Here is a 57,300-nt window from a genome sequence, read left to right on the forward strand (position 1 = left end):
CACACTGTTGGCGAGCCTCCTGCACAGGAGCTTTGCTAACGCGTAAAGTTTTAAAGGAGTCGGAGATAGAAGTCATATTGATGATTTACTGAAAGTTAATAAGTATTTGAACATTTAGTTGGGGAAATTTAACAAATGTCTCACAGACTGCTCTAAATCAGTTGCCTTAACCAAGGATTCTCCAATCAGGACTGCATCAGCTCCCGACTCAGCTACTGTAGCTAAATCAGCAGATGTGTATAAACCAGACTCACTCACAACTGTTATCCCTAAAGTCTTTAACTTTTCCAAACGTTCTGCCAATAGAGATTGAGTTGTTGCTAAATTAACGATAAAGTTTTCCAGATTGCGATTATTAATGCCGATCAATTTCACATTTGGTAATGCCAGCACCCGGTCAAGTTCGTCAAGAGTATGTACTTCCACTAAGGCTGTCATCCCCAGATGTTGAACAATCTGCTGAAAATCTTGCAGAACTTCATCGGATAAGATGGCGGCAATTAATAGCACTGCATCTGCGCCATTGGCTCGTGCAAGATAAATTTGGTAAGGATCAATAATAAATTCTTTGCAAAGCAAGGGTAGTGCGACACTCTTTCTAATTAACCGCAGATTTTCAAAACTGCCGTGGAAAAATTTCTCATCGGTTAACACTGATATACAGGTAGCACCGCCTCGCTCGTATGCTTGAGCAATCTCAACAGGATCAAAGTCAGTACGGATTACTCCTTTACTAGGTGAAGCTTTCTTTACCTCTGCAATCAGGCTAGGTTTGGTGGGATTTTGGCACAAGGCACTTAGGAAATCTTGTGGTGCTGGTGCAACATTAGCTTGATTCTTTAGTGCTTCTAGAGATAGTTGTTCGCGTCTTTTGGCGACCTCTTCCCTTTTGTGCAATACAATCTCCTCAAGAATATGATGTGGTTTTATCGACTGTATACTCACTGACTTGTTGATTCTAGTGGTAGTAAAGGACTGGGTTGTTTGATACTGAGGATTTGGCATAGGATATCTAGAGGTTCTCATTTAGACGAAATATGCTTTCTTAGTCATCGCTTTAGCGATTAAGTAGTTGGTTTTATAGCATTCAATGACAAAATGCCATAACTGCAATTACATAAAATTAATTACATGCCATTTACTAAAGCTGAGACCAGTTTTTTACTTGTGTATGAATGTACTACATTCTTAATAATCGTCAAACCTACTCCTTCACCTAGAGTCATGATTGATTCTGGATGGAACTGAACACCTGCAATTGGCAGTTTTTGATGTTCGATACCCATAATCACGCCATCTTCAGACATGGCTGTAACTTTGAGTTCTCTGGGAAGGCTTTCAGGTAGAGCAAATAACGAGTGGTATCTACCGACTTCAAATGATGATGGTAAATCTTTAAAAGCTGTAGAGTTTGGTGCTACAACAGAAACGCGAGATACTTTGCCATGTTGGGGATAGTCGAGAACTCCCAGTTTGCCTCCGAAAGCTTCAACAATTGACTGTAATCCCAAACAAACACCAAAGATGGGGATTTGCCGTTTTGTGCAGGCTGCAATTGTCTGTGCTACACGGAAATCAGTAGGTCTACCTGGCCCGGGAGATAAAACAACAAGGTCTGGACTTTCTGTATCAAAGAATGATTCCGAAAAGCCATGTCGTAGGGTTTTGACTGTAGCACCAGTTTGACGGATGTAGTTTGCTAGTGTGTGTACAAAAGAGTCTTCATAATCAATTAGTAAGATGCGTTTCCCTTGCCCTGAATTGATTGCCTGATAATTAATGTTGTAGTTACTTGCAAAATTAGTACTTCTCTGACTAGTCTGTTCAAGTGTTTGAAACAAGGCAGCAGCTTTAGTGAGAGTTTCCTGGGCTTCAGCTGTTGGCTCAGAGTCATAAAGAACTGTTGCACCCACTCGCACTTCTGCAATCGAGTCCTGAAGTCGGATAGTCCTCAAGATCAGACCCGTATTGAAATCGCCTTTAAAAGTTAAGTATCCAACTGCTCCACCATACCAACGTCGAGGGCTATGCTCATGCTGCTCGATAAACTGCATTGCTGCCCGTTTTGGTGCACCCGTGACTGTGACTGCCCACAGATGACTAAGAAATGCATCCAAAGCATCAAACTCTGGTCGCAATAAGCCTTCAACGTGATCTACTGTATGGATTAAGTGACTGTATAATTCAATTTGGCGGCGACCGATTACTCTTACTGACCCAGGCTCACTAATCCGCGACTTATCGTTGCGGTCAACATCAGTACACATGGTTAACTCAGATTCATCCTTGCGTGAGTTGAGCAACTTCAGGATTTGAGCAGCATCATCAATCGCATCTTTTCCCCGGCGAACTGTACCACTGATTGGGCAGGTTTCAACACGTCTACCTTCAACACGCACAAACATTTCTGGAGATGCACCGATGAGATACTCACCACCTAAATTAAAGATGAATCCATAGGGGCTGGGATTAATTTGCTGTAGCGTTCGGAACAGTTCGCTAGGAGAGCTTTCGCAGGTTTTAAAGAAGTTTTGACTGGGAACAACTTCAAATAAATCACCACGACGGAAATAATTGAGTGCTTTGTTAACTTGTTCCTCATACTCACCAGGTGCGTGGTCAGAGGCTTGAGTAGCGGTATAGCCCTTACCTTTGTAATCAATAATTTCCCCACTGCGAGGCAGACCCCTAGTACTACCGTATTTGGTATCGAATTCATACTGCAAATGAAACGCGTGTTGTTGGTAGTAGTCAATAATTACCAGTTCATCAGGTAGATACAGCACTAAATCTTTCTGATCTTCTGGACGAGTAAGATACTTTGGCATTTGCTCAAACTGAAAAACCAAGTCGTAGCCAAATGCACCATAAAGTCCCAAATGCTCATCTTCTAAGCTTTCAAAAGCATATAGAATTTCGCGAATAATACTAAAGACAGATGGTTGTCTACTTCTTTCTTCTTCTGAAAATAAACGTTCTGTTCGTCGGATAGAGCCAGTTACAGAACTATTCTCTAAGTTAACTCCAACAAGTTGTGGATGCTTGCATAGACGCTCTGCCAAATATACAAGTAGCACCATACCTCGTTCGTTATGTGCCTTGATTGTAAATGAGTTGGAGTTAGTAACAAGTTCTAGGGGTGGATTGACAAAACCTATTCCCCATCTCTTGTAACGTCCTGGATATTCGTAGCTGCTTTTTAGTAAACCTCCGCGTTGAAAATCCAGCTGTGACAGAATATCATCAATAGCAGTCTCTATGGAAGTCTGGGTCACGGAGCGAGATACAAGAATTTCACCTTTAGTTGTGTAGTTATGGTTATCTAAATACATTTCCTATTCCTCTCAAAGTTTTTGGATGTGAATTCGACAGAGTTAAACCCGCAAAAGCCTATTATTCAAATATTGAGGTATTGAGGTGAAAATACCTCAATATTTGAATCATAAAGTAGTCAATATAGTTGCAATAACTTGAATTGAAGCTCTCCATCTGAACTTCTATGAACTTATCTGCAAGAAGTTAGAGATTTATGCAAATAATAAAAACTATTTAAATTTCGTTTCGTCCTGAAGTCTGCTGTCATCAGCAGCACCCCATTTTAGTAGCGATCGCGTGTCAATAAAATGGGATAATTTTTGGCAGGTTCATATTGGTCTTGTTTGAATCCAACACACGACAGGGGCACAAAACTGTTTATTTTTATAAGTCTACTTTTGTCTAGTTACCATTATTGCCAAGTAAGTGTGAATAATTAAAGGCTCATAGTAAGCAGCTAGAGCCGCTTACTATGAGCCTTTAATTAAATTGACATTGCAAAACACATGGTTTGATTTATTCTTGCCCGTTTACTTAATTGGGGTAGTCAGGAGCTAGAAGCCTTTTGGCACCTGACTACTGTTTCAAGATACAAGCTTATTTGCCCATTAGCTTAATCAATCAAATATCTTGTATATCCTGTACCTAGACTAGTTGCTTGCGTTTGCGCTTCAGCATCATAGCTGCGCCTATAGCACTAGTTGCTAATAAACCTGTTGTAGAAGTGGGTTCAGGAACAGTTTTGATATCAAGCCTTACTACTTTCCCTACACCTGGGAGATCAGCTTTGGTGCTGATATAGAAAGCGCCATCAGGACCAATAGTGAAGGCAGCGGCTGACTCGATGCCATCGCCACTCCAGAGAGTTGTGCGAGTCCCATCAGGTGCAAGTTGGATCAGAGAACCATCTCTGCTACCTTTCCAAGGAGACTCATTATTGTACTGCAAAGCATACAAGTTTCCGGCAGCATCGAAGTCCAAGTCAGTTAATTGCGTAAAGCCATCAGCAAAAACTGTTGGTTGATTATCATCCCCAAGTTTAAAGATACGTGCTATACCTTCTTGATAAGGATAACCAGTTAATTCGCTAACATATGCAGCGCCATCAGGGCCAATTGCAATAGCTGTGGGTACTGATTGAAGAACAAGCTCATCAGGTTGCTCGGAAGAGGGAATAAAAGGTGGGAAGTCGGGATTTTTTACGGTTTGATTAGGAAACACAATTGGTGTCAAATTACTACCATCGAGTCCCACAGTATATACAGTGTTCGCACCCGGGTCAGCTATATAAGCTAGATCGCCGTTAATTGCCACAGAATAGGGATTACTAATCAAATCACCTTGATCAGGATTATTATTGAGTTCAAAATTTGCCAGATCAGCAATACTTGTCAATGAACCTGTGTTCAAATCTATTTTGTAGAATTGACCCATTTCAGGAGCGTTTAATACAGAGTTACGCTTTCCTGGATCACCAGCAAAACTATAAACAAGATAAGCATTGCCTTTGGAATCAAATTTGATATCCTGGACACCACTGGCCTCAGTACCGGTGGGCAGATGTCCAAGAGAGCTGAACCCTGTCAGTATACGCTCTTGCTTCCCATCCTTAATTCTGGTAATCGCACCACTGTTGCCAAGACATAAAGGAGCTAATTGGGCACTGGGTGATGGTATGCAAGCACCATTTCCTCCAGTACCTGATTCAGTAATATACAGACTACCATCAGGGCCAAAACTGAGACCTCGTGGATTATCGAGACCATCGGCAACTACTGTAAGCGATGCAGCTTCAGCAGCTTTTGCTCCGAGAATAGCGGTAATACACAATGTCAGAAAGATAATAGGAAATTGCTTAACTTTCATATGTCCAAAAAACCAAAATTCTATCCAATACTTTACCCTAAGCTAATGCAGTTTTATCAAAAGAAAGTAGACCTTTAATTATCCAGATGGTTTTCATTTACGCTAACCTAATTACCTTGTTGTGCTGGATAGTTTTCTTAAAAGTCTACTTTTATTAAGCAGGTTGTGATAACAATCGTGTTAAACGCCTCCAGTTAAAACATTATCGGCATTGATTTGATGAGAAAGTTTCAAATCCCCACTAAGCTTTTGGTATATAACTTCTTCCACGGGCAAATGTATCCAAGTTGCCAGCTTTGGCTTCGAGCAAACGCTTGATATTTATGCTCTCAGACATAAAATCCTCAATCTGAAGTTTGCCATGAGGCAAAGGCTGGTCTACTTTCCAGAATGTGATCCGATGCTGGATGAAACCAGAGGCAGAAGGATCGCCAAAAGCATAAGCAGCGGGGATAAGCATCACAGGGGAGCGCTGAATAAATCCGTAGTCAGGATAGAAGTAGTCTTGTTCAAGCAAGTAGTATTTGTTCAGATTATGCAATTGCAGTGTGACTTTTACTTTCTGGTCGTATTCATCAAGAAACTCACCTGATTGGGGGGAAATCTCACCATGTGGATGCAGCAGATGTGACCATTCATCCATGTTCCGCAGGTTTGATAAGTATTCGACTCCCATTTCAATAGGAGCATCAATATAGATAGTTTCACTATCGATAAAGTTGCGCCCCACTACTGCTGCGGTATGACCAGCTTTGCGCTCCAAAATACCTTTGAGAGAACGACATTCAGAAGTATGTATCGTGCCAACTGCCTCGATCATCATTGGAGTCCGTCGCTTGGGATCGACAAAGCTTACCCAGTGGAAGTATACACCCTCCTCATCTGTTCCCGGTTCGATGTAGCTTGGAGGAAACAGCAGAACAGGGTACACTTGGAAGTACTTATTATATTCAAACCCGCAGTGCCACTCAATGCCGTAAAAAAGAGGGTGTTCCAGCTTTTTAACGTGATAGTAGAGCTTGTTCTGATAGGCAGATGCAGTTCCAAGCCAGGTATCTTCGTCAATTTGCTCTTTCATCCGGCTAAAGAGTGTCCAATCATCCAAATTTTTTAAATTGCAAAGGTAATCGAAGGCATTTTCTGCTGAGGTGGCAATAAAAGCAGATGTCGCAAAGGTATTTTTTTCCATTGTTAACTCCTTGAATGTATTTTAGTAAAAAGTCATGGTTTTCTTAGTGAAAATCATATTGTCTTTTGATTTTCACCCTTTTTAATTCGTGCTTCTCCCAGTTGTTTAGAAGCTTCATTGGTAGTAATTTGCTGCTTTTGGGATATGTCAAAAATCTCTAGCAGGGTATCGTAGATATTATTTAGCTGCCTGAAAGCTTTTTCTTCATTGTAGCCAATCATTTCGTTGTAAACATTGATTAATCCTCCGGCATTAATTACATAATCGGGAGCATAAAGAATTCCTTTTTCAGCAAGCATTTTGCCATGCACAATCTCATTCTCTAGTTGATTATTAGCAGCACCAGCAATAATTTTAGCTTGCAACAAAGGAATTGTTTGACTGTTGAGAATTCCTCCAAAGGCACAAGGAGAAAATACATCTACATTTAAAGAGTATATTTCATCAGCTTCCACAACAGTAGCACCAAACAAACGTTTTACTTCCTCTGCTTTGTCGGGATTTATATCGCTAACAAACAGTTTTACACCATGTTCATATAATTGACGACAGAGATTTTTGCCTACATTTCCTAAACCTTGAACTGCAACCTTGAGTCCATCAAATCCTTGGTTAGGTAAATGAAACTCTACAGCAGCTTTAATTCCTAAAAATACTCCCTGTGCGGTTATAGGGGCGGGACCGCCGGACTTTTCTGATACTCCAACTACATATTTGGTTTCTTGACCTATTACTCGGACATCTTGCGGGGTTATATTCATATCTTGTCCAGTAATAAAACGTCCCTTAAGACTATCAACAAAACGCCCATATGCTCGGAGAAGTTCTTCTGTTTTATGTTCAGGTTTAGCAATAATGACCGCTTTTCCCCCACCAGCAGGAATATTAGCACAGGCAGCTTTGTAGGTCATACCACGACTTAGACGAAGAGCATCTTTTAATGCAGCTTCCTCATTGACATAAGGGAATAGTCTTGTCGCGCCCATTGCTGGGCCTAAGTTAGTGTTATGGATGGCAATAATTACCTTAATATCTGGATTGGTGTCATTAAAAAAGAGAACTTGCTCATGACCCATTTCTCTAACAGTTTCAAATAGCTTCATATTCGTCTCCCAATGATTGATTTTTCATTTTAGAGCCACTGCGTTGTTTGAGTTTTTACAGTTGTAGCAAGTGGCGTGATTTTGGATTAATGATAATGCTAGAGGTTCAAACTAATGGAAATTTGTGAGACTCTTAACTGCACTTGATTGAACTCCTGGTGCTGTTAAAGTTTGATTACGTCCTTGAGAAGGTGCACTTCGACTGGGGTCAATTACTACATCGACTACAAAAGGAACAGTGGAGGCGATCGCTTGCTCTAGTGCTGCTTGCAAATCTGACTCTTTCTCGACTCTGATACCTTCTGCTCCCATACCACGAGCAATTAAGACGAAATCTGTCTGTGGAATTGTCGCATCTGCACCCTGAAATCCCAACGATGTCATACCTTGATGGCACATATTGTAATGACCATCGTTAAGTACAATCCAGACGGCAGGAATCTTGTATCTCACAGCTGTGCTAATTTCGTTATTCATCAGCATTGCCCCATCTCCAACAATAGCTACAGCTTTGCCATTCCGGGCTAGTGCTGCACCTACAACTCCGGTGACGGCTTGACCCATTGCGGCGAATCCAGTGCTGACTCGGTAACGATTTGGTTGTGAAAATTGCAGTAGATGATTTGCCCAAATAAACGAATTACCCGCCTCTGATATAACTAGGGCATCACTACCCTCAACGATTACTTTTTGAATTTCCTCTATCAAAACTTCTGACCGTACTGGATAGCCTGCACTAGGCTCCATTACTTTGCGTTCTGGACGAGGTAGCGATAATGTTGTTGGACAAGAAGAAGCCTCTGGTAATTGCTTCAAGAGTTCCTCTACGAAGGCTTTGATATCAGACTGAATAGGGAAAGTTTCAGCATATGGATAGGATACTCCTGGTACTTCTGGGTTGATGTCCACATGTACGAAGCCTCTTGGGGGAACCATGTCTTGACGCCAGAAAGAAGTCGGTTCACCAAGACGTGTTCCTAGTACGAGTATGCGTAAAGGAGTTTGTTCTTGCATATAAGTGATCACAGAAGCTTGACCACCCCAACCGGTGACACCCACAAACTGGGGATGATCTTCGGGAAAGATGCCTTTACCACGGGGTGAGCACATAACTGCTGCACCAGTTCTTTCGGCAAGTTGGCGGATTTCTTCTGCTGCATCACGGGCACCGAACCCGACCCAAATTGCAAAGGGGCCAGAAGATAATAATTCAACAGATTTAGCGATCGCTTTCGGGGAAGGTGTAATCCGATAACTGGAAAAATCAACCTGGGGTAAGGATATACGATCAACTAAAATTGACTGCACATCGTTGGGAATGCTTAAATGTGCAACAAACCCTCCTGGTTGTGCCAAACCAATAGCAAGTTGGCGAAAAATCTGTGGGAGTTGAGCAGCAGATTCAACGATGGTTGCATAGTTGAAGGGCATTCCTGGGCTAAAAATTCCTGCGCTGGGCAATGTCTCGATGGTGGTTTCCTGAATTGCGCGGCGTCCGCGCTGTGATGCTGAGGTGCTAGCCGACAAAAGAATCACCTTTGCACCTTCATTACGGGCAGCTAATAAGCCTGTGAGGGCGTTGCTGATGCCTGGGCCTGTTGTGGTGAATACTATATTAGGGCTACCACTGGCAAAGTAAGCCTCAACTGCCGCAAAAGCAGCTCCTCCTTCATGACGAAAATTCAACACCTGCATATCACTATTCGATAGCGCTTTCCAAAGGTGGGCCATACCACCTCCCATGAGGCCAAAAGCGCGACGCACACCCAAATTTTCTAGCATTTGGATAATTGCATCTGCAACTGATATTTGTTGGGCTGTTTTTGATTCAGCCGTACTGATAGATGCAAAATTCTTGTATGACTCAGTACTACTTGCGTGTAAAAGAGTTTTGGAAATAGTCATATGATCTCTCATTTGGATTTCAATACGAGATTTTGTTTTTTGAATACTGCTTAGTCAATTCGGTTGTGACACCCGGAAACTTCACCTGCCGATTTGAACCTTTGTACTTTTATCAGGGGAAGACGTAAGATTTATGCAACTATCGGAAAATTTTTACGTTAACGGGTTACGTTACCTACTTTGCCCATCACTTTTACAAAGGCCAAATCAGCAAATCTGATATTTTACCCAAACGCTAAATGGTAAAGCGTATTTTTTATTGGTTTAACGCTTTTTTATTCCTCTCTCCAGATAAAAAAACAATAATTCTTGCTACATAAGACTTTCATTGAAAAGAGATAATTCTAGCTATAATGTTAAAAAATAAAGCTCCAAACCTAGTTTCTGTCTTTTCTTTAGTCAAGGGGCTTTTAGAAGATGCTTGAAAGAAAAAGTGATCCGAGCCTCACTGCTACTATTAACAGTAAGTTAAGAATTCTGTCTCTTAGCCCCATCTGGTAATAGTAGTTTTCTTGTGCGTGATGGCTGGTAGTTACCTGGAAGCTTATTGATAATAATCATATAAAGGGATAGGGAGAGAGGCAAGCGTTAGTTGCCTCTCTCCCCACTATTAAAATTATCATTCTTATGCAGAATTATTTCTATACTTAGAGATTGTTTTAAAAGTCCTGACAGGTGGAATTTTTCCCTTTTCATTTGGGTCAATTGCAAAGAAAAATCAAGGTTCTCACCATGTAGTGAGATTCTTTGCCGCGATCATATGAAAGAAAAATACCCTTTTAAAACATCCTCTTAGATGTATTGACAAAATTGACTCGCTTTTATCTTGTCACTAATGCACACTAGGTACGAGATATTCTTGGCGCTTGCGCTTCAGCATCTTAGATGCGAAAGCAGCAACCGCTAACAAGCCAATGACAGAAATGGGTTCTGGAACTTTCGCCACTATCGGAGCGAAGATTAGGTAAGCGGGTGACTTCAACCCACCGCTGCCAGGAAGCACAAAGTCAGAGATGAACTCTCCCGTAGTTCCATCGTACTGTTTGATACCTTTGTCGTCTCCAAAGCCGCTGACGAAGAGGTTACCGTAGGGACTGTAAGTCAAGCCTACGGGCAATTTTAACCCACCACTGCCAGAAGGCACGAAGTCTTTGACGAACTCCCCGGTAATTGCGTTGTACTGTTTTACACTATCGGTTCCAAATGAAGCGACTAAGAGGCTATCGTCGTGGAAGACGAAGCCTATGGGCGAATTTAACCCGCCACTGCCAGTAGGCACGAAGTCTCTGACGAACTCCCCCGTAATTCCGTTGTACTCTTTGACACCGCTACTCCCAAAGGAAGTGGTGAAGAAGTTACCATTGGGGCCGAAAGTCACATCATCGGTTACACTCAGACCTCCACTGCCGGAAGGTACAAAGTCTTTGATGAATTCCCCCGTAATTCCGCTGTACTGTTTTACACTATTGTTAGCAGAAGAGCTAACGAAGAGATCGCCGTTAGGACCAAAAATCAAGTTATAGGGTTGATTCAGTCCGCCACTGCCGGAAGGTACAAAGTCAGCGATGAACTCCCCCGTAATGCCGCTGTACTGTTTTACACTATTGTCAGTAAAGGAGATGACGAAGAGGTTGCCGTTAGGGCCAACGGTCAAGCCTGTAGGTTCGCCCAGCCCGCCACTACCGGAAGTCACGAAGTCTTTGACAAACTCCCCCGTAATTGCGTCGTATTCTTTGACACTGTTGGTAGTATAGCTATTGACCAACAATCTGTAGCTCAGATTAAGATCTGATTTTTGGTCAATGTTCATTTTTCCGTCGTAAAAGTTAGCGCTAACTGTGTAATTTGTCTGCGCTTTTGTCGCTCCAGCATTCAGCCCGAAACCGATTGACGTGAGAACTACTGGAACAAGCCATACAGAATGTGATCGGAGCATGGTTTTCATTGCTTTTACAGTATAAAAAATTGACAGTTATGAAGAGTTTACTACATCGAACAACTGTCGTAGTTTTATCAGGGGAAGACGCAGGATTTATGCAAGTATCGGAAAATTTTTACTTGCTTTATAGTTTTTGCAATACAAGCGCTAATTCAGATTCGTAATTTACCTTTGATTGGTCAGCATACGAATGTTGTGCAAGATCATTTAATTGCTTAAGGATAAAGACTAACTCCTGCCCCAACTCCGTTAAACTGTATGTAACTTGCGGCGGGACAGTTGGCTCATGATGGCGATAAAGAATCCCTTTGTGTTCCAACATCCTTAAACGCTCTGTTAAGACTTTGGTCGAAACCCCGTCTACCCGACGCTTCAACGCACCAAAACGAGTTGGTCCGTTGGTAAATAATACCCATAGAATGGACACCGTCCAGGGTCCAGACAGAACAGCAATCAAAATACTGACTGGGCAAGGGCTGGGATCTTTAGAAGGATAAGACATGGGTAATTACCTGAAGGTGCCTACTTTACTTTTAGGAAGTGTTGCTTTTACTATCTATCTCAAACAGTAAAATGCAATAATTACAGGTCAAGTTATTATGTCTACAGTAGCAATTGTATATTTTTCAGGTACTGGTCATACTCATCTCATGGCTCAAGCTATAGCTGAAGGAGCCAGTAAATTGGTGGGAACAGAGGTTGAATTACTACAAATTACAGGAGAACAAATTGTCAATGGTCGCTGGCAAGATGCCACGATTATGGAAAAACTGAATCGGGCAGATGCTATTGTGTTTGGGTCTCCAACCTATATGGGCGGGGTTGCTGCTCAGTTTAAAGCCTTCTTAGATGCGGCCAGCCAAGTTTGGTTTACACAGCAATGGAAGGATAAAATCGCTGGTGGTTTTACGCATTCTAGTTCTCTCAGTGGAGACAAGCAAGGAACGCTGCTTTACTTAGCAATTAATGCCGCTCAACACAGCATGATTTGGGTAGGTGCGGGCGATTTTCCCAGTCACTATCTGGGTAAAACCGATGGCTTGAATCGGCTAGGTTCATTTTTGGGTATTATGGGACAAAGCCCAATGGATATGAGTGGAGCTGAGGCGACTTTAGATCCAGGCGATCGCTTGACAGCCGAGAACTATGGACAACGCATTGGGACAACTGTAAAGCGTTGGAGCAATCAACTGGTTGCGATTTAAATCTTACATTCCAGTTAGTATCTTTAGTTTTTCGCTATTAATTTCACATGAATCACTGGCTGATTTTGCTGCCGATTTGAATGCAAACATCGGTGATTCTATAGGTAATGAAGTGAGCGCTTGCTATGGATGGTTCTATGCTCAAATGGTCTCTTTGCTAGTAGTCTATCCGTCAGCAGCGCTGGTCAAATTGCAGAGCAATTGTCACAGCAAAATTGGTCTACCTTAGCTAACAGAGCAGTAGCATAATGATTAAAGAGATAGAAATCGTCTATGACTTAGTTTGTCCTTTCTGCCTGATCGGTGAACGCATTTTGACGACTGCATTGACAGAACTATCCGATCCTCCGATGGTCAAACGGCGCCCATTTATTCTCGATCCCCAGATTACAGGACAGGGTGTGCCATTCCCAACTTACCATGCAGCAAAATATGGTGAGAGATCGAAGCCAATGATGCGGCATTTGGAGCAATTTGCACAGCGTTACGGTCTCAATTTCAACTTTGATAATTTGAAGACTTATCCGCCCTCTATGGATGGTCATCGTCTGGTACTGTTCGCAGAACGTTTTGGTGCGTCCGGCAAGATTGCTACGGCACTGATGGAGGCCTATTTCTTGGAAAACCGAGAAATCCAAAAACAGTCAGTACTCTTGGAAATCGCCGTTGAACAAGGTCTGCCAAAGGACGAAACCCGTGCAATGCTTGAAAGCGGCGACTTGCGCGAGATTATCGAGCAGGAGGTACGGAATGCTCAAATGAGAGGCATTCGGAGTGTCCCTAGCTATTTTGTCGATGGTAACTATATTGGAGGCACAGAAGAGATCAAACAATACCTTGTGGCTTGACCAAAATAATTCATAATTGTGTGTACAGAGTAACTAAATTTATTGATAGATAGATATAGTAGTTTGCAGGTGAATGAAGTAAGTCGGCACAATCAGGGACTTCCAAATAAAAAAATACCCCACAAAATTGGATAATTCATTTGTTGGAAATCCCTAAAACCAAACTAGGTAAAGAAAGATAAACTAGGCTAAAACCCAATACGCCAGTTTTAGTTTTTAGCCTTAACCCAAGCTTATTGGGCTGAAACATTCTTCCCTTCTGCCTGAACTTTCTTAATATTTGTGGAAGCGATCGCAGGCACTCAAAAAACCCCTATACTTCCGTGGCAAATTATTAATAAATATGAATTATTTTGACGCACATCAATGCGGCCATTGAGAAAAATTACCACTCAGCCAAAGCGATCGCTATTCCTTGTTGCAAATCTGGTGAGAGTGCGGTGTTATTTGCTAACTGCTGCAATTGTTGATATGTGGCTTCACTATCCAGATTTTTCAGTGCAGCGATCGCATGTAGTCTCACCGATGCATTAGGATCAGCTAGCAGCGAAATCAATGGTTCAATAGCTTGCATTTCGCCTAACTGCCCTAAAGATAAAGCGATCGAACTTTTAAAGCTAGCAGTCTCTGTGGCTGGATGCTGCGTTAGCGAAGCTCGCCGTTCGCGTAGCGTTCCGTAGGAAAGGCATCGCAATATTTGCAGTAAAATTTCTGCGGCTTGTGTAGTTTGCGGCTTTTGCACACGCCCCAGAACTGTAACAATTTCTTGCCAAAGTGTCTCTGAAGTGATTTGATTAAATGCTGTTTGCAAATATTCCAAACTGGATGGTGTTCCCACCCAACTTAAAGCCCGGATGGTTTCTAATTGCAGCGTTATCGGTGTATGAGGTGAGATTAGCAGATTAAATAAGTTTTTGGCTGCATCATCACAACCCATCCGGGAAAGGGAAACTGCGGCTGCACAACAAACATCAAGATTAAAGTCGTAAAGCTTAGGTTGCAGTCTTGTCACCAAATCTAATGCTTGGCGTAAGTCGGGGCGAAAACCTAAACCAAGCACTGCTGCACGCCTAATTGTGGGAGCTATATCATCCAAGGCGTTTAACAATACTGGTGGAACACGTTCGTCATGAAAGCTGCTGAGGGCTTCAATTGCAGCAGTGCGGATTGTTGCTTGTGAATCTTGCACTACACTCAATAACGGTGTGATGGTTTCCGTTTGGGGAATACAGGAAAGCGATCGCACTGCTAAAAGCCTTGTATCTTCATCTAATAAAAGTTCAGAGAGTGCAGCGATCGCAACAGTACCCATTTGCCCCAGTGCTGTAGCTGCGATCGCTTTAATTTCTTCATCCTCATCGGTTTTTAATAATTCAACTAAGGGTGCGATCGCATCTGGGTGCTGAAATTCGCCTAAAGTCCGTGCTGCATACCAACGCAATTCTTCTTCTGCGTCTTCATCTTCTAATATCTCAATGAGTGGTGGGATGGCAATATTCCCCAAGTGAGTCAACATCTTGGTCATTTCCCAGCGCTGTTGAAAATCCCCCATCTCTAACATTGAAAATGCTAATGTCAGCAGATATTCTTGATTTTTAACTATCTCTAGATGTTCCGAATCTGTCCCTAAAATTAATTGTTGTAAATATTGAATGAGTGATGACCAATCAGCCATATCATGTGCTGTTTGGGCTTGCACTAAAAGCTGATTGATATTACTCACCATACCCTGAATCGTGAATTATATGAATACAAGAAAAGTACAAATTCGTAAATAAATCGCTGCTTTTAACTGCCCTTACTCTGCATTTTAGTACATCATTACACAAATTTTTAGCAGATGCTTCCTCTCTGATTTAAGCACTAAAGTTCATATTAAAAATTACGAATTACGTTAGCGTAGCGGTAGCGAGTCCGCGAGCGTCATTACGAATTACGAATTACGAATTATTTTAACTTGGCTTGACTACAACTGAATTGCCCTCAATTTTGGCGGCGTAAGTTTTAAGCGCTTCTGTCGCAGGCCCTTTTTGCACTTTACCATCAATGCCAAATTCCGAACCATGACAGGGACAGGCGAATTTTTTTGCTTCAGCTTGCCATGCTACAGTGCAATTTGCGTGAGGACAGGTAGGGTTAACAGCAGTCAGATTTGCATTTTTAGATGTACCGACTACCAACACAGGCCCAGCAGGTGAGTTTTTCGCCAGCAATTGACCTGTTTTATCTAATTCTGCCGAAGTTCCTACTGTTTGCCAATCTCCAGTTGCTGAAGTTGTCCCAGAAGAACAAGCTGCGATCGCTATAGGTAGGGAACTTGCTATCCCACCCAAACCTACCCAATTAATAAAATCACGACGTTTCATAGCTGCTGAAATAATATCTAAGTTTTAGCTAATATTTGCCACTCAATTTTGGATTCAGAATTGCTCTATGGCAATCCAAAATCCCTTTGATCATTTCAAATACTCATCATTAAGCGGTTTGCGTGGGACATTGGCTGGCTTTGATGCAAAAAATGCATCTTATTTATTCAATTTCAGCAATTTTACCAAAAAACCGTAACAATTTATACGATTTTAACATAAATCTGCCTTTAACTTATGAGTATCGAAATTGTTACATAAACACTCTTTAAACCTGCTTGACAAATTTCCAAGATGTAAATAGCGACAAGTTTTCCTTAACTAATCACGGATTTGGAGTTTAGCCTTGGAATGTTCTTAAGTAAAAATAATCAACGGTAAGCAAATATTAAGTTTTTATTCCCTAATCCTCGTAGATACAACACCTGATGAAACTACGGCTTGATTGATATTGAGCAATTATCAGCATATTCAGTAATTTTCATTGAGAGTCAGATCATGACAGACACAGCAACTACCACTACCAGCCTCAATAAGTTCGAGAAATTCAAGGCGCAAAAAGATGGACTCGCCATCAGGGGTGAGATAGAGAAATTTGCCGCCTTGGGCTGGGAAGCAATGGACGAAATCGATCGGGATCATCGACTCAAATGGGTGGGTGTGTTTTTTCGCCCAGTCACCCCAGGTAAGTTTATGATGCGGTTGCGGATGCCCAACGGTATTCTCACCAGCAGTCAGATACGTGTTTTAGCCCAAGTAGTGCAGCGTTACGGTGATGATGGCTGTGCTGACATTACTACGAGACAGAATATCCAATTACGGGGGATCAGAATTGAAGATTTACCAGATATCTTTAATAGATTTCACGCAGTTGGTTTAACCACTATCCAATCAGGGATGGATAACGTCCGCAATATCACAGGCGATCCTGTGGCGGGGTTGGATGCAGATGAGTTGTATGACACACGAGAGTTGGTACAGCAAATTCAAGATATGCTCACCAACAAAGGCGAAGGGAACCCAGAGTTTAGCAACTTACCACGGAAGTTTAATATTGCGATCGCAGGTGGAAGAGACAATTCAGTTCACGCTGAAATTAACGATTTAGCTTTTGTTCCAGCATTTCAGGAAGGGACAGAGCAAGAATTTTCCCAAGCACCAATATTCGGTTTTAACATCCTCGTAGGTGGCTTTTTCTCAGCTAAACGTTGTGAGGCGGCGATTCCTCTGAATGCTTGGGTACTTCCAGAAGATGTGGTAGCTGTATGTAGAGCGGTTTTGGAAGTCTTTCGTGATCATGGGCCGCGTGCTAATCGGCAAAAATCACGCCTGATGTGGCTAATTGATGAATGGGGTTTAGAAAAGTTTCGAGCAGAAGTAGAAAGCCGTTTGGGTAAATCATTATTACCCGCAGCAGCAAAAGACGAAATCGACTGGGAAAAACGCGACCATATCGGGGTATATAAACAAAAACAACCAGGATTAAATTACGCAGGCTTGCACATTCCCGTCGGTAGGCTGTATGCCGAAGATATGTTTGAAATAGCCCGGCTAGCGGAAGTTTACGGCAGTAGCGAAATCCGCTTTACAGTTGAGCAAAACATCGTTATCTCCAATATTTCTGATTCGCGTTTAGCAACATTTTTAACAGAACCGTTGCTGCAAAGGTTTTCTATTGATCCAGGTTTGCTGACGCGATCGCTAGTATCTTGCACAGGCGCACAATTTTGCAACTTTGCCCTCATCGAAACCAAAAACCGCGCCCTGGAAATGATTAAAGCCTTAGAAGAAGACTTAACCTTCACCAAACCAGTGCGAATTCACTGGACAGGATGCCCCAACTCCTGCGGACAACCCCAAGTTGCAGACATCGGCTTGATGGGAACTAAAACTCGCAAAAATGGCAAAACCTTGGAAGGTGTTGACATATATATGGGTGGCAAAGTTGGCAAAGATGCCCATTTAGGAACTTGCGTTATCAAAGGCATACCATGCGAAGATTTGCAGCCAGTATTGCAAGAATTACTAATCAAAAACTTTGGGGCAAAACTCAAACAAGAAGCTTTAGTAATTAACAGTTAGTAAGTAGGTAGGGAGCGTGAAATAGGAAATAAAATCTTAGTTCGTAGTGGGTGAGCAAGGATTATTAGGACTAAAGTCCTTACTACAAACTTGAATTTATTTACGCCTCGCTACTTAATTGCTAGTGCTTAACAAATGACAAAAAATCAAGGAAAAATGAAAAATATTTCGCGTAGAAAATTTATTTTAACCACCACTACTGCGGCAGCGGCTTCGATCCTGGCTCATGGTTGTTCTTCCGGTAGCAATACAGCCTCAACAGGTGGTAATGCACCCTCTGCGGCTCCAGCTGCCAATGTCTCTAAAGTAGCTAATGCGCCAAAAGTAGAAACAACCAAAGCCAAATTAGGATTCATTGCTCTAACTGATGCTGCTCCCCTAATTATTGCTAAAGAAAAGGGTTTCTTTGCCAAATACGGCATGACTGATGTTGAAGTAATCAAGCAAAAATCTTGGCCTGTCACCCGTGATAACTTGAAAATCGGCTCATCTGGCGGTGGTATTGATGGCGCACACATCCTCAGCCCCATGCCTTATTTGATGACCATCAACGATAAAGTGCCAATGTATCTTTTGGCAAGATTAAATACCAATGGTCAGGCTATTTCTGTTGCAAATAAATTTAAAAACCTGAATGTAAAATTAGAAAGTAAGGCGCTAAAAGAAGCTGCGAGTCTTGCCAAAGCCGAGCAAAAAGCCTTGAAGTTTGGTATGACCTTTCCTGGCGGCACCCACGATTTATGGATGCGCTATTGGCTGGCAGCTGGCGGTATTAATCCAGATCAAGATGTGGTTTTATCACCTGTACCACCACCGCAAATGGTGGCAAATATGAAAGTCAGCACTATCGATTCTTTCTGTGTGGGAGAGCCTTGGAATGCTCAATTGGTCAACCAAAAATTAGGTTATTCAGCTTTAGTTACAGGCGAGTTGTGGAAAGATCACCCAGAAAAAGCCTTTGCGATGCGGAAAGATTGGGTTGATCAAAATCCTAATGCTGCACAGGCATTGTTGATGGCAGTTTTGGAAGCTCAACAATGGTGCGATCGCGCCGAAAATAAAGAGGAGATGTGCAAAATCTGTTCTGACCGGAAATACTTTAACGTTGCTGTTGCAGATATTTTAGAAAGGTCTAAAGGCAATATTGACTTCGGTGATGGACGGACTGAGCAAAACTTTTCACATCCGATGAAATTCTGGGTAGATAATGCCTCCTATCCTTTCAAAAGTCATGATATTTGGTTTTTAACAGAAGAAATTCGCTGGGGCTATTTACCAAAAGATACTAAGGTTCAGGAAATAGTTAATCAAGTGAATAAAGAGGACTTGTGGAAACAAGCAGCTAAAGCTATTGGTGTTGCTGATTCTGAAATTCCTAATAGTAGTTCTCGTGGAGTTGAGACTTTCTTCGATGGTGTAAAATTTGACCCTGAGAAACCAGAGGAATATTTGCAAAGTTTAAAAATTAAGAAGGTTTAATGAAGCTTTTAGGGATAATGAAATATCTAACATAATTCTAGTTATTAGTGAGATGATTCTCGCTAATAGCAAGGTTTGTTAGGACTGAAGTCCTTACTACAAACTTTAATTTTTACGCTTGACTACATAAAGGCAATTGGAGAAAAAAGGTAATGGCAGCTATCCTTGGAAGTCGCACTCTCAAAAAAAATAACCGTAAAAATCTCAATAAATTAGTTTCGCAAAAAATTGTGCCGCCACTGGTAGCATTAGCTATATTTCTAGTAATTTGGCAACTAGTTTGTTTAACTCCTAACTTTGGCTTACCTGGGCCAATAGAAACTTTTTCAGAAACTTGGAACCCTTTTATCATTGATCCATTTTTCGATAATGGTGAAAGTGATAAAGGTTTGGGATGGCAAATACTTAGTAGTTTGGGAAGAGTCGCTTTGGGCTTTTCGCTAGCAGCAATTGTTGGCATTGCATTAGGAATTTTTGTTGGTGCTAACAAGTTACTCTATAATGCTGTAGATCCTATTTTCCAAGTGTTGCGAACTGTACCGCCTCTAGCATGGCTACCAATTTCCTTGGCAGCATTTCAACAAGCGAATCCTTCAGCTATTTTCGTGATTTTCATTACATCGATTTGGCCGATTGTGATCAACACCACGGTGGGCGTACAACAAATTCCTCAAGACTATGTAAACGTAGCTAGAGTTTTACGTTTGAAAGGACTAAAGTATTTCCTAAAAGTTGTGTTTCCTGCAACTGTTCCTTATATATTCACAGGGTTACGCATTGGCATTGGTTTATCTTGGCTAGCAATCGTTGCAGCAGAAATGTTAGTCGGCGGCGTGGGAATTGGTTCATTTATTTGGGATGCTTACAACACAACCACAGAAACTAACTTAAGTGAAATTATCCTCGCACTAATTTATGTTGGTTTAGTCGGATTAATTCTAGATAGAATGGTTGGCTTTATAGCCAGCAAAGTTGTACCAGACTAGGGAATAGGGAATAGGGAATAATTTACTTCCCCAATTACGAATTACGAATTACGAATTACGAATTAACAAATGACTACTTTTGTTGAAGTTGACCACATTGACCGTGTATTTGAACTTCCGAATGGCGGCAAATATATTGCTCTAAAAAACATTGAATTGAAAATCCAAGAAGGGGAATTTGTTTCTCTAATTGGACATTCTGGTTGTGGTAAATCTACTTTGCTCAACATCATTGCAGGTTTAGATAGAGCAAGTGTTGGAGGTGTGACTTTAGAAGGGCGGGAAGTTAGAGAACCCAGTCCAGATCGGATGGTTGTATTTCAAAACTACTCTTTGCTGCCTTGGTTAACAGTACGGGAAAATATCGCCCTAGCTGTGGACGAAGTGTACAAGGGTAAGCCCAAAGGCGATCGCAGAAGTATTATCGAAGAACATATCGATATGGTGGGGCTGCATCTGGCGGCGAATAAACGTCCTAGCGAGTTATCTGGGGGAATGAAACAACGGGTAGCGATCGCTCGCGCCTTAGCAACCCGCCCCAAGTTATTACTGCTAGACGAACCCTTTGGAGCGTTGGATGCCCTAACACGGGGTAGTTTGCAAGAACAACTGATGAAAATCTGCAACGAACACAACGTTACTTGTGTGATGGTGACACATGACGTAGATGAGGCGCTTTTGTTGAGCGATCGCGTTGTCATGCTCACTAATGGCCCAGAAGCTCATATCGGGCAAATTCTCGAAGTGCCAATCCCTCGCCCGCGTCAACGCTTGGAAGTCGTCAAACATCCCAGCTACTACAGTCTGCGGAATGAAATGATTTACTTCCTCAACCAACAAAAGCTGGTTAAGAAACGCAAAGCACAGCAAACTTCAGCACCAGTAGCCATATCCCGCAACGGCTTAGAAAAAGTCAATTTAGAAATTGGCTTTATGCCTCTGACTGATGCTGCACCTTTAATCGTTGCTCAAGAAAAAGGCTTCTTTGCCCAGTACGGTTTAGAAAATATCACCCTCACTCGTGCTAATAGCTGGAAGGAAATAGCTCAAGGGGTTGTTACTGGCAAATTAGATGCAGCCCAAATGCTGGCAGGAATGCCCTTAGCCCTAACTTTGGGTGCTGGTGGTAAAAAACCAATTCCTATAATCAATGCCCTAAATATCTCTCGCAATGCGAACGCCATCACATTAAGCAAAAGATTATATAGCCAAGGTGTCAGAAATCTGGCTGACTTAAAAGTAGCCATTAACGCCGCTCCCGACCAAATTCTGACTTTGGGTGTATCTCACTCTACTTCAATGGTGAACCTAATTCTGCGTTATTGGCTGGCGGCTGGTGGCATCGATCCCGATCAAGATGTCAGCCTAACGGTGATTCCACCAATGGAAATGGTTTCTCAACTCAAAGCCGGAAATATTGACGGTTACTGTGCTGGAGAACCCTGGAATTATATTGCTGTTCATCAAGACTTAGGCTTTGTTGCCGCCACAGCTTTAGAAATTTGGTCAGGACAGCCGAAAAAAGTCTTGGGAGTGCGGGAAGATTGGGCGCAGAAATATCCAGAAACTTATCTTGCTCTGCTTAAAGCACTGTTAGAAGCTTGTAAATACTGTGACGATTTCCGCAACCGCGAAGAAATTTTAGAAATCCTCTGCCGTCCTGAGTACTTAGACATAGATCCTGTATATGTTCGTCCTGGTTTCCTCGATCGCTACGATCGCGGCGACGGTACAGAACCACAAGAATTTAAAGCATACAACCAGTTTTATCTCAATCAAACCAACTATCCCAACCGCACAGAAATTTTGTGGATGGCTACTCAGCTAGCACGTTGGGGTTTAACACCCTTCCCGAAAAACTGGGTGGAGGTAATTGAAAGAGTCTGCCGCACAGATATATTTGGTGCTGCTGCCCGCGAACTCGGCTTACTCGATATCGGAGAAGATGACCCTGTTCACTTATTTGATGGTAAAGTTTTTAACCCATCAGAGCCGATAGAGTATCTCAAAAGTCTGGAAATTAAACGGCAAATACGTATTGAAGAAGTATTTATTTAGTCAATGTAAGTAAAGTTTTGGGAAAAGAATTCTTCTTGACTCTGTGTTCTCTGTGCCTCTGCGGTTAAAAAATAATTTATCTAACCACAGAGACGCAGAGAGCGCAGAGAGAAAAAACAAAAATTTAACAAATTACTCAATTCATCATGCAAACAGTAAACGGAATTAACAGTAAAACTCAAATCAATAAACTGCAAACGAAAAAAGCAGAAGATTTTTTGGTAATTGAAGGTGTAAGCAAAATTTATCCAACTTCTGAAGGCCCTTACACCGTACTGGATGGAGTTGACCTGAAAGTGCGGGAAGGCGAATTTGTTTGCATAATCGGTCACTCTGGCTGCGGCAAATCAACTCTGCTTAACATGGTTTCTGGGTTTAATACTCCCACCGATGGTATTGTCCTGCTGCAAGACAAACCCATCACCGAACCAGGCCCAGACCGGATGATGGTATTCCAAAATTATTGTCTACTGCCTTGGCTGAGTGTCTTTGATAACGTTTATCTGGCTGTTGATTCGGTGTTTCCTAAAAAACCCCAGGCAGAAAAACGGGCGATCGTTAGAGAGCATTTGGCAATGGTGGGACTCACAGAAGCATCTGACAAAAAACCCAATCAGCTTTCTGGTGGGATGAAACAGCGAGTTGCGATCGCTCGCGCCCTTTCCATCCGTCCACAAGTCTTGATTCTCGATGAACCCTTTGGGGCATTAGATGCCATCACAAAAGAGGAATTACAAGAAGAACTCCTACAAATCTGGCGTGATCATCAAGTCACCGTACTGATGATTACTCATGACATCGATGAGGCGCTTTTCCTCGCAGACAGAGTTGTGATGATGACTAACGGCCCATCTGCTCACATTGGCGAAATCCTGAATATTCCCTTCTCCCGTCCCCGCAATCGTCGCCGCATCATGGAAGACCCAGAATACTATAACCTGCGAAACTACGCTCTAGACTTCCTATTCCGCCGATTTGCTCACGCTGATGAGTAGTTACCGCTTTGCGGAGTCAAGAGTAGACGCGATTAATCGCGTCTCTACAAGAACCAAGAGTCATTAATTATTCTCTTCCCTTACCTCCCCTGCTCCCCCTGCTTCCCTACCGTCCTCTTCAATTAGGAAGATTGCAATGCTTAAAGGATTATTTTCATTCAGCGATCGCTACCGCATCTTACATCAAACTTGGTTTGCCTTCTTTCTCACCTTTGTCTGTTGGTTTAACTTTGCTCCCTTCGCTACAACCATTGGCAAAGAACTAAGTTTAGCGCCTGAACAAATCAAAACTTTGGGCATCTGTAACCTCGCCCTCACAATCCCTGCACGGCTCATTATTGGGATGCTTCTGGATCGTTTTGGCCCCAGAATCACCTATTCAATGCTGCTAATGTTTGCGGTCGTTCCTTGTTTGGCGACGGCGTTAGCGCAAGATTTTAATCAACTAGTCATCAGTCGTTTGCTGATGGGAATAGTCGGATCTGGGTTTGTCGTGGGTATCCGCATGGTGGCGGAATGGTTCCAGCCGAAGGAGATGGGAATTGCTCAAGGCATTTATGGCGGTTGGGGCAACTTTGGGGCTTTTGGCGCAGAGTTTGCTTTGCCGATACTTGCAGTTTCTACTAGCTTTTTCGCTGGTGGCGCTTCTAATTGGCGGTTTGCGATCGCACTTACAGGGATAATTACTGCTATTTACGGCGTAATTTATTACAACAGCGTTCAAGATACGCCCGCAGGCAAAGTCTACAAGAAGCCTAAGAAAAATGGTTCCCTAGAAGTGACTAGTATCAAAAGCTTCTGGGCGCTGATTGCCTCGAATTTTGGTTTGATTTTCGCTCTAGGTTTATTAGCTTGGCGCTTAGAACAAAAGAATATTCACTTCCTAACTTTGAGCCAAATGTATCTGGCTTGGTTGCTATTAGCAGGATTGTTTGCTTACCAAAGTTACCAAGCTTGGCAGGTAAACCGAGAACTTCTAACTGGTAAAAAAACTTACGCTCCATCGGAACGCTTTCAATTTGGTCAAGTAGCTTTACTGGAATTCACTTACATAACTAACTTTGGCAGCGAATTGGCAGTTGTTTCTATGCTCCCGGCATTTTTTGAAAAAACCTTTGCTTTAGAGCATGTTGTTGCTGGGATGATTGCCGCTACCTATCCCTTCTTAAATTTGGTTTCTCGTCCCAGTGGTGGCTTAATTTCTGATAAATTTAGCTCCCGTAAATGGACAATGACAATTATCAGTATCGGCATTGGTTTTAGTTATTTGACGGCACATTTTATTAATAGTAGCTGGCCAATTCCGCTAGCGATCGCAGTTACAATGTTTGCCGCCTACTTTGCCCAAGCTGGCTGCGGTGCAACCTACAGCATTGTACCCATGATTAAGAAGGAAGCCACTGGACAAATTGCTGGAAATGTGGGAGCTTACGGGAATTTTGGTGGCGTAGTTTACCTAACAATTTTTAGCTTAACCGACGCTCCAACGCTATTTACCACGATGGGTATAGCTGCTTTAGTCTGTGCTTTTATGTGTGCCTTCTTCCTCAAAGAACCCAAAGGTTCCTTTGCTGCTGCTTATGAAGGTGAAGCACCAGAAACCGCAACTAAAAACCCTAACTTTTTAGCAGAAGAATAGACCTGTCATAAATTCTTATAGTTCGTAGCGAATAGACTCAAACAAACTTTGCGCTCCTCTGCGCTCTACTTTGCGCCCCTCTTCGTTTAAATTTCACCCCTCAATTCACCACGATTTTACGCAAAGCTGTATTAACTTGCGCTTTTCAAACAGTCGCTACATCTGAGGTTGCACAATCAAAATAACAAAATGGTACAACTGCCATGAGTGAATTTACCAAAACCCTTTGTCCTTACTGTGGTGTTGGCTGTGGTTTAGAAGTTTCACCTCCAGCCCAACATAACAAAGCAACTAATCGAGATAGTCAAGGTAATCCAATTTGGCGGGTGCGGGGTGATAAAGCTCATCCATCTAGTCAGGGTATGGTTTGCGTCAAAGGTGCAACGATCGCAGAATCTTTAGATAAAAATAGATTACATTATCCAATGGTGCGAGACTCGTTAGATCAAGAGTTTCGCCGCGTTAGTTGGGATGAAGCTTTTGATCTCATCACGCAGCGCATTCAAACAGTACGCTTCACTCAAGGGTCAGAAGCCTTATGTATGTATGGTTCTGGTCAGTTTCAAACTGAGGATTATTACATAGCCCAGAAGCTGATGAAAGGCTGTCTGGGCACTAATAATTTTGATGCCAACTCCCGTTTGTGTATGTCTAGTGCTGTGTCTGGCTATATTCAAAGCTTTGGCTCAGATGGCCCGCCCTGCTGTTACGAAGACCTGGAGTTAACTGACTGTGCATTTTTAATTGGTACTAATACAGCTGAGTGTCACCCCATCGTTTTTAACCGACTGGAGAAGTATCACAAAAAGAACCGCAAAGTCAAAATGATTGTGGTTGATCCCCGTCGCACGCCAACCGCAGAAGCCGCTGACTTGCATTTAGCCATTCGTCCCGGTACAGATATCGACCTGTTGAACGGCATCGCCCACTTGTTGATGCGCTGGGACTACATCGACACCATGTTCATGGAGGACTGCACTAGCAACTTTCCGGCTTATGCGGAAGTGATTCGCCACTATCCCCCAGAAATAGTAGCTCATCGATGTGGAATCAGCATTGAAGATTTAGAAACAGCAGCTCGCTATTGGGGGGAATCGAAGCGGGTACTGTCTTTATGGTCAATGGGTGTGAATCAATCCTCGGAAGGAACAGCCAAGGTAAGAACGATCATTAACCTGCACCTGATGACTGCACAGATTGGTAAACCTGGGGCTGGCCCTTTTTCCCTCACTGGTCAGCCAAACGCAATGGGAGGAAGGGAAGCCGGAGGTTTAGCGCATTTATTACCGGGTTATCGGGTGGTGAAAAATCCCCAGCACCGCACAGAAGTTGAGGAGTTTTGGGGACTCAAGCCAGGACAGATTTCGCCCAATCCCGGTTTAACTGCTTGGGACATGATTACTGGGTTGGAAAATGATGCTGTGGGGTTACTGTGGATTGCGGCTACTAATCCAGCTGTAAGTATGCCAGATTTAGAGCGGACGAAAAAGGCGTTATTGCGATCGCCTTTTACCATCTACCAAGACGCTTATTATCCTACAGAAACCTCTGCCTACGCTCATGTTCTGCTACCAGCAGCCCAATGGGGTGAAAAAACTGGTGTGATGACAAATTCTGAACGAGTGGTAACTTTGTGTCAAGCATTTCGCCAACCGCCAAGAGAAGCTAAAGCAGATTGGGAAATTTTTGCCGAAGTTGGACGGAAATTAGGTTTTGAAAAAGAATTTGCCTTTGCTAACTCTGCTGAAGTTTATGCTGAGTTTGTCAAACTAACTAAAAATCGCCCCTGCGAGATGACGGGTATCAGTCACGCGCAATTACAATCAGAAGGCCCAACTCAATGGCCCCATCCAGAAAAAAGTGATGAGTTAAGAGTTAGGAGTTATGAATTAGAATCTTCAACTCTAAACTCCTCACTCCAAACTTCAAACTCCAAAAGACTTTATACTGATTTGCGCTTTCACACCTCTGACGGACGCGCTCGATTTGGGGCATATTACTCAAAGGGATTGGCAGAACCACCCGACCCAGATTACCCTTTGGTGTTAACTACTGGAAGACTTTACGGACATTGGCATACGCAGACGCGCACCGGCCGGATTGAAAAAATTTGCAAAATGCATCCCGAACCGTTTATAGAAATTCATCCCCGTGATGCTGCTCGGTTAGGTATTGTAGATAGTATGTATGTAGAAGTGCGATCGCGTCGGGGTAAAGCTAAGTTTCCTGCTAAAGTCACAAAAGCGATCGCGCCTGGTACAGTTTTTGTCCCCATGCATTGGGGTTCGCTGTGGGCAGATAATGCCGAAGCCAACGCCCTCACCCATCCAGAATCTTGCCCCGATTCACTGCAACCAGAATTAAAAGCCTGTGCTGTGCAGCTGATACCAATCTCTGTAGAAGTTACAGCCAAAGATTATCAACTCCAGTCCTCAAAAGGATAAGTTCCTAACTGTACCGCTCAAAAGGTAATTTAGTCAATAATCAATATCCAATAGTGATTATCATTTTTTATGGCTCTCTACTATTGACCCATAGCAATTAGCATATTTAAAGAGGTTAAATTTATAATAACCAGAGGTTTGACTAGCGCCGAGTTGAGCTATGGGAAAAAATAAAAATCAGATAGTATTACAAATCATCTTTTTTTAATCCTCTAGATTTATCTATAGGATTTTATTTTATTTTAAAGCCGGGTGCAGCAAATGAAAAAGTTACTGAGGCAAATTCTAGGATCTACCAAAGATGAGAACTTCATGCACATCATTGAAAACATAGAAGTGCTAGTTTCTAAAGTTCTATCTATTTTCATGGTAATTGTAATTTTGGTAGCGATCGGGGATTTAGGAGTATTTATTCTTAAAGAGTTATTTACAGCGCCTTATGCAAAGTTTAACACAACCTTGTATAAAATTTTTGGGCTATTTCTGAATATTTTAATTGCTTTAGAAATTTTAGAAAATATCACAGCTTATTTACGAAAACACGTTTTCCAAGTTGAATTAGTTATTGTCACATCTTTAATTGCTGTGGCCAGAAAAATTATTATTCTTGACTTAGAAAAAGTTGGAGGTATTGATATAATTGGTTTAGGAATTGCTATTCTCGCCCTGTCAATTAGTTATTTGATAATTCGTCTTAGTAATTCCAAAAATTAACTATTAAAAATAAATATTTAATAAGCTCTTGTCTGGCATACAATTTAGTTAGACATAGGTTATTTTGATCACTTTGGAGATAATATAGTATACTTAATACTTAACAGCAGCCTAAACTGTATTTTAGACAAACGATTAATGTGCGATCGCTAGTTAAGTCTTGTTTTTAATTCCTAATTTATGTAACTTAAATATAAAAAATTATGGATGATTAAAAATCCTTAATTTAGAATGATCGAATTTTAAATACTTTCTTATGACAGAATTCTTTGAATTTGAAGCAGACTTTGTTGATTCCCTGCGCTGTATCCCCATGCAGGTGCGTTGCAATTTAGATACTTGTGGCATCAAGCTAAAATTGTCTGATTGGAATCAAATGACTACAGCCGAGCGTCAAGCTTTAGTCGAATTACCTTGCACTACAGAAACAGAAATTCAGTCTTACCGCGAACATATCCAGCAATTAATTTTACAACGCACAGGTATACCAGCTACAAAATTGCCCATCGAGCCACATCCCGCATGGCTTGACTCTGGCACTGTACCACCTAGCCTCCAGGAAAAAGCTCAAGAAATAGGTGTAACCCTGACACAGCAACATTGGGAAGCTTTAACGCCCTTACAGCGTTTTGCCTTGATTAAACTCAGCCGCCCAGGACACGAAAACAAAAACTTTAAGAGAGCGATCGCAGAATTTAATCTGCTTTAATTAGTCAATAGTCATTAACAGAAAAAATCTGTAGGGAGCATTACACCCGTCAAATGATACATTACAGCCCAATTAGTGATGTAATGTATCAAAAATTTGCATATAGGCTAACGCCTAACATCGCTGACTCTAAATTAATATTTACTTTATACAACTATTGACTAATAGGTGAGGGTAACAAAAATATGGCTGCAAAGAAACTTTTGATGCTAGTTGGAGACTATGTAGAAGACTATGAAGTGATGGTTCCTTTCCAGGCGTTGCAAATGGTGGGACACACTGTCCATGCAGTTTGCCCAGACAAAAAAGCTGGCGACAAGGTGCGGACAGCAGTTCACGACTTTGAAGGAGATCAAACTTATAGTGAAAAACCCGGTCACAACTTCACTTTAAATGCTACCTTTGCAGAAATAAAAGCCGAAACTTACGATGGCTTAGTCATTCCTGGAGGACGGGCACCAGAATATATCCGCCTGAATCAGCAGGTGCTAGAAATTACCCGTCACTTTGCCCAAACGAATAAACCGATTGCTGCCATCTGTCACGGCTTGCAGTTATTGGCAGCTGCCGATGTACTGCAAGGCAAGAGATGTACTGGCTACCCTGCTTGTAGTCCAGATGTCAAGAGTGCTGGAGGGATTTATGTCGATATCCCTGTTGATGAGGCAATAGTTGATGGTAACTTGGTGACAGCACCAGCTTGGCCTGCTCACCCTCATTGGTTGGCAGAATTCCTCACAGTACTTGGAACTAGGATTGAACACCCAGAACTGGCTACAGTTGTTTGAGGCAAGATACCGGAAATGTTTTGGTTCGATCTTCAGGGCAGTTTCTTTCCCTACTCCTTGTTCCGAAGCGGCTTAGTCAATTAGCCTCTAGGGGGATCTTGCTACGCGTAGCGTCTCCTTTAGGAAAAGGGCTGTAGGGAGAAGAGTTACTGGCTAACAACAGACCACCAAAAATTATATATTTTTGGAATAGAACTAAATGCAGTAAAAACTACTATTTTTGATAAATTGCCATAGGTTTAAGTTGTAGCTAGGATGTCAAGAGTACACCACAGATACAATCTGATTTATCCGTCTAATAAACCAAGTTTGGGACAAACTCTCAGTAAATGGAATACTTATTTACATTAGGTGAAAGAATTTAAAATTTTGCATTTAGAATTTTAAATTTCTTAGCAGTAAGTGAAGCTATAGTGGATTTAGCAATGCTGCTGTTAATGTGGCTAAGGTTAGTCCTGCTGCCAAATTATGTGAAGAATTAGTTTAGAAACGCACTTCTTATCGATGACAGGCAAACACGCAAGACATAATGCATTTCTGCGGCTAGTGTCTGGTAATGGGGCAGCTTTCGGATCAGAATCTCGCTACTCGCTGCCCCCCAGTAAAGAGATGGTAATTGGACGCGACCCCAGCTGCCAAGTTGTCTTGGATGCCATGATGTACCGAATGGTATCTCGTCGTCATGCAGTGGTTCGTCCCCTTTCTCTATCCCCAGATAGCAAATTCAGCTGGGTGCTTTGTGATTTGAATAGTGCTAATGGCACTTATTTGAATGGACAACGCTTGTATGAATGTCAGGAATTGCACCCAGGCGATCGCATTTCTCTAGGTGCTGATGGGCCGCAATACGTTTTTGAGTACGAGTTTACCTCACTCACGCCGGCAACGACACTTAACCAAGTTACACCATTACCTTCGGCGACAAATTACCACAGCCACACGCAATTAAAGCAGCCAGATTCTGTTAGCTTCACCCAGCTTTTTCCCATTATTTCCACTGGTAAAGATTTAACTCGTAAAGCTTACCTCATACCGGGAATACTGACCGTAATTTTTGTAGTGTTAATGTTTGCTACAGTCGGTCAACCCCAAGCTAATCAAGTTATCGTAGCAACTTACATTGCCTTCGCTGCTTACTATTTCGTTTACCAACTTTGCGGTAAACAGAAGCCTTGGTGGGTGCTAATGGCTGCGGCATTGAGTACAACGCTGATTTTGCTCAGTCCGCTGTTGGATCTATTTATCTTCGTGTTTCGCACCGTCCTACCTGGAAACTTGCCCTCACCCCAAGAATCTATTACGTTCACAGAGTTGCTGGTGCGGATGTTTTTCGGTGCTGGGTTGATGGAGGAATTACTCAAGGCATTGCCTGTAATCGGCGCATATTTTATCGGCAGTGGATTACCTTCACCTTGGCGAGAACGTATTGGAGTCTTGGAACCTCTAGATGGTATTCTCCTGGGAACGGCTTCTGCTGTGGGCTTCACTCTATTGGAAACACTTGGACAATACGTGCCAGATATCACTCAAAATGTCACGCAACAGGTGGGCATAGGCGCTGCTGGTCAACTGGCGGGTTTACAACTGCTGATTCCGCGAATTTTAGGCTCTGTAGCCGGACACATGGCTTATAGTGGCTACTTGGGTTATTTTATCGGGTTGGCTGTCCTTAAACCCAGTAGAAGTTGGCAAATTCTCTCTATTGGTTATCTTAGTGCCTCTGCTCTCCACGCTTTGTGGAATGCTACAGGATCAATCAATGCCTTACTTTTGGTAGTTGTTGGGGTATTATCTTACGCCTTTTTGATGGCGGCAATTCTCAAGGCACGGGCGCTGTCACCAACGCGATCGCAAAATTTTGCTACCCGATTTCTTGGCCCAAAATAAGAGATGGGGAGCAGAGGAAGCAGGGGAAGATGAAGGAGAACAACCAATGCCCAAAGGCTCTTAAATATTTATGTCTTGGGATAGATGTCCTAATGAGAAAATCAGCGTACCGTAAATCTACTTTGGGTAACTATACCTAAAAAATAAAGATCATAAAACTTCTTGCAAAAGTCTTGATTTTCGACTCTTTCTTTGCCCCTCTGTGGAAGGCAAACCAACATCTTTGCAAGAGACGCCTCTGAACAGAGTGAACACAAAACGCGGGCTACGCGAACACAGCAGATAAAAATTTTAGCTTTCTCTACTTTTTCTATTTCCTGTCACCTGTCACCTGTTCCCTATTTATGATTCCGACTGAGACTTGTTGAGTTGAGTAAAAGCATAGGAAGCGATCGCTAAAGTAACCTTCGCTTTCTCTACTTCTGATAAAGCTGTCCACTCGCTATTTTTAAGATTACTGATGGCAGATGCCCCGTTTTGCGATTCGCTACTTCGCATAGCGTAAGTAAAAGGACGAGCCAAAACTAAAAGATCCTCTGTTCCCCAGGTTGGTAGTACTGTCTGAACACACTCAACCAGTTGTTCACCGATTGATTGCTGGGCAGCAAAAATTTCAGTAGCTTTGGTAGCGATAGTGTTGAGCAATGCTTGAGGCACACACGCGGCAAAAGTACTACATAATTTTTCTTGAAGGTTAAGCGCTAGTGCTTGTTGGGGATTGTGATTATAGCTCTCCCCAAGGGAGATACCAGACCAAAGTGTGTCTAGATGGCTGTAAAAATCTTGCGATCGCGTTGTCAGTTCTTCCTCAAGCAAATCTTGCATGCCGAACTGTTGTTCTAATTCCTGAAAATAAGCTTCTGATTCTTCATCAGCTGGATTCCAGGGATAGGTAGCATCGTCTGGTTCCAGTAACGCTTCCAATAATTCTAAATCTACTTGAGATGGCAAAGAAGAGAAAGTGTCTGAGCCGTTAATTTTATTCGCCATTTTTTCTTACCTTACGATTATTTAGTGGTATTGACAGCTACAATTTCCAAGAAGAGATTTCCGCAAAAACATTTGATTTTTTCTTCGGGAAAAACAGATTTGAAAAGCTGATCTAAAGATTTAAATCGATTTATGCAATAGCTCTGCTAGGAGTCTTCAATCAGAAACTCCCAGGTTTCACCTCTAGCACTTCCAAACTTTAACTGCATTCCCGATTTCAATGGGACTTCCTCTCGGAGGATTTGTTGCCAACCATTAGGGCCTAAAAACCAGGTTGTCCCGTAGGTGGAAAAATCTTGCAAATAATAAGTTCGCACCAATGTAGCATCAGTAAGAGTATTGCGACAAAAGATTTCGGCGTGGCGTTTGGATACAGATGGTTCGGGAATGACAATATCATTATCTTTCGTGCGACCGATGCGGGTGACTCCATAACGCAACAACCAAGTTTTACCTTTTGGAGTGAGCGATCGTAAAGTTGCAGTAGGAAGCGGGGAACCTATATCAGGAATGGCTGTATCTGGTAGTTCCGTAATCCCTTCATCCAGATTTTTAATGAGTTCGCCATTAAAATCTGGATGCAGGTAGAGAACAGGCAAAGTCCAAGCAGGTTGATTAAATTTATACAGTGTTAATAATTCTTGCCTAGCCTGGGCTACGGCTTCATCAATTGGCTTGTGCGATCGCAAAGCTTGGGTAAAGGCTTGAATAAAGCTGTGGCTTTCGTGGTCTGCGATTTCATCGCGCATTCCCAAAACCGCAGGCACACCATGACGAATCAGCACTTCTGCTAAACTGCTGGCAGGTATAGCTTGATGATTGATAGCGGCTGGTTGTGCGCCCCAACAGGCATTAAAAACTGCTAGTTTCACACCTGTACGGGTCAATACTTGCGCCAATTCTATCCCATTCAGGGGCATGTTTGGCCGCAAAAACAGTAATCCTCCGTCTGGGTCTGGCAAACCATGTCCAGCGTAAAAGAAAACGTTGTATGCTTTGGTTTCTAATTCTTGAATTAACTCTTGTGGCGTTGGTTGTAGGAGTTGATTTACTATACAAGGTGCATATCTTTGGGAATTACCACCCACAGCCGTATCAGCAAGAGCTTGCTGTAAGATAGCAGCTTCTTGTTCTAGTTGCAGCTTATCATCATGACCTAAAACCAGCAGGATACTTAAAGCTTGGTCAGTTCGCAAATACGGTAAGGGGTCAACTTCGCTGCTGGTGCGACTAAATAGCAAATCTTGGGAGAGAGACATAGCTGATTGACCAGGCTCACGCTGCATAATTTCCCAAGGGAGAGCGATTAGATCCGGGTCACGAATTTCCAGGCGGAAGCGCAAACGTGTATGCTGACCCATCGCAATCCCGCGACTGCGTTCTAGGCTACCAAGAATTTGCCCATCGAATACCCAGCGCCATAAATTCATTCCCAAATATTGCATCAGACGACTACTGTAAGGGCCAGTCGTCTGACTTGAAGGGGGTGAAATCCAATCTATGGGGAATGGGTTGGACTTTTGAGATGTTGAGCTTGGAGAAATATCTAAGCGACTATGACCAGCAAACATCTGTTGCCATTCTTGCCAGACTTGATTGAGTTCCACAGGCCATACACAGTCACGCAAAACGTAGCCACTGGGATAGGGAGCCTTGACCACCCAAATGGCGAAATTGTCAGTGCCAGTGTTTAAGAGACGGGCGATCGCCAAATTCAGGGATGGCATGGATTCATCAAAATAAAAACTAAAACAAATAATTTCAAATAACAATTCTCCAAAGTAAAAATTTTCTACTTTTTTACCTTGTAAGTTTTTTACTCTGATTGTTACTGTTATTATTCCAGGTTTTTACCAGTTTATCGAGTATTTGATTAAGTTGGACTAGTGTCAGGTGATTGATTAACTGGCGGTTGCGTGACGGTTCTACATGGACTTGGTGCATCTGGTTGTAAAACCGTTACACCAAAGCGTTTCAGTTGGGATAATTCCAGCAATACTGTTTCTGGCAAAGGTTTTGAATTAGGTGGAACTGAGGAAATTACTGCTGGATTATTAGTATTAGCTGGAGTTTGCGTGCTTTTATTGGCACAGACTCGCATAGACACCGAAAAATTAACAGAAGCAGGGTTGGGATTTGGTTTTGTGTTGATAACTTCTAAAAAAGCTCCAGGGGGAAGTGATTGGTTGTTTCCCAAGGAGATTGGATTGTTGGTTTTAATTACCCAGCCAGGAGAAAGATTAGCAAGCGATCGCGGTGCGGGTGTCGCTTCTATGGCAGGGTTTTGAGTTTGTAATGGATTGGAAAAAACTGGCAAGGCTCCTGATGGCGATCGCAGTTGCTTGACGAACAATCCTAAAGAACCTGCTGCTACCACAAATATTAACGGAACAATCCAATGTAGCGGTAAACTGCGCGTTTTAGCAGGCTCAGTGTCTGGAATCACCTGAGTTTTGTGGTTTGGGCTGCCTAAAAGTGTCGCATCTGTCGTTCTGGATGCAAAATCAACAGTTTTGGCAGAATAACTTTCTGGAATGATGGCTTTGATGGTGATTTCTGGTTCCCAGTATTGGACTTGATAGTGGACTAAAGCGATGGTGACATTATCGTGTCCATTCTTAGTGTTAGCGATTTCGATTAATCTATCCGCAACATTCGCTATATTTGCTTCCCCAACTAAAATCGGCAAAATTTCTGTTTCCCAGTATTCCTCCACCCGATCAAAATCACTCAAACCATCGGATGTCAGCAGAAAAACAGCATCTTCGTCGAGCATAAACCGTGCTGATGTGGGATGCAATGAAGTGCTGGGCCCCATGCCCAAAGCCTGGACGAGAGAGCCAGCAGCACTTTGTTGTACAGCCTCGCGGTAAATGGCATAGCCTAGCCGCACCTCACGGGAAGCAACATCATCATCGAGGGTAACTTGATAACAGCCGTGGCGGGTAATCCAGTAAGCACGACTATCGCCAACGTGGGTAATGTACATTTCGTGAGCAACAGGCAATGCCATTACTAAAGTTGTGCCCATCCGCTGCCGCCCTTGGCGATTTTCACTGTCATTGCGCTGACTAATTTTGTCATTGGCAATTGCCACTGCCTTTTCTAGGTCATTAAGCAGCAATGAAGGGTCTATGTGGTCGTAGGGAACTTTTGTTAGTTGCTGTACCTGTTGCTGGATCGTTTCAATGGCTAAATTTGATGCGACATTGCCACCTTCGTGTCCACCGATGCCATCACAGACAATTGCTAAGGCTGTGGGCTGGGGTGGTTTGCTGACCAGAGTTCCACTGGGAGGGCTACAAGCGTCTTCGTTACGTTGGCGACTTGGCCCAGTGTCGGTTTTGGTGATAATTTTGATCGTAGGTGTTTGCGATCGCCCTAATTGTGCCAGTCCGCTATCTAAAATTCCGATTAATTGATCGGTTGAATTAATCTTCCCCTGAATTAAGGAAAGGCTAACCTGATCAACAAATTCAACTATGGCTGGTTTAGAATAACTAACTAACTGCTGCCAGAATTCACCTAATTGGGTCAATTCTGGTGATTTTGCTGCGTCGAAACGCAATTCCAATAAACGTACTAATGATCCTTCTACCCGTAATACAGATGAGTCAAGCAAGCTAGAGGCAACACCTTCACTCACAAGAGGTTGCCATAGATGAGCTATTTGCCATAACCAATTTAGTTGGCGCATCGATGTCGCATCACGCCAAGCGACCGTTAACTCGCTGCCCAAATGCACTTGTTGGATGCTGTCATCTACTAATAGTGGCGGTTTTTCTAAGAGTAATATTTCTCGCTGGGAGGGACCATCAGCGAGAAAAAGTATTCCATATACCTGCGGTACGTGTAAACGGTAGGGAATCAGTCGCAGGTAAGCTTTTAGAGGTTGTAAATTATCTAACTCAGGTGTTAGCGCTAATAAACCAGGCTTCGTATCTAAGAGAACAAATTTATCAAGGACTAAATAGCGATCGGCTAATATTTCTCCAGGACTACCCACACTCGGGCCATCTACCACAGCCCAGAGGTAATTTTTGGGTAGGGGCGTGGAACATCGCTGGCAAAACTTGTGAGTCAGGGGGTTGGCAGCCTGACAATTTTCATTTGGACAGTAGAGCGTTGCCGCGTCATTTTCCATAGTTTTCGCACCGATCAGCGATTGGCAATTTCTTTAACAGCATTATTAGGGACAATCTAGACCGCTCATCTTTCTTAAACTTGACATACCCAGACTTTAGATGATGATTTTAGCTGGCGGATATCAGCAGGTGCTAATACTTACTTATCCAAAGAATACGCTCCTAAGTCAACCCTACAGCCTCATCATAGCCTCTATTGCTCTGTGACTCTTCATCGCCAAAGCAACGAACTCCAACCCTGTTACCAAAGCATAACCCAAGCGTAGTGCGCTATTTGCTTTTACTGAATTACCCCATCATCAAGAGACAGATAATCTTGGTATTTATTTAGTTTATAAGTAGGATAGCAACAATTAACTTTAATTAAGAATTAAGATAACTAAATACACTTTTAGCAAAAGTACCTGACGCATGAAGTGGCTTTAAAAATCTCGTAATCTCGTTTCCAGGTTCTAAGAAGGAAATGCTCTTTGAGGAGGTCGCAAAGCCTCACAGAGGGCATTTACAGCCTCTTGCTGGGAACGAGATACTAATCAAAATAGCTGTAAGTTGGCACAGAAAGGTTCAGCTGACTTTTCACGATATCTGGAAACCTTTCTCCGACAAAGAGCAAGACTTGAAATTTTCTCCCTTCCCGATGCGGGAAGGGGGTTAGATTTTTCGTGGACTTTTCCAGATGACCTGAATTGTCAGAAAGGTTCAGCCAGATCGCTACTAACTCATTTGCTTATTGTTTGTCGTCAATTGCAACTTGGGGAACTCCCATGCTGTAGTTGGTAACGCGGGCAGAGAGATTGTAGCTGATTTCGCCGACTTGCAGGAGCGATCGCAGATAATGCTCTAAGTCTGACCCAACACGGCGTAAGTTATAGTCTGTGAGGTCTGCGCCACTAGATGCTTCTACTAGTTCATCAAATTTTCGATAAACTTTTTGCAGCGCATCTTCATTCCAGTTAAATTCGTTATCTGGGTCAATATCTAACGTTAAGACCTGTTCACTAGGAACCAGTTCGCCATCCCGGTTAATTTCACCTGCAAAAATGCGGACATGCCGGGTTGTGGACTTGAGCAGCATCGGGTTATCCATAAAAGGGTGTAAGATTTGGGTGGATTACACTGAAATTATTGTAAACGCTATATCTGAGCTTGAATGCTCTCAATTTACAAGCTTTGAACGCAATTTCAAAAGGGTATATTGAATGGGCATAAGTAAAAATATCATCTGTACTGTTTAACTTACTACTTCTGTTAGGAGTTGAAGACAAAACGATCTACTAGTACTGACAGTAGTCCAAATATTTTTCTGTAAAAATTGCTGACTAGGTGTTTTCATTTGGGGTATATAAACAAGTCAAAGCGGTGTACTAATCTTACCTACGGCTAAAATTTTTGTACTCAATCAAGCGCAAAAGGCAGTAGGGTGAAGCACTTGGTAGGAATAATTTGATCTGTGTACATTTTGTTATGAGGAACATAAATTTTTACCTTAATAATTATGCCGATCAATTTCTCCAGAATTTTCTATTGAAAAAAACGTACACCAAGTAATTTTACTGAATACCGCTACATCTACCTCTGGCTTTAATAAACTGAAAAAAATTAAGCGGTTTTACTTACGTATAAACACCAAATTTAAAGTAACAAGTCAAACTGTTCTTGACGTTAACATAAAGTTGATGTAAAAACCTTTAAAAAGGTCGAACAACTTCTTACAGAAACTTTATTGTGTAGAATCTTAAAAACTGAATAATAGTTATGGCTTACCATAAGCTACATCTGGCACAGGAACACCAAAGTCTAGACAGTGAAAATCTAGCTTGAAAATAAAACACAGGAGAGTGAAATGGAATACAAAGGTGATTGATGAAGAAAAATTCTTAATTCAAGCACTTTGGATTCAAAAAAGATATAAAGAATTTTGCTGGACATCTACCTCCTTACCCTCATGACCACCAAGTAAAGGAATCTCAATAGCTATGAACTCCAAAGCATTACCACGCCAGATAAATAATCTCGAAGTAGGTGTTTATGAGTGCGAAATCCATCTCAAATTTCGGTTGATTGAGGAAAAGAGTCTACTGGGCGATCGCGAGCAACTATTACAGGTGCTACTTGATGCTTTAACTGAGGGTTCTGATGACTTTCTGGAGACGCTGCAAGCGTCCGTGAAAGCGCAGGAAATATCTGAGTTTAAAGCCTCACCTCAAATGCGACGCCAGCTAATGCGCTTGCGTAATGCTGCTGAAAATCCCCAAGCTTAAAGGTATGATTTAAGTAGTGAAAAAACATGAATTGGGCATCAAATCAAATGTTGATCCCATGCACCGTTGCAATAAAAACTAAGCAGCAAGTAGAATTCATAAAATATTGTGATTTCTACTTTGTGAAAGTCTTATTTAGCAGCACAAAGTCCCAGGAATAGTTTCCTCTATTAAAAACTTTGTAGCAAAGGGTACTGGTAGAATCTAAGAGCAAATTCAGCCGGGTGCATTTTACCGAGTTTTTATCAAAACATTACAGGAAGAACAAAACCCTGTGTCTTTACAGATGGGGAATTGGACAACAGGCGCGAATTCAATGAAAACCTAAAAGACCAAAGTAAAAATAAATAACCTTACTTTTAGCTTTTTGCTTTAGCTAAGTGCCTGATTTGCTGAAATACTTATGTTTTATCTATTACTGGTAATAGGTTATGGTTTAGCAGCCACTTACCTATTACCACTTACTCACAATCAAAAGAAGATTTGACGAAGAGGACGCAAAGAGGGGAAGCAGCAAAGACAAGGGGACAAGGGGACAAGATGAATAACCATGCCCAATGCCCCACAGCCTATTCAAAGACTGTCTATTTAGCTAGACCGTGTTCTAAAGCAAAACGAACTAACTCTGTACGGCTATTGGTGCCAGTTTTACTAAACAAACGGCTAACGTACTTTTCTACATTGCGGACACTGGTTTCTAAGCGACGGGCGATTTCTTTGTTCATCAATCCTTCAGCGACCAAGTTTAGAACACTTTGTTCTCTGGGAGTCAAATCAATTTTGAAAGGGGCTGGCGATTGGGAAATAGCATTTCTTTGAGTTAGCAATGCCTTAATTTGGGCAATCTGATTGGCCAGTTCAGCAAGATCAGGGGTTTCAACCTCATCTCCCGTAGTTGGAGTTTTAGCGGCGCGGCGGGCTAGCAAATTTTCGACTATAGCCACTAACTCATCTGGATCAAAGGGTTTGGGAAGATAGGCATCAACACCAGCATGATAGCCTTGGATGCGATCGCCTGTCATACCTTTAGCAGTTAAAAATACTACCGGGAGTGCTTGAAAGCGGGGGTCTTCTCGCAGTTGCTTGAGGAACTGATAGCCATCCACCTGGGGCATCATGACATCGGAAATCACTAAGTCAGGTGTATTCATCTGCATCCATTCCCAACCTTCAACGGCGTTACTGGCGACTTGAACGCTGAAACCGCTCTCTTGCAAATAGTCTTTCACGGCTTCCCGTATTCCTGGTTCATCATCCACCAGTAACAATTGTGCTGACATTTAAAATTCCCTTGAGTTTTCCTTTTTCCAATTTAGCGAAAGTTGGTAGGCATTGAACAACCTGAATTCGCCTCTACCGTCCCGAAAGCTTTTATGATGGGCTGCTATTAGCGCAGCGTCTCGTTAGAGAAAGACACATAGACACGTTCGCGGAGCGTCTCTTAGAGAAGTGACTTCCCGCAGGGTAGGACGCAATTTTTTTTAAATAACCCTTACCACCGAGGATTTGCCATAATTAATGCTTCTGCTGCTGAACTATTTAATGGGACAGAGAAAAAATTTCCCTGAGCATATTCACAGTTCAACTTTCTTAGAAGTCTTAGTTGCTCTTTTGTTTCTACTCCTTCGGCGAGCACATCCACACCCAGCTTATGTGCCAATGTGACAATTATCTCAATGATTTCTAAATTTTGACTATTAGCGCCCATCGGGCTGATGAAAGAACGGTCAATCTTCAACACACTAATCGGAAAGTTATAAAGACGACTTAATGAGGAGTAGCCCGTACCAAAGTCATCAATTGATAACTCAATGCCCATCTCTCGAAGTTTTAAGAGTGCGGCAGTTGCCTTATCGCCATTTTCCTTAATTACACTTTCAGTAATCTCTAGCACTAGAGTGCCAGCATCAAGACCAGTTGAATGCAAAATTTGCCCAATCTGCTCAATCAAATCCGGCTGGGAAAATTGCTTGAGGGAGAGATTAACACTGATTTTTTCTAAGAAGTTGGAATGATGGCACATTCGCCAAGCTTGCATCTGGCAACAGGCTTCATGCAACACCCAGTTGCCAATGGGGAAAATTAGTCCAGTTTCTTCTGCCAGGGAAATAAAATCTGCTGGATTAAGCAAACCACGCTCTGGATGCTGCCAGCGTAACAGAGCCTCAAAACCAAAAATAGAGCCTTTGGTGAGCGAAACAATTGGTTGGTAATAAACTTGAAACTCAAGGCGTTCAATTGCTCGGCGCAACTCTGACTCTAGCTGCAATTTTGCCAGAACATTAGCATACATATCTGAGTTGAATAGCTCATAACGCGCTCTGCCCAACATCTTGGCTTGGTACATTGCCGTATCAGCATCCCTCAACAGGTCTTCTGGCTGTTCATAGTCTACTGTTGAACTCAACGCAATACCAATACTTGCCGTTGTGAACACTTCTTGTCCGTCAAGCTCAAAGGGTAATGCCAGTTCCTGTTGAATCCGCTCAACCGCTTTGATTGCATCTGACACATCTTGGATTCCTTCAAGCAGGATTGTAAATTCATCTCCCCCAAGCCGTGCGGCTGTATCTATGGAGCGTACACATACTTCTAGCTTATTTGCAATAGCAAGCAGAAATTGGTCTCCTTTGATGTGTCCCAGACTGTCATTGATCAGCTTAAATCGATCGAGGTCGATAAATAGTACAGCAAATAGATAATCTGAATGCCGTTTTGAATAATCGATTGCACGTCTTAGGCGGTTCATAAATGCAGCGCGGTTCGGTAAACCTGTCAGTGCATCGTGAAAGGCAAGGTGCAGCAGTTGTGATTCGACTCGTTTACGCTCTGTAATTTCAGTTAGCAATTTCTGATTTGTTTTTACCAGTTCCGCTGTCCGTTCTGCTACTCGTATTTCTAACTCACTGTAAGCTTGGTGCAACATTTCTTCAGTTTGTTTGCATTCACTGATGTTGAACAGAAGCCAACGCCAGCCAACCGGCTTGCCCTGTAAATCGTACACCGCAGACGCTTTAACACTAGCAGGGAAAGACTTTCCTCCTCGTGGTTGTAGGTTAATTTCCCAATTCCGTAGCTCCTGGAAATTCTTTATCTGAAAGCTAAAGGACTGGCGGTCTTGTTGAGCAATAAAAAGAATTAATGGTTTACCTACTAGATACTTTTGGTGTACACCAAGCAAGGTTGCTGCTACATGGTTAGCCTCTTCGATTGTCCCAGTGGTATTAGTTACTAAGTAACCATCTGGAGCGAACTCAAACAAATCTTGGTAACGCTGGCGTTCTTTCTCTACTGCCGCTCGTGTTATTTGTAACTCTTCGGAGGCTGTCAATAGTTCTTCCATTGCAGTGTGAAGTTCCTCGAAAGCCTCTTTAATGATCTCCTGCTGTGAGTTTAGATTAGTAACATTAGATTGCAATAGTCCCTGTATCTGTGAGCATAATTTTTCTATCTGTTGGCTAAATCCATCCACGTTCATATTGCTCTACTCACAAAACTATGAAGCGTAGCTGTGAATGAAGAGATTATGGGAGGCAAACCCCATGCCTTCCTCGGAGCAGGCAAGGAGCGGGTTAATTGCAAGAGCGGACGCGTTGTCAATAAATATGGCAGAACTTGTTTTCTTGATTTACTAACTTATCTATCAATGATGAGGGAACAATCAAATTTGTGCACGCTCAAATCAACTCTTCGCCCTATTCATTACTACAAACTTGTCCATTAATGACCAAAGCACAAACTTAGAGCAAGCCCTACCTGCTGAAATTTTTACTTTATTAAATACAAGTTATCAACTTTAAAACTTTATCATAACAGTATATTTGCAGTGCTTAGTTTTTTAAATACTTATTAAGATATATTCACTTTTGTGATTTTAACGAAAAATAAGGGTTTCAGGCGATGCTTTTGGGCTGACAAGAGCGTTTGTGATCCGGCAAATTCAACTCTGAGGGGCATTTTAGACACTCTACAGAACTGACTGCTTATATTGCAGCCCCCTAGTATTGTTACAGTCGATCAATTATCTTGGCATTTTCTGGCAGCTTGGCGTCTCTTTGCCCAGCAGCACGCGCCCTAGCAGTGAACAAACCAATGGGAGTATTTAATAAATCTACAAGGGTGGCTTTACCCGCTATCGCCTTTTTAATATCTCTTGGTACTTCCTTCAATAACCAACGTGCCAATCGATAGCCGTATTCTTTGGCTGTCATCTCTCGCATTAAATTGACACCATGCAGTTCGTGCAAATATCGATTGGAGCGTCCATAGCGCCGCCATTGACTTTGCAGTTCTTGAAGTGTAGCGCGGTGGCGGTGTTGAACGATCGCATTTGGGGCAAATTCCAAACACCCGATATTTTCCCCCAAAATTCGCCAGCAAATGTCGGCATCGCCACCAGTAGTAAGATAGGGACGAAATAAACCTGCTTTTTCTAAGGCAATGCGTCGAATCGCTAAATTAGCAGTTTGACCATATGGACGGGAATAAGCAAGGGTATGCTTTTGCGACAAAGTTTCTTGACGGTCTGCGTGTTGTTCTAGCAGAGTTGTGCCTGGTAGTGCTAAAATTTCACCAGCGACAATCAGCACTTCTTGGTTGACAAAAGGCTGAATTAATGAATTTAACCATTGCGGTTGTGGACGACAATCTGCATCAGTAAAAACTATGATTTCACCCGTAGCGACGCGAATCCCAGTATTACGAGCAGCATAGGAGCTTTGAATTTGGTTTTCGCTCAATGGGCGGATTCTGATGGGATAATTTTCAGCAGATGTTTTGAGGATGGTGAGAGTGCGATCGCTACTATTATTGTCCACCAACAAGTACTCTACCTGGTCTTTTGGGTAGGTTTGAGACAACAGACAATTGATTAACTCTGGTAAATCCGCCTCACCGTTATAAATAGGAACAACCACCGACACCATTGGTAAAAAGCTGGTGGCGGTGGTTGTATCAACTGGCTGATGATTCATAAATCTGAGATTTTGGTTTGGGATTAGTAACTAGTATTCCCAAACCAAAACCCTATAACGGTAATATCAGGCAGTTTTTATAACTCCAAAAATCTGGATTTGGGAATACTACTATATCACTCGCGTCAATCTAAAATTTCAGGTTATCGGCGCGGCTCATCGGTCGAGTAGGCTGATTTGCCGGCGGTTGGGCAAAGTTGTTATTTGATAGAATTGCGATCGCACGGGCATATTGCGGATCGCTCTTAGTTCCGATTAAATCTGGATTAGAAGCCAACTGGCGCTCTTGTGCCTCTGTCAAGTCTAGCTTGATATCTGGCGTAATCCCTTTATGGTTAATATCGGTTCCTGCCGGGGTGTAGTAATGGGCAATGGTAACTGCCAAGCCGGAACCATCTGCGAGTTGATGAACTGACTGCACTAAGGCTTTGCCAAAGGTTTGACCACCTACGACTACCGCCCGCTTATTATCTTTGAGTGCCCCTGTGAGGATTTCGCTAGCACTCGCTGAATTACCATCCACTAAGACCGCCAAAGGACGACTTGTTAAAGCAGTGCGATTGGCTTTAGTTTCCTCAGTGCCGCCTACACGGTCTACTGTCTTGACAATTCCGCCGTTATCGTACCACATGCGGGCAATTTCAATGCTGGCCTGCAACAAACCGCCAGGATTTCCCCGCAAATCCAAGACATAAGAATCAACTTTCTTACTGTTCAAATCGCGGATGGCTCGTTGCATTTGCTCTGCGGCGTGGGCGCTAAATTCCCGCAAACGGATATAGCCAACGCGGCGATTCCCTTCTTGCTTGAGGGTATAAAGTACCGTTGGCACTTCAATATTTGCTCTCGTCAGTTTCAAATCAAAGGCATTTTGCCCTTTCCGTCCCAGCCGTAGCTTGATGGGAGTACCTGCTTTGCCGCGAATCAGCTTGGAAGCATCATCCACTTTCATTTTAAGAGTGGGTTTGCCATCAATGGCTAAAATTTCATCGCCTGCTTTGATCCCAGATTTCAGCGCCGGAGAATTTTCTATGGCTTCGACAACAGTCAGCCGCTGAGTTTTTTCGTTTACTTCCATCCGAATGCCAATGCCTGAGACTTCCCCGGATGTTTGGCTAGTCAGGGCTTCAAACTGTTGGGGGTCCATGAACCGAGTGTAAGGATCTCCCAAGGTTTGCAAAGCTACGCGGATTGCAGCATAAGCTTCTTCACGAGAAGAGTAGTCTTTGCTCAACAGGCTTTGTCTGGTTGCTTGCCAATTTTGTTGATTAAATTTGCCATCAACATATTCATGATTCACCAGTTGCCAAACTTGGTCAACTATCGCTTTTGGGCTGTCTTGTAGGGCTAGAGCGGCACGGACACCACGAGTCCAAGCGGGGCCGAACACAGACATAGTAGCAGTAGTGGCGATCGCTCCACCAATCAAGGCTACTTGGAGCGGTGAGTAACTTTTTGCAGATTGGTTCATGTATATTAGCTGAAATAATTGTGTTGTTGACAGTTTAGCAATCAGGCTTTCCAAAAAATTTTAAGTTTTTATACCCCAAACTCGGCTATTCTCTCTTCATCATTTTTATTGTTTAATGATGCCGAAATTACTGCATTATTAACAACCATTTCTCAGTTTGTTAGCCTTCTCCGGAAGGCTATACTGAACATGTGACACTTTGATTAGCGTCATGTTTGCATTCTAGATTACTTTTATAAGATAGCACTTTGTTCACTGAATTGCAGTACTGTTAGACAGCCATTAAATCAGCTTTTATTACCTAAGTCATGAAACGCAAATTTCCCATAAAATCATTAATTTCTATTAAAAAAAAATTTGCTAATCTGTGGCAATTGTTACAAAAACTAAGTGGTGGATTGTATGTTGTTCTGGGTGTTTGGCTGATTTTTACTACTATAACCCTAGTTTTTGCTTCCTCGCAGCCTGTAGATGCCTTCTTTGTGCTTGGTGGCAGTATTAGTCGAGAAACTTATGTTGCCCAACAAGCAAAACAATACCCACAAACCCCAATTTTAATTTCTCATGGTTCCCCAGACCCCTGTATATGGTTAATTTTTCAGGCGGAATTAGCAAGTTTACAAAACGTTTGGTTAGAAAAGTGCGCGAATTCTACTTTTGAAAATTTTTATTATGGTATTCCAATTCTGCGGCGTTGGGGAGTGCATAAAGTCATGTTGATTACCTCACCAAGTCATTTACCCAGAGCTAAATGGATGGCACAGATTCTTTTAGGTGCTCATGGTATTTGGGTAGAGCCACAGATTGTTCAGGAGTTAGGTATTCCTGGTAATCGTGAATCTTGGGTCAAAACTGGATTAGATGTAACACGCAGCTTATTTTGGGCGATTTTAAGTCAAATTATTCAACCGCAGTGCTCAAATGTAACAAGGCTTACCCAAGTAGATATGCAAGCTTGGGAGAATCGAGGTTTCCATTGTGAACACCAAGGGCGGTTGAGGAGATAAGAACAGATGAGAGTTCCAAAGTATAGACCTCCATCACATCCAGGTGAAATATTACTTAAAGATTTTCTAGACCCAATGGGAATAACCCAAAGAGAACTTGCAGATGCACTTCAGGTTCCTTTTCAGTGAATAAATGAGCTTGTAAATAAAAAGCGAGGTATTACACCTAGTACGGCAATAAGGTGATCAAAATTTTTCGGAAATAGCTCAGAGTTTTAATTAAAACTCCAACAAAATTAGGAAATTTACCACGTTTTCAAGGAAGAAGAGGAACTAAAAAGTATTTTGCAATTCCGAACCACAAAATAGCGATCGCCTTGAAAATTTAGTGTTCCATTTGCATAGCAGAATCGCAATTGGGCGATCCATCCAAAGGATAATTAATGTAAAAGTTCCCAATCTTGCAGCATTAAAATAGCATCTTTATACAAAGACAAATCCACCTGATGAACTTCTATTCCTTGTCCGATTCCTTGGAGAAGGGTGATTGTCAATTTTCCTCCCAAGTGCTCACGGAACTCGGTAAGCCCCCTAAATAGACAATGGGGATGGTCTAGTTGATCTAATTGTTCTGTCAGCGCTGATACGTACAAGGTAAAGCCTAATTTCTTGAGTGTGCTCATAACCCTGTGCCACTCAGATTGCAACAGTTGTCCTGTTAAATATGAATAGGTCGTATCCAAAGCAATGCCGATCGCTACAGCTTCACCATGACGTAGGCTGTAATTGGTTAAATGCTCTAGTTTGTGAGCAGCCCAGTGTCCAAAATCCAAAGGACGCGATGAACCCATTTCAAAGGGGTCGCCGCTACCAGCAATATGCTCTAAGTGCAACTGGGAACAGCGATAGATCAGCCTTTCCATTATGTCCATGTCTCGATTAGCCAATTTCTCGGCATTAGTCATAATGAAATCGAAGAAATCTGCATCTTTAATCAGCGCCACTTTCACCGCTTCTGCAATACCCGATCGCCAATCTCGATCATCAAGGCTAGTAATAAAATCAAAGTCATTCAAGACAGCATAAGGTGGCATGAATGTACCCAAAAAGTTTTTCTTGCCGAAGGCATTGATTCCGTTCTTTACCCCTACACCCGAATCGTTTTGCCCTAATACTGTTGTCGGTACTCGTAGCAGCCGAATTCCTCGGTGAGCCGTTGTTGCTGCGTATCCTGCCATGTCTAGCACGGCTCCACCTCCAATCGCTAAGACGTAGGAGTGACGGCATAATCCAGCTGCATTTATCTGCTGATGAATTTGATCTATAAATCTAGAATCGTTCTTGACTGCTTCTCCACCCGGAACTACTATCGGCTCACCACTCAGCCTTAGTACATCTTCATAATATTGGGCATAGACTGATAATTTTTTTAGCAACCCATCCTGGTACTGTAAAAACCCTGCATCTACCACTGCTAGCACTTGTTTTGGGGTTGTCTCCCCATCTGTAGCAATCACTTGTGCGAGTAAAGGATTATCTAACTGAAACAAGCCTTTAGTGAAGTGAACATCATAGTTGAAGCTTACGCGGACACATTGGTTAATTGGTTGCAGATTAAGAGCGGTTTTTTGTTTAATAGCCATTTAAATATTATTACTTTTAAAGTAACTGTAAATAGAACTAATACTGCAATTAAGATTGACAGTAAATTTATCGGGGTAAATACATTTAACACTTCAATTAAAAATGATTGTTTAGATAATTTTATCTACTCAAACCATCATACTTTTGAAGTGATTTTACCCTCGAACAGGAGGATTAGAATAACATTAATTTACAATTTTATTGATGCCTAGATTTTATATCTTAAGGTTGGCAATAAATATCATCATTACATAAGATTTTAAATTTTTACGTAAGATAATTTTAGGATTTGTTTAATGAAAATGGTATCTTTACAGTATCTTCTTTAAAATCGGGAGATTTTTATAGATTCAGTAAAGTTATGAACTCAGTAGTACGTTATGTAGCTGCTTTAATCACAAAGTATCAAGTTTAGTGCTAGATTTTATACTTAGTTGTCACAAAAAAAGTTGGGCAACTTCTCCTGAAATTCATCATGAGTAAAGTAAACAAGTTACTGCATCACTGGCTGTTAAAGTCTCTTTCAGAGAAAGCTTTTGCTTGGCTGGAACAAAAGCAGGCACAGATTGCTAGCGGCGCTGCTGAACGAGTGTTTTTTACGGCTTTTAGTGCTGTACCGCGTTATCTAGGTAAACAGGATTTGCAGCTAACATTCCAAGACTTGGAAGCAGCGCAGGATGTGATTCCCGGTTGGTATCCTGGTCATTGGAGTGTAGATCAAGCAGGTCGCACACTCTTGCTTCTAGCTTTGCCTCACGATGATGCTGAGGGCTATGTGCGATCGCTTGATAAATTCTTCTCCACTGCCGATATGGGGGAGTTAGTTGTCCTTTATCAAAGTTTGCCGCTACTACCACATCCAGAGTTACATCGCCATCGTGCTGCTGAGGGAATTCGCAGCAATATGAGTAATGTATTTCAAGCCATAGCACTACGTAACCCTTATCCAGCGGATTATTTAGACAATGCTGCTTGGAATCAGATGGTGCTGAAGGCTGTGTTTGTTGGCAGTCCGTTGCATCTAATTTGGGGACTGGATCGACGTGCTAACCCAGAATTGGCGAGGATGTTAGCAGACTATGCCCATGAACGTTGGGCAGCTAAACGCTCAGTTACGCCAGAACTTTGGCGACCGGTAGGGCGGTTTGCGGATAACGCAATCATCACAGATTTAGAAAAAGTACTGGCTAATGGGGATATACACGAGCAAGAAGCAGCAGCGTTAGCTTGTGCTGAGTCTCCTTTACCCCAAGCACAAGAATTACTTTCTCGTTACCCAGATTTACAGTCATCCATTCAACAAGGTAATCTGACTTGGAGCAGTTTTAGCCGCGATGCCTGCGGCGAGCTACGCTAACGCCTGTCAGTCTGCAAATGAAATTATCCATCATTCAGCAACAGCAAGCCATTCCACATTAAAACCGCATACAGTCAACAGCCAGGATATTTGCTGATACCGGGTTTTTCATTTTGAATTTTGAATTTTGAATTACTTATGATGTTTATCGATCCTCACATTCACATGTGTTCGCGTACTACTTACGATTACTTAGTAATGCGGGAATATGGTATTGTCGCCGTTATTGAACCAGCCTTTTGGTTAGGACAACCGCGAACCAACGCTGGCACATTCAAAGACTACTTCAGCAGTCTTGTGGGCTGGGAACGGTTTCGTGCTAGTCAGTTTGGCATCCAACATTACTGCACAATTGGTCTAAATCCGAAAGAAGCTAACAACGAGGCGCTAGCAGCAGAAGTTATAGAACTGCTACCACTTTATGCGTGTAAAGAGGGAGTTGTTGCCATTGGCGAAATTGGCTATGACGACATGACAGAATCAGAAGATAAGTACTTTTGTCAACAGTTAGCATTAGCCAAAGAACTCGATATGTTGGTGCTAATTCATACGCCTCATCGCAATAAAAAGGCGGGTGCTAGTCGGAGTATGGATCGCTGTATTGAATATGGCTTAGATCCTTCACAAGTAATTATTGACCACAACAACGAGGAAACCGTTGAGGAAGTATTAGGAAGGGGTTTTTGGGCAGCTTTTACGATTTACCCACAGACGAAGATGGGTAACGCCAGGATGGTAGAAGTTGTCCGCAAATATGGATGCGATCGCATCATTGTAGATAGTAGCGCTGATTGGGGTATTAGCGATCCTTTGGCAGTCCCGAAAACTGCTCAGTTGATGTTAGATAGGGGCATCCCTGAAGAACATGTACGCGCAGTTTGTTATGAAAACGCCCTAGCTGCTTACAGTCAAACTGGGCAGATGCAAGCATCAGACTGGCTTAATCCTCAATCTGTTGATCAGCGTCAGTTGTTCAATGGTAATTCTGTGTTGCGTGGACAAGAACCAGGAATCAAATCAGCTTCAGATTATGTGTTGATTGAGTAGAAAATTGGGGAGAGACGCGATTATTCGCGTCTGTACTGGAGAGTGGGGAAGACGAATTGCATAAATATCTGATTCATTTTTAATATGCGGTTTATTTTGATAAATTACTAGGCATGGAGGCAGATAAGTGAATGTTGCAAGCTTAAATTTTCAAAGCTGGCGGGGTTATCTAGAATTGATGCGTCCTGCTAATATTGTTACTGCTTGGGCAGATATTCTTGTTGGTTTTGCTGCTTCTGGCGCTGGAATTATTTTTGCCCAATTAATCAATGGAGAAGCGAGTTTTGCCATACTAATTCCATTGGCTTGGCTGTTATTGGCTACAACTGGTTTATACGGCGGCGGTATAGTTTTTAATGATGTTTTTGATGCTGAATTAGATGCAAAAGAGCGACCAAATAGAGCAATTCCCAGTGGTCGCGTATCTCGTGAAAATGCTACTTTCTTGGGGAGTATACTATTTGCAATCGGGATTATAGCTGCTTTTCAAGTATCATTGTTGAGTGCTGCGATCGCTATATTTATCACTCTTTCATCCCTCCTATATGACTCACTCGCCAAACATCATCCTTTTTTTGGCCCTTTAAATATGGGTTTGTGTCGTGGCAGTAACTTATTATTAGGTGTAAGTGCTGTACCTATAATAATAGGAGAACGTTGGTATTTAGCGCTGATTCCTGTTCTTTACATTGCTGCTATCACCGCAATTAGCCAAGGTGAAGTTCACGGAGGTAAGAAGATTACGGGAGTACTCGCACTACTGCTAATTGCAATAGTTTTGACGGCAGTTTTAGCTTTAGGATTATTAAGAGAGTATACAGCGATCGCAGCATTACCGTTCGCTATTTTATTAGCTATCAGAATCTTGCCTAACTTTATCAAAGCGGCGCGGGAACCGATAGCCGAAAATATCCGCAATGCTGTGAAAATAGGTGTTTTATCCCTAATAGTCTTAGATGCAACCGTTGCATCTGGTTTTGCTGGTTTGTATTACGGTCTATTAGTTCTAATCTTGCTACCATTTTCGATGAAGTTAGCAAAAGTATTTGCTGTTACTTAAATTTGAATGTATACACCCAGTAATACTATAAATCGGCTGTATGGGCGCATATAAGTGCGCCCATAGCCATGAATTGCAAGTCTTTTGTGGAATAGTATAAGCCAAAGAAAATAGATTACATATACAAGGGATAAAGCTAGAAAATGAAAATTACAAAAAACAATAATTTTCACTTAACTTATTGTACCAATATTCATCCTGGTGAAAGTTGGCTAGAAGTTTTCGCCAATTTAGAAAAATATGTTCTCAATCTCAAATCACGTTTATCACCAACAGAACCTTTTGGTATTGGTTTAAGGTTAGCAGATGCAGCAGCCAAAGAACTATTACAAAATAATAACTTAGCTCAATTCCAAGCTTGGTTAACTCAACAAGATTTATACGTTTTTACCTTAAATGGATTCCCTTATGGCGGATTCCATCGACAGGTGGTAAAAGATCAAGTTTATGCACCAGATTGGTCTACACAAGAACGGGTGAATTACACATTAAACTTGACATATATTTTAGCAAATCTGTTACCAGAAGAACTTGATGGCGGAATTTCTACATTACCATTATCCTATAAACCTTGGTGGGAAAAAGACCAAGCAACTTTCGAGACAGTTCTGAAAAAGAGTTGTTTGAACATAGCATCAGTTGTTGTAGAAATGATTCGCATCCGCGAAGAGACAGGAAAGACACTCCATATTGATTTAGAACCTGAGCCTGATGGATTAATTGAAAATACCTCAGAATTAATTGACTTCTACCAAAATTGGTTATTGCCAATTGGCGGTAATTACTTATCAGAAAAGTTGAATATCGAGCAGAATTTAGCAGAGAGCAAATTACTAGAACACGTTCGGGTTTGCTATGACACCTGCCATTTTTCAGTTGAGTATGAGGAACCACAATCTGTATTCGAGCGTTTGCACTCGGCAGGAATTAAGATTGGTAAGATTCAAATCAGCGCCGCGATTAAAGTAAAAATTCCTGCTGATGTTGAAAAACGTAGTTTGATAGTTGAACGCTTACGTCCTTTTGCTGAATCTACTTATCTTCACCAGGTAATAGAACGTCGCAGTAATGGTACATTCCATCACTATCCTGACTTAATAAATGCCTTACCACATTTAGAGCAATCTCTAGCTGAAGAATGGCGGACTCATTTCCATGTGCCGATTTTTATTCATGATTATCAAATTTTGCAATCTACCCAAGATGACATTGCTACTGTTTTGCATCTACTTAAAACCAACAATGCTTGCTCCCATTTAGAAATTGAAACTTACACTTGGGATGTATTGCCATCAGAAATGAAGATAGATTTGCTGACTTCTATTCAGCGTGAATATGAGTGGGTATTAAAATTAATTCGTAGTTCGTAATGGGCTTCGCCCCGCTACGCTAACGTAATTCGTAATTAAAGGTTTAAACTTAGTTTTCTAGTTTAAATCTTTAGAGATACATTATTGTGTGTTTCTAGTTATTTTTTGAAATTGCTATGAAAGAGGATTAAGTTTATGCAGAAAACAGTTGTTCTAAATGTCGTGGGATTAACGCCCAGTTTACTAGGAGAAAGCACGCCGTTTTTATCTTCTTGGGCTGCTAAAGGACGGGTAGCTTCCATCAAAAAAGTGTTACCTGCTGTAACTTGTTCAGTTCAGGCTACTTATTTAACAGGAAAATTGCCTGATGAACATGGAATTGTTGCTAATGGTTGGTACTTCCGCGATGAATGTGAAGTGAAGTTTTGGCGGCAGTCTAATAAACTAGTGCAAGCTCCTAAAGTTTGGGAAATAGCTAAATCAATTGATCCAAACTTTACTTGTGCCAACCTTTTTTGGTGGTACAACATGTACTCTACAGCAGATTATGCCATTACACCGCGACCGATGTATCCCGCAGATGGGAGAAAATTACCTGATATTTATACACATCCTAGTGATGTGCGATCGCAAATTCAATCTGATTTAGGAAACTTCCCTCTATTCGATTTCTGGGGGCCCAAAACTTCCATTAGTTCTAGCCAATGGATTGCCAATTCCGCAAAATGGATTGAGGAACGCTACAGCCCAACATTATCACTAGTTTATCTACCACATTTAGACTACTGTCTGCAAAAGTTTGGTAACAATCAAACACAGATTCAAGCAGATTTGCGAGAAATTGATGCTGTTTGTGGCGATTTAATTAAATATTATCAAGCACGTAATACTCAGGTAATTATTCTTTCTGAGTATGGCATTACCCCAGTTTCTAAAGCTGTGGATTTGAACCGCGTACTACGGGAAAATGGTTTAATTGCTGTACGCGAGGAATTAGGGCGAGAACTGCTCGATTTTGGGGCTAGCATTGCCTTTGCCGTTGCCGATCATCAAATTGCTCATGTTTATGTGAATGATCCGGCGTATATCCCGAAAGTGCGATCGCTTTTAGAAGCGACTGAAGGTGTGGCGCAGGTATTGGATGAAGAGGGTAAGCAAGCCTACCATCTCGATCATCCTAGATCGGGTGAGTTGGTGGCGATCGCTCAATCTGATGCTTGGTTTACCTATTATTATTGGCTCGATGATGCAAAAGCGCCTGATTTTGCTAGAACTGTAGATATCCACCGCAAACCTGGTTACGATCCTGTAGAACTTTTCCTTGATCCGCAGATTAAATTTCCTCAAGGAAAAATTGCTCTCAAGCTACTTAAGAAACAACTGGGTTTTCGCTACTTAATGGATGTGATTCCTCTAGATGCTTCTCTAGTACGTGGCTCTCACGGTCACATTACTACTTCTCCAGATGAAGGGCCTCTATTTATCACCCATCAAACTCACCTAGTTAATGAAAATCAAATTGAGGCGACAGATGTTTGCTCGTTGATTCTCAAACACTTAAATACCTGAAAGGCAGTAGACACAGGATGTATCACCTCTCTACATCCTACCAAGATACAAAACAATTTATGGTAATTCATAATCATATCGAGTATGCTTTATATATAAACTCGTTATGACTATGAATTAGTTTGTTCTATCAGTAGGTATCCATCTACTGACTAAAATGTACTGTGGGCAATCTAAGTAACTTAATGGAGAGCTTCTTTACCCATGACTGAACCCCAAAACTTGACAACTGCTGACGGTATTCCTGTTGCGGATAATCAGAACTCACTCACGGCTGGAGCGCGTGGCCCTGTATTAATGCAGGATTTCCACCTCATAGAAAAGCTGGCTCATTTCAACAGAGAACGTATTCCTGAAAGAGTTGTCCATGCCAAAGGTGCGGCTGCTCATGGTACTTTGACTATTACCAATGACATCACCCGCTACAGTAAAGCCAAACTTTTTTCTGAAATTGGCAAGAAAACGGAACTTCTCTTGCGTTTCTCTACAGTCGGAGGAGAAAAAGGTTCAGCAGATGCCGAGCGTGACCCTAGAGGTTTTTCCCTCAAGTTTTATACTGAGGAGGGTAACTGGGATCTTGTAGGTAACAATACCCCTATTTTCTTCATCCGCGACCCTTTGAAGTTTCCTGATTTCATCCATACCCAAAAGCGCAATCCCCAAACCAATTGCAAAGACCAGAATGCAAAGTGGGATTTTTGGTCACTCAGTCCAGAATCGCTTCACCAAGTGACGATCCTGTTTTCAGATCGGGGAATTCCCAAAACCTATCGCCACATGGACGGTTTTGGTAGCCATACCTTCAGTTTAATTAATGCTCAGGGCGATCGCGTTTGGTGTAAATTTCACTTTAAGACTCTGCAAGGGCATCAAACCTTGACGGAGGAAGAATCCGCTAAGATTAAGGGCGAAGATCCCGATCATGCGACTCATGATTTGTTTGAAGCGATCGCTCAAGGTGACTATCCTAAGTGGCGGATGTGTATTCAGGTGATGACCGAGGAGCAAGCGGAAAAACATCCAGATAATCCTTTTGACTTAACCAAAGTTTGGAAACAAGGAGAATATCCTTTAATCGAAGTCGGGATATTAGAGCTAAATCGGAACCCTGAGAATTATTTCGCTGAAGTAGAGCAAGCCGCTTTTAGCCCTAGTGCCGTGGTTCCTGGCGTTAGTTTCTCTCCAGACAAAATGCTGCAAGCTCGAATTTTTTCTTACCCAGATGCTCAACGGTATCGCTTGGGTGGTAACTATCAGCAACTACCTGTTAATCAGCCCAAATGTCCAGTGATGCATTATCAGCGAGATGGCTTTATGGCATCGGGGAACAACGGCGGTAGCGTTCCTAACTATGAACCGAATAGTGCTGAGGGTACGCCCAAAGAAAATCCAGCTTATGCAGAACCACCTAGTCATTTGGGCGATGTCACAGTCGATCGTTACAGTCATCGTGAAGGAAACGACGATTACACCCAAGCAGGTAATCTGTATCGGTTACTAACTCCTGAACAGCAAGAGCGTCTGGCTAAAAATATTGTCGGCAGTCTCTCTCAAGCAAGGGAAGACATTCAAATGCGCCAACTTTGCCACTTCTTCCGGGCAGATATTTCTTATGGTCGTCGTGTAGCTGAAGGATTGGGCATTTCAATCGATCCATCAATGCTGGGTGCTACTGCTCAACCTGTAGGTAACTGGTAGCCTCGTAGTTTCGTAGGGTGTGTTATGCCGTAGGCTAACGCACCGAAAACCTGGATGGTGAGTTACGTACTTAAGCTAGATTTAGATCCCCGATTTCTTGAAGAAGTCGGGGATTTGCTCAATGAAAACAGACTCGTTAACGGAGATAAAATACTCGTTAACGGAGATAAAAGCCTCGTTAACGGAGATAAAAGACTCGTTAACGGAGCGAAAATACTCGTTGACGGAGCGAAAATACTCGTTGACGGAGCGAAAATACTCGTTAACGGAGATAAAATACTCGTTGACGGAGATAAAAGCCTCGTTAACGGAGATAAAATACTCGTTGACGGAGTTCAGAGGCTCATTAAGTAGATAAACAAAAATATTTACAGTTAGTGCGATCGCACCCTTCGCAAAGCATATCGTAGAGAAGTAGTTTTAGGCGTTGCGATCGCTTTATTTTGCTTCACTGCATTTGCAATGACATTTGTGTAATTAATTATATTGCCTACTTATTAGACTAGGATTTGAATCCCAGGCGAGTAATGCAGCCGATGCAGATTACCTAAATTACTGAAACCAATGGGAGACAAAAGCAACCATTCTCCTGAATCAAGGCTGACGATTCCGCCGCAAGTCTTCCTGATTTTTACGAATGGCTATTGTTTTGGGATGATTTGCCCCTAACCGTTGTTCAGCAATTTCCAAAGCTTCGATATACAAAGGTTCGGCATTGCTGTACCTTCCCTGTGAATTGTAGAGGAGTGCCAAATTGTTCAGGCTAGTTGCCACATCGGGGTGTTCATCCCCCAGCAGACGTTTTCTCATCGCCAAAGCTTCGATTAACAAAGGTTCGGTATCGCTGTACCTTCCCTGTGAATTGTAGAGGAGTGCCAAATTGTTCAGGCTAGTTGCCACATCGGGGTGTTCATCCCTCAGCAGACGTTTTCTCATCGCCAAAGCTTCGATGTACAAAGGTTCGGCATCGCTGTACCTTCCCTGTGAATCGTAGAGGAGTGCCAAATTTTTCAGGCTACTTGCCACATTGGGGTGTTCATCCCCCAGCAAACGTTTTCTCATCGCCAAAGCTTCGATTAACAAAGGTTCGGCATTGCTGTACCTTCCTTGTGAATTGTAGAGGAGTGCCAAATTGTTCAGGCTAGTTGCCACATCGGGGTGTTCATCCCCCAGCAGACGTTTTGTCATCGCCAAAGCTTCGATTAACAAAGGTTCGGCATCGCTGTACCTTCCTTGTGAATTGTAGAGGAGTGCCAAATTGTTCAGGCTAGTTGCCACATCGGGGTGTTCATCCCCCAGCAGACGTTTTGT

Annotated in this window: 42 protein-coding genes; 22 read left to right on the top strand and 20 right to left on the bottom strand. The window is 42.3% G+C overall.

Going from position 1 to position 57,300, the window contains the following annotated elements; genetic code table 11:
• Positions 1 to 114: 114 nt before the first annotated feature.
• From trpC to ACEYW6_RS04925, 8 genes are all read right to left on the bottom strand, one after another.
• Positions 115 to 1,026 (bottom strand): indole-3-glycerol phosphate synthase TrpC, encoded by a 912-nt coding sequence (gene trpC, locus ACEYW6_RS04890; RefSeq protein WP_412978841.1) that lies wholly within the window; start codon positions 1,024 to 1,026, stop codon positions 115 to 117.
• A gap of 101 nt (positions 1,027 to 1,127) precedes the next feature.
• Positions 1,128 to 3,332 carry an anthranilate synthase gene (locus ACEYW6_RS04895; protein WP_412978842.1) on the bottom strand — a complete coding sequence of 735 codons (2,205 nt, stop codon included), beginning with the start codon at positions 3,330 to 3,332 and terminating at the stop codon, positions 1,128 to 1,130.
• A 628-nt stretch (positions 3,333 to 3,960) separates the two neighbouring features.
• Complete coding sequence (locus ACEYW6_RS04900; RefSeq protein ID WP_412978843.1) at positions 3,961 to 5,181, bottom strand: ScyD/ScyE family protein; 1,221 nt, start codon at positions 5,179 to 5,181, stop codon at positions 3,961 to 3,963.
• A 241-nt stretch (positions 5,182 to 5,422) separates the two neighbouring features.
• Positions 5,423 to 6,370 (bottom strand): scytonemin biosynthesis cyclase/decarboxylase ScyC, encoded by a 948-nt coding sequence (gene scyC, locus ACEYW6_RS04905; RefSeq protein WP_412978844.1) that lies wholly within the window; start codon positions 6,368 to 6,370, stop codon positions 5,423 to 5,425.
• A 53-nt stretch (positions 6,371 to 6,423) separates the two neighbouring features.
• The gene (scyB, locus tag ACEYW6_RS04910) at positions 6,424 to 7,473 is read right to left on the bottom strand and encodes a tryptophan dehydrogenase ScyB (protein WP_412978845.1); all 1,050 of its coding nucleotides are present in this window, start codon (positions 7,471 to 7,473) and stop codon (positions 6,424 to 6,426) included.
• 111 nt (positions 7,474 to 7,584) lie between these two features.
• Complete coding sequence (locus tag ACEYW6_RS04915; RefSeq protein WP_412978846.1) at positions 7,585 to 9,378, bottom strand: thiamine pyrophosphate-dependent enzyme; 1,794 nt, start codon at positions 9,376 to 9,378, stop codon at positions 7,585 to 7,587.
• Between the two features lie 832 nt (positions 9,379 to 10,210).
• Positions 10,211 to 11,314 carry a PEP-CTERM sorting domain-containing protein gene (locus tag ACEYW6_RS04920; protein WP_412978847.1) on the bottom strand — a complete coding sequence of 368 codons (1,104 nt, stop codon included), beginning with the start codon at positions 11,312 to 11,314 and terminating at the stop codon, positions 10,211 to 10,213.
• 127 nt (positions 11,315 to 11,441) lie between these two features.
• Entirely contained in the window at positions 11,442 to 11,819 is a 378-nt protein-coding gene (locus ACEYW6_RS04925; protein WP_412978848.1) for a winged helix-turn-helix transcriptional regulator, read from the bottom strand.
• Positions 11,820 to 11,916: 97 nt separating this feature from the next.
• Here ACEYW6_RS04925 and ACEYW6_RS04930 point away from each other — a divergent pair, with 97 nt between their 5' ends.
• The gene (locus ACEYW6_RS04930; protein ID WP_412978849.1) at positions 11,917 to 12,522 is read left to right on the top strand and encodes a flavodoxin family protein; all 606 of its coding nucleotides are present in this window, start codon (positions 11,917 to 11,919) and stop codon (positions 12,520 to 12,522) included.
• A 248-nt stretch (positions 12,523 to 12,770) separates the two neighbouring features.
• Complete coding sequence (locus ACEYW6_RS04935; RefSeq protein WP_412978850.1) at positions 12,771 to 13,370, top strand: DsbA family protein; 600 nt, start codon at positions 12,771 to 12,773, stop codon at positions 13,368 to 13,370.
• 385 nt (positions 13,371 to 13,755) lie between these two features.
• Here the strand turns inward: ACEYW6_RS04935 and ACEYW6_RS04940 are convergent, their stop codons facing one another.
• Together ACEYW6_RS04940 and ACEYW6_RS04945 are read right to left on the bottom strand one after the other, a co-directional pair.
• Complete coding sequence (locus ACEYW6_RS04940; RefSeq protein ID WP_412978851.1) at positions 13,756 to 15,096, bottom strand: HEAT repeat domain-containing protein; 1,341 nt, start codon at positions 15,094 to 15,096, stop codon at positions 13,756 to 13,758.
• 226 nt (positions 15,097 to 15,322) lie between these two features.
• The gene (locus ACEYW6_RS04945; RefSeq protein WP_412978852.1) at positions 15,323 to 15,736 is read right to left on the bottom strand and encodes a ubiquinol-cytochrome c reductase iron-sulfur subunit; all 414 of its coding nucleotides are present in this window, start codon (positions 15,734 to 15,736) and stop codon (positions 15,323 to 15,325) included.
• 498 nt (positions 15,737 to 16,234) lie between these two features.
• On the opposite strand from ACEYW6_RS04945, the gene ACEYW6_RS04950 reads away from it, so the two are divergent.
• From ACEYW6_RS04950 to ACEYW6_RS05000, 11 genes are all read left to right on the top strand, one after another.
• Positions 16,235 to 17,818: a ferredoxin--nitrite reductase gene (locus ACEYW6_RS04950; protein ID WP_412978853.1), complete on the top strand. Its 1,584-nt coding sequence runs from the start codon at positions 16,235 to 16,237 to the stop codon at positions 17,816 to 17,818.
• A gap of 156 nt (positions 17,819 to 17,974) precedes the next feature.
• Positions 17,975 to 19,297, top strand: a complete 1,323-nt coding sequence (locus ACEYW6_RS04955) for a CmpA/NrtA family ABC transporter substrate-binding protein (RefSeq protein ID WP_412978854.1) — start codon at positions 17,975 to 17,977, stop codon at positions 19,295 to 19,297.
• Positions 19,298 to 19,449: 152 nt separating this feature from the next.
• Complete coding sequence (gene ntrB / locus ACEYW6_RS04960; RefSeq protein WP_412978855.1) at positions 19,450 to 20,283, top strand: nitrate ABC transporter permease; 834 nt, start codon at positions 19,450 to 19,452, stop codon at positions 20,281 to 20,283.
• A gap of 69 nt (positions 20,284 to 20,352) precedes the next feature.
• Positions 20,353 to 22,341, top strand: coding sequence for a nitrate ABC transporter ATP-binding protein (locus ACEYW6_RS04965; protein WP_412978856.1), 1,989 nt, complete (start codon positions 20,353 to 20,355; stop codon positions 22,339 to 22,341).
• A gap of 146 nt (positions 22,342 to 22,487) precedes the next feature.
• A complete protein-coding gene (locus ACEYW6_RS04970) occupies positions 22,488 to 23,336 on the top strand; it encodes a nitrate ABC transporter ATP-binding protein (RefSeq protein ID WP_412978857.1) in 849 nt (282 codons plus the stop codon).
• Between the two features lie 136 nt (positions 23,337 to 23,472).
• On the top strand, positions 23,473 to 24,975 hold the full coding sequence (locus tag ACEYW6_RS04975) for a NarK family nitrate/nitrite MFS transporter (protein WP_412978858.1): 1,503 nt from the start codon (positions 23,473 to 23,475) through the stop codon (positions 24,973 to 24,975).
• A gap of 203 nt (positions 24,976 to 25,178) precedes the next feature.
• The gene (locus tag ACEYW6_RS04980; protein ID WP_412978859.1) at positions 25,179 to 27,419 is read left to right on the top strand and encodes a molybdopterin oxidoreductase family protein; all 2,241 of its coding nucleotides are present in this window, start codon (positions 25,179 to 25,181) and stop codon (positions 27,417 to 27,419) included.
• A 261-nt stretch (positions 27,420 to 27,680) separates the two neighbouring features.
• A complete protein-coding gene (locus ACEYW6_RS04985) occupies positions 27,681 to 28,133 on the top strand; it encodes a phosphate-starvation-inducible PsiE family protein (RefSeq protein ID WP_412978860.1) in 453 nt (150 codons plus the stop codon).
• Between the two features lie 256 nt (positions 28,134 to 28,389).
• The gene (locus ACEYW6_RS04990) at positions 28,390 to 28,842 is read left to right on the top strand and encodes a nitrate reductase associated protein (protein ID WP_190897937.1); all 453 of its coding nucleotides are present in this window, start codon (positions 28,390 to 28,392) and stop codon (positions 28,840 to 28,842) included.
• Positions 28,843 to 29,027: 185 nt separating this feature from the next.
• Entirely contained in the window at positions 29,028 to 29,630 is a 603-nt protein-coding gene (locus tag ACEYW6_RS04995) for a DJ-1/PfpI family protein (protein WP_412978861.1), read from the top strand.
• 504 nt (positions 29,631 to 30,134) lie between these two features.
• Entirely contained in the window at positions 30,135 to 31,517 is a 1,383-nt protein-coding gene (locus ACEYW6_RS05000; RefSeq protein WP_190897933.1) for a PrsW family glutamic-type intramembrane protease, read from the top strand.
• Positions 31,518 to 31,859: 342 nt separating this feature from the next.
• Here the strand turns inward: ACEYW6_RS05000 and ACEYW6_RS05005 are convergent, their stop codons facing one another.
• The 4 genes from ACEYW6_RS05005 to ACEYW6_RS05020 all read right to left on the bottom strand — a co-directional run bounded on the left by ACEYW6_RS05005 (position 31,860) and on the right by ACEYW6_RS05020 (position 37,739).
• Entirely contained in the window at positions 31,860 to 32,507 is a 648-nt protein-coding gene (locus ACEYW6_RS05005) for a hypothetical protein (protein WP_412978862.1), read from the bottom strand.
• A 146-nt stretch (positions 32,508 to 32,653) separates the two neighbouring features.
• The gene (locus tag ACEYW6_RS05010) at positions 32,654 to 34,234 is read right to left on the bottom strand and encodes a CHAT domain-containing protein (RefSeq protein WP_412978863.1); all 1,581 of its coding nucleotides are present in this window, start codon (positions 34,232 to 34,234) and stop codon (positions 32,654 to 32,656) included.
• 146 nt (positions 34,235 to 34,380) lie between these two features.
• On the bottom strand, positions 34,381 to 36,651 hold the full coding sequence (locus ACEYW6_RS05015; protein ID WP_412978864.1) for a protein phosphatase 2C domain-containing protein: 2,271 nt from the start codon (positions 36,649 to 36,651) through the stop codon (positions 34,381 to 34,383).
• Positions 36,652 to 37,379: 728 nt separating this feature from the next.
• Positions 37,380 to 37,739: an NAD(P)H-quinone oxidoreductase subunit M gene (locus ACEYW6_RS05020; RefSeq protein ID WP_190897922.1), complete on the bottom strand. Its 360-nt coding sequence runs from the start codon at positions 37,737 to 37,739 to the stop codon at positions 37,380 to 37,382.
• Between the two features lie 889 nt (positions 37,740 to 38,628).
• On the opposite strand from ACEYW6_RS05020, the gene ACEYW6_RS05025 reads away from it, so the two are divergent.
• Positions 38,629 to 38,913 carry an Npun_R1517 family heterocyst differentiation transcriptional regulator gene (locus tag ACEYW6_RS05025; protein ID WP_196509779.1) on the top strand — a complete coding sequence of 95 codons (285 nt, stop codon included), beginning with the start codon at positions 38,629 to 38,631 and terminating at the stop codon, positions 38,911 to 38,913.
• A gap of 584 nt (positions 38,914 to 39,497) precedes the next feature.
• Here the strand turns inward: ACEYW6_RS05025 and ACEYW6_RS05030 are convergent.
• From ACEYW6_RS05030 to ctpB, 4 genes are all read right to left on the bottom strand, one after another.
• Positions 39,498 to 40,193, bottom strand: coding sequence for a response regulator transcription factor (locus ACEYW6_RS05030; RefSeq protein ID WP_190897914.1), 696 nt, complete (start codon positions 40,191 to 40,193; stop codon positions 39,498 to 39,500).
• Positions 40,194 to 40,405: 212 nt separating this feature from the next.
• Positions 40,406 to 42,391 carry an EAL domain-containing protein gene (locus ACEYW6_RS05035; protein ID WP_412978865.1) on the bottom strand — a complete coding sequence of 662 codons (1,986 nt, stop codon included), beginning with the start codon at positions 42,389 to 42,391 and terminating at the stop codon, positions 40,406 to 40,408.
• 529 nt (positions 42,392 to 42,920) lie between these two features.
• A complete protein-coding gene (locus tag ACEYW6_RS05040; protein ID WP_412978866.1) occupies positions 42,921 to 43,886 on the bottom strand; it encodes a glycosyltransferase in 966 nt (321 codons plus the stop codon).
• A gap of 130 nt (positions 43,887 to 44,016) precedes the next feature.
• Positions 44,017 to 45,357, bottom strand: coding sequence for a carboxyl-terminal processing protease CtpB (gene ctpB / locus ACEYW6_RS05045; RefSeq protein WP_190897897.1), 1,341 nt, complete (start codon positions 45,355 to 45,357; stop codon positions 44,017 to 44,019).
• Between the two features lie 308 nt (positions 45,358 to 45,665).
• Between ctpB and ACEYW6_RS05050 the strand changes: the two genes are divergently transcribed.
• Positions 45,666 to 46,364, top strand: coding sequence for a YdcF family protein (locus ACEYW6_RS05050; RefSeq protein WP_412978867.1), 699 nt, complete (start codon positions 45,666 to 45,668; stop codon positions 46,362 to 46,364).
• 380 nt (positions 46,365 to 46,744) lie between these two features.
• Here ACEYW6_RS05050 and ACEYW6_RS05055 read toward each other — a convergent pair whose 3' ends face one another.
• Positions 46,745 to 47,947, bottom strand: a complete 1,203-nt coding sequence (locus tag ACEYW6_RS05055) for a 3-dehydroquinate synthase (protein ID WP_412978868.1) — start codon at positions 47,945 to 47,947, stop codon at positions 46,745 to 46,747.
• Between the two features lie 476 nt (positions 47,948 to 48,423).
• Here ACEYW6_RS05055 and ACEYW6_RS05060 point away from each other — a divergent pair, with 476 nt between their 5' ends.
• From ACEYW6_RS05060 to ACEYW6_RS05090, 7 genes are all read left to right on the top strand, one after another.
• A complete protein-coding gene (locus ACEYW6_RS05060; RefSeq protein WP_412978869.1) occupies positions 48,424 to 49,305 on the top strand; it encodes an EboA family metabolite traffic protein in 882 nt (293 codons plus the stop codon).
• 138 nt (positions 49,306 to 49,443) lie between these two features.
• Positions 49,444 to 50,352, top strand: coding sequence for a TatD family hydrolase (locus tag ACEYW6_RS05065; protein ID WP_412978870.1), 909 nt, complete (start codon positions 49,444 to 49,446; stop codon positions 50,350 to 50,352).
• 127 nt (positions 50,353 to 50,479) lie between these two features.
• On the top strand, positions 50,480 to 51,412 hold the full coding sequence (gene eboC / locus ACEYW6_RS05070) for a UbiA-like protein EboC (RefSeq protein ID WP_412978871.1): 933 nt from the start codon (positions 50,480 to 50,482) through the stop codon (positions 51,410 to 51,412).
• A 143-nt stretch (positions 51,413 to 51,555) separates the two neighbouring features.
• Positions 51,556 to 52,782 carry a metabolite traffic protein EboE gene (eboE, locus tag ACEYW6_RS05075; protein ID WP_412978872.1) on the top strand — a complete coding sequence of 409 codons (1,227 nt, stop codon included), beginning with the start codon at positions 51,556 to 51,558 and terminating at the stop codon, positions 52,780 to 52,782.
• A gap of 135 nt (positions 52,783 to 52,917) precedes the next feature.
• Positions 52,918 to 54,291: an alkaline phosphatase family protein gene (locus ACEYW6_RS05080; RefSeq protein ID WP_412978873.1), complete on the top strand. Its 1,374-nt coding sequence runs from the start codon at positions 52,918 to 52,920 to the stop codon at positions 54,289 to 54,291.
• Between the two features lie 204 nt (positions 54,292 to 54,495).
• A complete protein-coding gene (locus ACEYW6_RS05085) occupies positions 54,496 to 55,989 on the top strand; it encodes a catalase (protein ID WP_412978874.1) in 1,494 nt (497 codons plus the stop codon).
• 54 nt (positions 55,990 to 56,043) lie between these two features.
• A complete protein-coding gene (locus ACEYW6_RS05090) occupies positions 56,044 to 56,343 on the top strand; it encodes a hypothetical protein (protein WP_412978875.1) in 300 nt (99 codons plus the stop codon).
• Between the two features lie 240 nt (positions 56,344 to 56,583).
• Here ACEYW6_RS05090 and ACEYW6_RS05095 read toward each other — a convergent pair.
• A partial coding sequence (locus ACEYW6_RS05095; protein ID WP_412978876.1) for a tetratricopeptide repeat protein occupies positions 56,584 to 57,300 on the bottom strand: 717 nt, incomplete at its 5' end.

It is taken from the genome of Nostoc sp. UIC 10607 (assembly GCF_047228265.1).
In the GTDB taxonomy this organism is placed as follows: domain Bacteria; phylum Cyanobacteriota; class Cyanobacteriia; order Cyanobacteriales; family Nostocaceae; genus Nostoc; species Nostoc foliaceum_A.

What these genes read in the sequence shown, in the direction of transcription:
- trpC (WP_412978841.1), bottom strand. Translation starts at nt 1,026, where the DNA reads ATGAGAACCTCTAGATATCCTATGCCAAATCCTCAGTATCAAACAACC.
- ACEYW6_RS04895 (WP_412978842.1), bottom strand. Translation starts at nt 3,332, where the DNA reads ATGTATTTAGATAACCATAACTACACAACTAAAGGTGAAATTCTTGTA.
- ACEYW6_RS04900 (WP_412978843.1), bottom strand. Translation starts at nt 5,181, where the DNA reads ATGAAAGTTAAGCAATTTCCTATTATCTTTCTGACATTGTGTATTACC.
- scyC (WP_412978844.1), bottom strand. Translation starts at nt 6,370, where the DNA reads ATGGAAAAAAATACCTTTGCGACATCTGCTTTTATTGCCACCTCAGCA.
- scyB (WP_412978845.1), bottom strand. Translation starts at nt 7,473, where the DNA reads ATGAAGCTATTTGAAACTGTTAGAGAAATGGGTCATGAGCAAGTTCTC.
- ACEYW6_RS04915 (WP_412978846.1), bottom strand. Translation starts at nt 9,378, where the DNA reads ATGACTATTTCCAAAACTCTTTTACACGCAAGTAGTACTGAGTCATAC.
- ACEYW6_RS04920 (WP_412978847.1), bottom strand. Translation starts at nt 11,314, where the DNA reads ATGCTCCGATCACATTCTGTATGGCTTGTTCCAGTAGTTCTCACGTCA.
- ACEYW6_RS04925 (WP_412978848.1), bottom strand. Translation starts at nt 11,819, where the DNA reads ATGTCTTATCCTTCTAAAGATCCCAGCCCTTGCCCAGTCAGTATTTTG.
- ACEYW6_RS04930 (WP_412978849.1), top strand. Translation starts at nt 11,917, where the DNA reads ATGTCTACAGTAGCAATTGTATATTTTTCAGGTACTGGTCATACTCAT.
- ACEYW6_RS04935 (WP_412978850.1), top strand. Translation starts at nt 12,771, where the DNA reads ATGATTAAAGAGATAGAAATCGTCTATGACTTAGTTTGTCCTTTCTGC.
- ACEYW6_RS04940 (WP_412978851.1), bottom strand. Translation starts at nt 15,096, where the DNA reads ATGGTGAGTAATATCAATCAGCTTTTAGTGCAAGCCCAAACAGCACAT.
- ACEYW6_RS04945 (WP_412978852.1), bottom strand. Translation starts at nt 15,736, where the DNA reads ATGAAACGTCGTGATTTTATTAATTGGGTAGGTTTGGGTGGGATAGCA.
- ACEYW6_RS04950 (WP_412978853.1), top strand. Translation starts at nt 16,235, where the DNA reads ATGACAGACACAGCAACTACCACTACCAGCCTCAATAAGTTCGAGAAA.
- ACEYW6_RS04955 (WP_412978854.1), top strand. Translation starts at nt 17,975, where the DNA reads ATGAAAAATATTTCGCGTAGAAAATTTATTTTAACCACCACTACTGCG.
- ntrB (WP_412978855.1), top strand. Translation starts at nt 19,450, where the DNA reads ATGGCAGCTATCCTTGGAAGTCGCACTCTCAAAAAAAATAACCGTAAA.
- ACEYW6_RS04965 (WP_412978856.1), top strand. Translation starts at nt 20,353, where the DNA reads ATGACTACTTTTGTTGAAGTTGACCACATTGACCGTGTATTTGAACTT.
- ACEYW6_RS04970 (WP_412978857.1), top strand. Translation starts at nt 22,488, where the DNA reads ATGCAAACAGTAAACGGAATTAACAGTAAAACTCAAATCAATAAACTG.
- ACEYW6_RS04975 (WP_412978858.1), top strand. Translation starts at nt 23,473, where the DNA reads ATGCTTAAAGGATTATTTTCATTCAGCGATCGCTACCGCATCTTACAT.
- ACEYW6_RS04980 (WP_412978859.1), top strand. Translation starts at nt 25,179, where the DNA reads ATGAGTGAATTTACCAAAACCCTTTGTCCTTACTGTGGTGTTGGCTGT.
- ACEYW6_RS04985 (WP_412978860.1), top strand. Translation starts at nt 27,681, where the DNA reads ATGAAAAAGTTACTGAGGCAAATTCTAGGATCTACCAAAGATGAGAAC.
- ACEYW6_RS04990 (WP_190897937.1), top strand. Translation starts at nt 28,390, where the DNA reads ATGACAGAATTCTTTGAATTTGAAGCAGACTTTGTTGATTCCCTGCGC.
- ACEYW6_RS04995 (WP_412978861.1), top strand. Translation starts at nt 29,028, where the DNA reads ATGGCTGCAAAGAAACTTTTGATGCTAGTTGGAGACTATGTAGAAGAC.
- ACEYW6_RS05000 (WP_190897933.1), top strand. Translation starts at nt 30,135, where the DNA reads ATGACAGGCAAACACGCAAGACATAATGCATTTCTGCGGCTAGTGTCT.
- ACEYW6_RS05005 (WP_412978862.1), bottom strand. Translation starts at nt 32,507, where the DNA reads ATGGCGAATAAAATTAACGGCTCAGACACTTTCTCTTCTTTGCCATCT.
- ACEYW6_RS05010 (WP_412978863.1), bottom strand. Translation starts at nt 34,234, where the DNA reads ATGCCATCCCTGAATTTGGCGATCGCCCGTCTCTTAAACACTGGCACT.
- ACEYW6_RS05015 (WP_412978864.1), bottom strand. Translation starts at nt 36,651, where the DNA reads ATGGAAAATGACGCGGCAACGCTCTACTGTCCAAATGAAAATTGTCAG.
- ACEYW6_RS05020 (WP_190897922.1), bottom strand. Translation starts at nt 37,739, where the DNA reads ATGGATAACCCGATGCTGCTCAAGTCCACAACCCGGCATGTCCGCATT.
- ACEYW6_RS05025 (WP_196509779.1), top strand. Translation starts at nt 38,629, where the DNA reads ATGAACTCCAAAGCATTACCACGCCAGATAAATAATCTCGAAGTAGGT.
- ACEYW6_RS05030 (WP_190897914.1), bottom strand. Translation starts at nt 40,193, where the DNA reads ATGTCAGCACAATTGTTACTGGTGGATGATGAACCAGGAATACGGGAA.
- ACEYW6_RS05035 (WP_412978865.1), bottom strand. Translation starts at nt 42,391, where the DNA reads ATGAACGTGGATGGATTTAGCCAACAGATAGAAAAATTATGCTCACAG.
- ACEYW6_RS05040 (WP_412978866.1), bottom strand. Translation starts at nt 43,886, where the DNA reads ATGAATCATCAGCCAGTTGATACAACCACCGCCACCAGCTTTTTACCA.
- ctpB (WP_190897897.1), bottom strand. Translation starts at nt 45,357, where the DNA reads ATGAACCAATCTGCAAAAAGTTACTCACCGCTCCAAGTAGCCTTGATT.
- ACEYW6_RS05050 (WP_412978867.1), top strand. Translation starts at nt 45,666, where the DNA reads ATGAAACGCAAATTTCCCATAAAATCATTAATTTCTATTAAAAAAAAA.
- ACEYW6_RS05055 (WP_412978868.1), bottom strand. Translation starts at nt 47,947, where the DNA reads ATGGCTATTAAACAAAAAACCGCTCTTAATCTGCAACCAATTAACCAA.
- ACEYW6_RS05060 (WP_412978869.1), top strand. Translation starts at nt 48,424, where the DNA reads ATGAGTAAAGTAAACAAGTTACTGCATCACTGGCTGTTAAAGTCTCTT.
- ACEYW6_RS05065 (WP_412978870.1), top strand. Translation starts at nt 49,444, where the DNA reads ATGATGTTTATCGATCCTCACATTCACATGTGTTCGCGTACTACTTAC.
- eboE (WP_412978872.1), top strand. Translation starts at nt 51,556, where the DNA reads ATGAAAATTACAAAAAACAATAATTTTCACTTAACTTATTGTACCAAT.
- ACEYW6_RS05080 (WP_412978873.1), top strand. Translation starts at nt 52,918, where the DNA reads ATGCAGAAAACAGTTGTTCTAAATGTCGTGGGATTAACGCCCAGTTTA.
- ACEYW6_RS05085 (WP_412978874.1), top strand. Translation starts at nt 54,496, where the DNA reads ATGACTGAACCCCAAAACTTGACAACTGCTGACGGTATTCCTGTTGCG.
- ACEYW6_RS05090 (WP_412978875.1), top strand. Translation starts at nt 56,044, where the DNA reads ATGGTGAGTTACGTACTTAAGCTAGATTTAGATCCCCGATTTCTTGAA.